The organism is Bradyrhizobium sp. 170 (assembly GCF_023101085.1).
Lineage (GTDB): Bacteria > Pseudomonadota > Alphaproteobacteria > Rhizobiales > Xanthobacteraceae > Bradyrhizobium.
This window is the reverse complement of the sequence record NZ_CP064703.1, coordinates 169,001-225,788: the sequence shown is the minus strand read 5'-3', so window position 1 is coordinate 225,788 and position 56,788 is coordinate 169,001. Positions and strand designations below refer to the sequence as shown.

The window sequence follows — 56,788 nt, the reverse complement described above, 5'->3', positions numbered from 1 at the left end:
CATCACCGAGATCCTGACTGATAACGCCAAACCTTCGATCGGCCCGCGGCCGAAGAGGGAAAAGGTCGTAGCGCCCGCCGCTGAGGGCGACGACGAGGCACCGAAGGCCGCCAAGAAGGCGCCCGCCAAAAAGGCTGCGGCAAAACCCGCCGCAAAGAAGGCCCCGGCCAAGAAGGCCGCCGCGAAGGGCAAGAGCGACAAGTGATGCGCTTCAACGAAAAGTTGAAGCGTGACAAAACGTGAAATGATTCCGTCAAGGAATTGATCTAGATATTAGCGAAGTCGGAGACGGGCCATGGCTCACAAAAAAGCAGGCGGTTCATCGCGAAACGGACGCGATTCAGCGGGCAAGCGCCTGGGCATCAAGGCCTATGGCGGCGAGCACGTGATTCCCGGCAACATTATCGCGCGTCAGCGCGGCACCACCTGGCATCCCGGCCTTAATGTCGGCATGGGCACCGACCATACTCTCTTCGCCAAGGTCGAAGGTCATGTCGAATTCCGTGCAAAAGCCAACGGTCGCACGTTCGTCTCGGTAGTTCCGATGGCTGAAGCGGCCGAATAGACGGTGGACAAAATTGAGTCCGCCGGGTCCTGTTGAACCGGCGGAGTCGAAAAGGGCTCCAAGGGGAGGCGGGAAACCGGCCTCCCCTTTTTATTTTGCGCATTTTCGCAATCAGGAGCCCGACATGTTGCAGGACATCCCGATCCCAACGCCGGTCTTGCGTGAAGCAAGTAGCTGCGTCCTCGAGACCGAACGGCTGACGTTGCGCCGGCCGACGCTCGCGGACGTAAAAGCGATTGCGCATCTCGCCAACGATCGCCGCATTGCGGAAAACACCCGCCGCCTGCCGCACCCCTATCTGCAGGACCACGCGGTCGAATTCGTGCGCGCGACATCCACCGATAACACCGAGACCGTGTTCCTGATCGAACAGAACTATTCGCCCGTCGGCATGGTCGGCATCGACCGCAGCGAACGGGACGCGCCGGAGCTCGGCTACTGGCTCGGCGTCGCGCATTGGGGCCAGGGCTTCGGCACCGAAGCCGCGCGTGCGGTGATCGATTTCTTCTTCGAGGAGTTCGATGCCGAACACCTGATTTCGGGCGCCCGCGTCGCCAATCCGGCCTCGCGCAACATCCTGGAGAAATGCGGCTTCCAGTGGAGCGGCGTCGAGCTGCACCGCTTCGAGGCGCTGGGATCCTCGACCCCCGTCGACCGCTTCCGCCTGACGCGCGGTGTGTGGTCGTCGCTGAAGAACTGGGGGAGTTCGACGCGGAGAGCGCGGTAAGCTCGTCATTGCGAGCGAAGCGAAGCAATCCATGCCTCCGCGGCAAGATGGATTGCTTCGTCGCTACGCTCCTCGCAATGACAGACGCGTCCTACGCCGGCGGATTGACCACCGTTTCCTCGCGCCCGAGCTTCTGTTCGCGCAGGAAGATATAGAAACCGGCGCCGATGATGATGGCCGCACCGATGATGGTCGAGAGCGACGGCACGTCGCCCCACACCACAAAGCCGAAGATCACCGCCCATACGATCATCGAATATTGATACGGCACCACGACGCTGGCCGGCGCCAGTTTCAGCGAGCGGTTGATGCATAGCAGCGCAACGACGGAAATAATGCCCGCCGCGGCGAACAGGCCCAGACTGCCGATTGTGGGCGCCACCCAGCCGATCGGTGACATCAGCGCGCCGAGCAGAAACGTGCCGCCGAATTGCGACGTCGTCAGCACGATATCCGGCGTCGCCCGCAGCGAGCGGGTGATCAGCATCAGAAACGCAAACGACAGGCTGCCGCCGAGTGCGATCATCGCAGGCCAGCTCACGGTTTGCGTGGACGGGCGCAGTGCAATCAGCACGCCGCAGAACCCGATCAGGATCGCGGTCCAGCGCCGCCAGCCGACGCGCTCGCCGAGCACGATGCCGGACAGCGCGGTAACGAAAATCGGCGAGGCCAGATAATAGGTGATGACGTCGGCGAGCGGCAGATAGACGGTGGCGAGGAAGAAGGCGGCGACTTCGAGCGTCGACAGCGTCACGCGCAAGAGCTGCAGCCACGGCCGTTCGATGCGAGAAAATTCGGCGCGCTGCCTCCAGATCACCGGCAACAGCACCAGCAACGCTGCGCAGGCGCGCAACCACAGCAACTGCCCGACCGAATAGGTCGCGACCATGAATTTCCCGAGCGCATCGCCGAACGAGAACATGAAGATCGACAGCAGCATCAGCCCGATGCCGGCCAGCCGCGCGGAACGCTCGTCGTAGGTGGAGATTTTGGCGAAGAGGCTCATTGGGAGATTGGCGACCGCCTATTGTTCTTGCGCGGCTGTTTTAAAGACGTGGCTGTCCGGGACATCTAGCGCGAAGACGCGCTTCGCGCTACCGCCCGGGCACGACGAATTGAACCAATTGTCGCAGCCATATCGGTGAGATACCGGTACGTCGTGAACTAATGGCAAGACATCGCAGGGAAATCAGGCATGACCGACTTCGATCCCTCCGCGCATCGCATGGTGAGCGAACAACGCTGGTTCGAGGATTTCGTGCTCGGCGAACGCTTCGTGATCCCGAGCCGGACGCAGACCTCGGCGGTGTTCGCCGCGTTCCAGACCGCAAGCGGCGACACCCATCCGATCCATTACGACGTCGAATATTGTCGCGCCCGCGGCATGCCGGACCTGCTCGCGCATGGGTTCCAGACCCTGGTCCACACCGCGCCCGGCGCCGGCCTGTTTCCCTATATCGTTGAGGAATCGCTGATTGGATTCCTCGAACAATCGAGCAAGTTCTTGAAGCCCGTCTATGCCGGCGACACCATCTATCCCGCGCTCGAAGTGACCGAACTCGTCCCCGGCCGCAGCACCGGCGTGGTGACGCTGCGCTCGACCGTGTTCAACCAGCGAAAAGAACTGGTGCTGGAGGGGATGCAGAAATTTCTCATCCGCCGGCGGCCGACCTCATAAGAAGCCTTGGCTTCCGGTTCGAGACGGCAAAAAGGCCCGAAAATTAAGGCTTTTCGTCAATGTTGGGCCGCTTGAGGGTTGCCGCACGGGGCCCCCTGCCCTAACTAGTACAAATCATGAAATTCCTTGACGAGGCAAAGGTCTATATCCGCTCCGGCGACGGCGGCAACGGCTGCGTGGCGTTCCGCCGCGAAAAATTCATCGAGTTCGGCGGGCCCTCCGGCGGCAATGGCGGCCGTGGCGGCGACGTCATCGTCGAGGTCGTCGACGGGCTGAACACGCTGATCGACTATCGCTACCAGCAGCACTTCAAGGCGCCGAAGGGCACCAATGGCATGGGCAAGGACCGCCATGGCGCCAACGGCAAATCGATCGTGCTGAAGGTGCCGGTGGGCACCCAGATTTTCGATGAGGATCGCGAAACGCTGATCCACGACTTCACCGAACTCGGCGAAAAATTCGTGCTGGCCGAAGGCGGCAATGGCGGCTTCGGCAACGCGCATTTCAAATCCTCCACCAACCGCACGCCGCGCAACGCCAACCCCGGCCAGCCGGGTGATGAGCGCTGGATCTGGCTGCGGCTGAAACTGATTGCGGACGCCGGCCTCGTCGGCCTGCCCAATGCCGGCAAGTCGACCTTCCTCTCCGTCGTCAGTGCGGCGAAACCGAAGATCGCCGACTATCCGTTCACGACGTTGCATCCGCAGCTCGGCGTCGTGAGCGCGCAGGGCCGCGAATTCGTGCTCGCCGACATTCCCGGACTGATCGAGGGCGCGCATGAAGGCGCGGGGCTGGGCGACAGGTTTCTCGGCCATGTCGAACGCTGCCGCGTGCTGCTGCATCTGATCGACGCCACCTGCGAGCATGCCGGCAACGCCTACAAGACGGTTCGGACCGAACTCGAGGCCTATGAAGGGCATCTCGCCGAGAAGATCGAGATCGTGGCGCTGAACAAGATCGACGCGGTTGAGCCTGACGAATTGAAGAAGCAGCGCGATCGCCTGAAACGCGCCGCGAAGAAGACCCCGCTTTTGCTTTCAGCCGCGACCGGCGAAGGCGTGCCCGAAGCGCTCAAGGCGCTGGTCGAAGTGATCGGCGAGGCCCCGGTTTCGCTCAAGGCCAAGGGCGGCCAGGACCCGTGGACGCCGGCGACGCCGCCGCAGGGCTGATGCAAGCTTGAGCCTCCGTTGGCCGCGCCACTTCCAAATCGGAGAGCTGGCGCGTATTGCTTCCCGACCACCCGCATCATTTCGACCGCATCATGAAACGCCCCGCGCTCAAAAACTTTCGCCGCATCGTCGTCAAGGTCGGCTCCTCGCTCCTGATCGACTCCCATGCGGGCGAGGTCCGCTCGGCGTGGCTGTCGGCGCTGGCAGCCGATATCGCCAAGCTGCACGGCGAAGGCCGTGACGTCCTGGTGGTCTCGTCCGGCTCGATTGCGCTGGGGCGCAGCCGCCTGAAATTGCCGCGCGGTCCCTTGAAGCTCGAGGAGAGCCAGGGTGCCGCCGCGGTGGGGCAGATCGCGCTGGCGCGGATCTGGTCGGAAGTGCTCGGGGCTCACGGCATCGGCGCCGGACAGATTTTGGTGACGCTGCAGGACACCGAGGAGCGTCGGCGCTATCTCAACGCCCGCTCGACCATCGCCAAATTGCTGGAATGGCGCGCGGTGCCCGTGATCAACGAGAACGACACGGTGGCCACCAACGAAATCCGCTATGGCGACAACGATCGCCTCGCCGCGCGCGTCGCCACCATGGCCAGCGCGGATCTCCTGATCCTGTTGTCCGATATCGATGGCCTCTATGACGCGCCGCCCGGCGCCAATCCCAACGCCAAACTGATTCCGATCGTCGAGTCCGTCACCTCGGAGATCGAAGGCATGGCGGGCGCGGCCGAATCCGAACTGTCGCGCGGGGGCATGTTCACCAAGATCGAAGCGGCGAAGATCGCGACGACGTCGGGCACGCATATGCTGATCGCGTCGGGCAAGATCGAGCATCCGCTGCAGGCGATCGCTGACGGCGGGCGCTGCACCTGGTTCCTGACACCCGCCAATCCCGTCACCGCGCGAAAACGCTGGATCGCGGGCTCGCTGGAGCCGAAAGGCACGCTGACCATCGATGCCGGCGCGGTCGCCGCATTGCGCGCAGGCAAAAGCCTGCTGCCGGCCGGCGTGATCCGGATCGAGGGCCAGTTCGCCCGCGGCGATGCGGTCGTGGTGCGCGGCCCCGACACCCATGAGATCGGGCGCGGCTTGGTGGCCTACGACGCCGAGGATGCGGAGAAGATCAAAGGCCGGTCCTCGCCGGACGTGATGGCCATTTTGGGCATTAGCGGCCGGGCGGAGATGATCCACCGGGATGATCTGGTGGTGGGGCCGGCCGGGACCATTCCGGCCAAATAGAGCGTTCTCGAGCGAAGTGGGCACCGGTTCGCGTGAAGGGAACGCGTCAAACCAAGATCTAGACCTTCGGTTCTGACCTGTTCAGAATCGAAGGTCTAGGCCATTGGCCGAGCTGCCTGTTTCGATATCGCCAGCCAGCCATGCCGGTTCCGGACCTCGCAAAAGCAGGATTTCCGTGCTAGGACATGGCCTTAATCAAGACACGAGCTTCCCCATGACCGCGCCTCTCAAGGCAATCGACGGCAACGCCGATCTGCCCGCTTTGATGACCGACCTCGCCACCCAGGCGCGCGCCGCCGCGCGGGTGCTGGCGTTGGCGCCGCCGGAGCAGAAGGATCGCGCGCTGGAGGCGATCGAGCGGGCAATCCGCGCCAACGCGGCAAAGATCCTCGCGGCCAATGCCGAAGACGTCGCGGAAGTACGCGCCGGCGGCGCGACCTCGGCCTTCATCGATCGCCTGACGCTGACGCCAGCCCGGATCGCTTCCATGGCCGACGGCGTAGCCACGGTGCGCGGCATCCCCGATCCGGTCGGCACCGTTACCGAAAGCTGGCAGCGGCCGAACGGCATGACCATCGAGCGCGTGCGCGTGCCGCTCGGCGTGATCGGCGTGATCTTCGAGAGCCGTCCCAATGTCGCGGCTGACGCCGGTGTGCTGTGCCTGAAGGCCGGCAACGCCGTGATCCTGCGCGGCGGCTCCGACAGTTTCCGTTCCTGTCGCGCGATCCATGACTGTCTGGCGCAGGGCCTGCGCGAGGCGGGCCTGCCGGAAGCCGCGATCACGCTGGTGCCGACGCGCGACCGTGCGGCGGTTGGCCTGATGCTCTCCGGCCTGAACGGCGGCATCGACGTCATCGTGCCGCGTGGCGGCAAGAGCCTGGTGGCGCGCGTCGAGGCGGAAGCGCGCGTGCCGGTGTTTGCGCATCTCGAAGGTATCAACCACGTCTATGTCGATCGCACTGCCAATCTCGAGATGGCCAAGTCGATCGTGCTGAACGCCAAGATGCGCCGGACCGGCGTCTGCGGTGCGGCCGAAACCCTGCTGGTCGATCGCGCGGCTGCTTCGACCGCGCTGAAGCCGCTGGTCGAGATGCTGATCGAATCCGGCTGCGAGGTGCGCGGCGACGACGCCGTGCAGAAGATCGATGCGCGGGTGAAGCCGGCAACCGACGATGACTGGGACACCGAGTATCTCGACGCCATCATCGCCGCGCGCGTCGTCGACGGCGTCGACGGGGCGATCGCGCATATCCAGAACCACGGCTCGCGCCACACCGACGCGATCGTGGCCGAGGATACCAAGGCCGCCGCGAAATTCCTCAGCGAGGTCGATTCCGCGATCGTGCTGCACAACGCCTCGACGCAGTTTGCCGACGGCGGCGAGTTCGGCTTTGGCGCGGAGATCGGGATTGCCACCGGCAAATTCCACGCCCGCGGCCCGGTCGGCGCCGAGCAACTGACGAGCTTCAAATATCGCGTTCACGGCACCGGGCAGACGCGGCCGTGAACATCGCCCCATGCACGCGGTGACCCGGCTGATGCAATCGCAATCGGCCGCGCAAGCCATCCCCTTCCATACTAACGGCATGCGCATAGGCCTGCTCGGCGGTTCGTTCAATCCGCCGCACGCGGCGCATCGCGCCATCAGCCTGTTTGCGCTCAAGCGCCTGAAGCTCGATCGCGTCTGGTGGCTGCTGACGCCGGGCAATCCGCTCAAGGACAACGGCCGGCTGCATGGCCTTGCCGAACGCGTCGATGCCGCGCTTGATGTGGCCGACGATCCGCGCATCGACGTCAGTTGTCTCGAAGCTGTCATCGGCACCAGATACACTGTCGACACGATCATCCATTTGCGCCGCCGCATTTCTGGCGTGCACTTCGTCTGGATCATGGGCGCTGACAATCTCGCGCAATTTCATCGTTGGCAAAACTGGCGGCGCATCGCCGCAGAGGTGCCGATTGCGGTGATCGATCGTCCGCCGCAGAGTTTTCGGGCCCTTGCCGCACCGGCCGCGCAGGCCTTGGCACGCTATCGGCTGCCCGAGAATCAGGCGACCCGGCTAGCAGATCAGCACGCTCCCGCCTGGGCTTTCCTGACCGGACTGAAACTGGACATGTCGTCCACCGGCTTGCGGAACCCGGACGGGAGCTGGAAGGCAAAGAAGTGACACTTCGTCTCTGAACCGGTGGGTGGGGATACTGGAATATTGAAACCATTAACCCCACATGCCTAATATGGTCCGCGACGCCAGGATTCGGCGTTCGCGATACAGTGAAAGGAATGGTCCCTGGCCACATCTGTATTGTCCAAGTCTGTTTTACCCAAGGCGACTGGTAGCAAGACGAGCAAGACTCCTGGCAAGTCTGCCAAGACCCCGCGTAAAACATCGACAAAAGCTGCGGCCTTGAAGGCGCAACCCGACGCCGACAAGACGCTGAATATGATCCTCTCCCGCCTCGACGATATGAAGGCGGAAGAAACGGTCACCATCGACCTTCGCGGCAAATCCGCCTTTTCCGATTACATGATCGTCACCACGGGCCGGGCCAACCGGCATGTCGGCGCGATTGCGGAAAACGTCACGAAAACCCTGAAGGAAAGCGGCATCAAGAACATCCATGTCGAGGGCTTGCCCAATTGCGACTGGGTGCTGATCGATTCCGGCGATGTGGTCGTGCACGTGTTCAGACCCGAGGTGCGCGAATTCTACAATCTCGAAAGGTTGTGGGCGCAAAACCCGGCGGCGGCGGCGATCTGAACGCTCGGCCGATGCGAATCGGCTGAAGCGCATGTAGTCTGCCTAACGCGCGCGTAAAGCGCGCGTGCCGGAAAGTGCACGCCGGAAACAGCATCATGCGCCTTGTCGTGGTCTCAATCGGCCGGCTGAAGCAGGGCCCGGAGCAGGAGCTGGCCGAACGCTATCGTGAGCGCTTCGAGGACATCGGCCGCAAGCTCGGCTTTCGCGGCCTCGCGATCCATGAAATTCCGGAAAGCCGCGCGCGCGACACCGCGACCCGGATATCGGAGGAAGCCGCGGCGATTGCGGCGGCGATACCGGAGAAATCCGTGCTGGTGGCGCTGGACGAGCACGGCAAGAGCATCGATAGCGCGACCTTCGCGCGGCAGCTCGGCGATTGGCGGGATCAAGGGATCGCCAACACAATTTTCGCGATCGGAGGCGCGGACGGACTTTCGCCCGATTTGCAGCGCAAGGCTAAATTACGCATTGCGTTCGGCTCGGCGACCTGGCCGCATCAAATGGTCCGCGTCATGCTTCTTGAACAGATTTACCGGGCTGCGACCATCCTGGCCGGCCACCCCTACCATCGCGCCTAGGCACGGTGACGTGAATACAGACAACACTGAATAGACCGGATGCATTCAACGCAGGACATTCACTCATTCGACACCGCCGGCCGCAGAATGCCGCTGACGCCGGCTGTCTTGCTTTCCCTGCACCTGCTTTCCGCGAGCTTCGCCGCGGCAGCGCTTTCGCCGGCGGTAGCGCAGTCCGCAGCCCCCGCACAGCAAGCGACGGCCGTTTCCCCCGATGCCATCAAGCAGCGCGAAGAGGAGCTTGAGGCCACGCGCGAGCAGCAGCGCAAGGCGGCCGAACTGCAACAAAAACTGAAGGCCGATATCGCGGCGATCGGTCAGGATCGCTCCAAGCTCAACCAGCAACTGATCGACATCGCCACCCAGGTGCGCAGCGTCGAGACCAGCATCGGCGCGACGGAGGCCAGTTTGCGCCCGCTCGACAGCCGCGAGCAGCAGGTCAGGGCTTCGCTCGATTCACGCCGCGCCGAAATCGTCGAGGTGCTGGCGGCGCTGCAACGCGCCGGCCGGCGCACGCCGCCGGCGCTTTTGGTCCGGCCCGAAGACGCGCTGCAATCGTTGCGCACCGCCATGCTGCTCGGATCGGTCGTCCCTGAACTGCGCGGCCGCGCGGAGAAACTTGCCGCCGATCTCGGCGAGCTGGTGAATTTGCGGAGGGACATCGCCACCAAACGCGACGTGCTGGCGCGGGACCGCGACAGGCTGAAGGACGATTCTGTCAGGCTGGCTGCGCTGGTGGAAGAGCGGCAGCGCAAGCAGAGCGCGATCGAAAAGGACGTCGAGGCCGAAGGCGCGCGCGCCATCAACCTGTCCAGGCAGGTCGAGGGCCTGCAGGGTCTGATCACGAAAATGGAGCAGGACCTGAAGAGCGCGGCCAAGGCGGCCGCAACCGCCAGCCTCAAGGGCGCTCCGGCTGCCCCCAACGGTAAGCCCAACCTGGGGGCGCTGAAGGACCCTGCCCGATTAAGCCCGGCGATCGCCTTTGCCTCCGCCAGGGGCCTGTTCGCTTTTCCGGTCAATGGCCGCAAGATTCGGGAATTTGGCGGTTCCGACGGTGCGGGTGGCGTAGAAAAAGGCATTTCCTTGGCATCCAAGGCCGGGGCTCAGGTCACAACACCGTGTGACGGCTGGGTTGTTTACGCCGGACCCTTCCGCAGCTACGGACAACTCTTGATCCTTAATGCCGGGGGCGGGTATCATGTCCTGATCGCCGGGATGGAGCGCATTTCGGTAAACATCGGCCAGTTTGTACTTACGGGAGAGCCGGTCGCGACCATGGGATCGACGTCCCAGGTTGCATCCATTCTCGCGACGACCGCGAGCCAGCCGGTGTTGTATGTCGAGTTCCGTAAGGACGGCACTCCAATCGATTCAGGCCCATGGTGGGCCGCTAACGAAGGCGAAAAGGTTCGCGGATGATGCGCAAGACTTCTGTAATTCTTCTCAGCGCCGCCACCGGTGCGGCTTTGACGCTCTTCGTCACGCAGCCTCGCTCTGTGCTGATGATGGGTTCGAGTGCGCGTGCTGCAACCTCGGACACCTACCGCCAGCTCAATCTGTTCGGCGACGTGTTCGAGCGCGTGCGCAGCGACTATGTCGAGAAGCCTGACGACAGCAAGCTGGTCGAATCGGCGATCTCGGGCATGCTGGCCGGCCTCGATCCGCATTCGAGCTACATGGACGCGAAGAGTTTTCGCGACATGCAGGTGCAGACCCGCGGTGAATTCGGCGGGCTCGGCATCGAGGTCACGATGGAAGACGGCCTGATCAAGGTGGTCTCGCCGATCGACGACACGCCGGCGTCGAAGGCCGGCATCATGGCCAACGACATCATCACCAATCTCGACGACGAAGCCGTGCAGGGTCTCACCCTCAATCAGGCGGTCGAGAAGATGCGCGGGCCGGTCAACACCAAGATCCGTCTCAAGATCATCCGCAAGGGCCAGGAAAATCCGATCGAAGTCACGCTGGTGCGCGACAACATCCGCGTCCGCTCGGTCCGCGCCCGCGTCGAACAGGACGACATCGCCTATATCCGCGTCACCACCTTCAACGAGCAGACCACCGAAGGCCTCAAGCGCGAGATCGGCAACCTCTCGAACCAGATCGGCGACAAGCTGAAGGGCTACATTATCGACCTCCGGAACAATCCCGGCGGCTTGCTGGAAGAAGCGGTCACCGTTTCCGACGCCTTCCTGGAGCGCGGCGAGATCGTCTCGACCCGCGGCCGCAATGCCGAGGAAACCCAGCGCCGCGCTGCGCATACGGGCGATCTGACCAAGGGCAAGCCGATCATCGTGCTGGTCAATGGCGGCTCGGCCTCGGCCTCGGAAATCGTCGCCGGCGCGTTGCAGGACCACAAGCGGGCCACGCTGATTGGCACCCGTTCGTTCGGCAAGGGCTCGGTGCAGACCATCATCCCGCTCGGCAGCGGCAACGGCGCGCTGCGCCTCACCACCGCGCGCTACTACACGCCGGCAGGCAAATCGATTCAGGCCAAGGGCATCGTGCCCGACATCGAGGTGCTGCAGGACGTGCCGGATGAGCTGAAGTCGCGCACCGACACCAAGGGCGAGGCATCGCTGCGCGGCCATCTGAAGAACGACGGCGATGAGAAGACCGGCTCGCAATCCTACGTGCCGCCGGACGCCAAGGACGACAAGGCGCTGAAGACGGCGGCCGACCTGCTGCATGGCATCAAGTCGACCGCGACCGCAGCACCGGCAACCGGTGACAAGGCGGCGGTCGAAAAGCCGGCCAAGGCCGCGAACTGATCGGCTCCACCGGCCTGCATTCGAAAAAGGGCGGCCTTCGGGTCGCCCTTTTTGCTGGGCGGCGGAAATGGGCGTCACCTGCGATTCCAGCCAGGACCAGGACTTAGCCGGAACTGCCGTGGCCCTGCCCCGCCGTGGTATCGTCGCCTCCGGTGATTCGGGGAGGTCCATGACGGAAATGACCGACGATCTGAGCACGCCGCTCGGACAGAAGACGGAGCGCCAGAAGCGCCGGTTCCGGCTGCCCTTCACTGCGATGCAGGCGCTGGCTGTGCTGCTTGGCCTGTTCCTGGTCGCGTTCCTCACGGTCGCGCTTTTCACCGACAACCCGTTCGGCGGCGAGCCGGTCGCCCGTATCGCGCTGCGCAAGCCGGCGGCCGACGAAAAGCTGCCCGGAGCCGCCTCCGGCCACCCCGAACAGGCTGCGAAATCACAGCAGGCTCCAGGCGGCGACAGCAAGACCGTCACCATCATCGACGGCTCCAGCGGCAAGCGCCAGGATGTCGTGATCAGCAGCGATGCCGCCGACAAGACCCGCGCCGAGCTTGCGCCGGCGATGGCAATGGCCGGTATCGACCAGCGGCTGCTGGAAAAGTCCCGTTACGGCATGATTCCGGTGGTTGCCGACGGCCTGAAACCCTTCACGGTCTATGCGGCCGACGCCGACCGCACCAAGGCCGCCAAGATGCCTGTCGTCGCCATCGTGGTCGGCGGGCTCGGTGTCGGCGCCGCCAAGACGGCCGATGCCATCATGAAGCTGCCGCCGGCCGTAACGCTGGCATTCACCCCTTACGGGGCAGACCCCGCCAAGCTCGCCGAGCGGGCCCGTGCGCAGCGCCACGAGATCCTGCTTCAGGTTCCGATGGAGCCGTTCGACTATCCCGACAATGACCCCGGCCCGCAGACCCTGCTTACGACGCTGACGCCTGAGCAGAACATCGACCGGCTGTACTGGCACCTCAGCCGGTTCCAGGGCTATGCGGGGATCGCCAATTTCATGGGGGCACGTTTCACCGCTACCGACGCCGTGATGCAGCCGATCATCCGCGAGGCGGCCAAGCGTGGCCTTGGCTATCTCGATGACGGCTCCTCGCCGCGCAGCGCCGCGCTGTCGCTGACGGCGGCCCAATCGATGCCCTTCGCCAAGGCCGATTTCACCATCGATGCCGTTCCGACCTCGGCCGAGATCGACCGGACGCTGGTCAAGCTGGAGACGCTCGCCAAGGAACGGGGGCTCGCCGTGGGCGTCGCCTCGGCGCTGCCGATTTCGATCGAGCGGCTTGCGGCCTGGATCAAGACCCTCGACAGCCGCGGCATCATGCTTGTGCCATTGACAACGGCGATGCTGAAATCAAAATCAGGCTAGAGCTTCGGTTCTGATTCAATCAGAACCGAAGCTCTAGATTCTTGTTTTGACGCGTTTTCTTCACGCGAAGCGACATCCACTTCGCTCGAAAACGCTATAGAGATCAAGCTGATGGCAGCGATCCGGACTTTCCCGGACTGCGCCGGACCGACCGATTGCGGATGGACTTGATGCAGGCAAAGGAATCGTGAGGGACATGGCGCGCTACGAGGACCTGCCTTACCGGACCTGCGTCGGCATGATGCTGATCAATGCGGCCGGGCTGGTCTTCATTGGCCGCCGCGCCGGCGGCATCGAACATGTCGATCAAACCCACGTCTGGCAGATGCCGCAGGGCGGCGTCGATCCCGGCGAGGACACCTGGGAGGCTGCGAAGCGCGAACTTTACGAGGAAACCAGCGTCCGCTCGGTGGAGAAGCTCGGCGAAGTCCCGGATTGGCTGATCTACGACATTCCACGCACGGTCGCTGGCCGCGCCTGGAAGGGCCGCTACCGCGGGCAGCGGCAGAAATGGTACGCGGTGCGCTTTACCGGCAAGGACGCCGAAATCAACGTCTCAAGCCCCGGCGGCGGACACAAGGCCGAATTCGTAAACTGGCGCTGGGAGCCGATGAAGAATCTCCCGAACCTGATCGTTCCATTCAAGCGGCCGGTCTACGAACGCGTGGTCAAGGAATTCTCCAGCCTCGCGGGCGATTAGCATGACGCATCTTCCAGGTAGTGCTCCGTCATTCCGGAGCATGCGAAGCATGAACCACGATGTGCAAGTGCACATCGGAGAATCTCGAGATTGCCCGATGCGCAAATGCGCATCTGAGGTTCGCGCTGATGCGCGCCCCGGAATGACACCGAGATGACCGACAAACCCTATCGCCCCAACGTGGGAATCGCGCTGTTCAACGCCTCCGGCGCAGTGTTGATCGGGCGGCGCTTCCGGGACGACGGCCCGGAAATCATTCTTCCCGGGCTGGAATGGCAGATGCCACAGGGCGGCATCGACGCCGACGAGAACCCGCGCGATGCCGTCATGCGCGAACTCTGGGAGGAGACCGGGGCGGTCAGCGCCGAATATCTCGGCGAGACCGATTGGATAAAATATGAATTTCCGCCCTATGACGGACCGTCCACGCATCGCCTCGCCCAATTCCGCGGCCAGCGGCAGAAATGGTTCGCACTGCGATTCACCGGGCGCGACGACGAGATCGACCCGCTGACGCCGCGCAACGGCCAGCCGGCCGAATTCGATTCCTGGCGCTGGGAGCGGCTCGACCGCGTCGCCGACCTGGTCGTGCCGTTCCGGCGCGACGTCTATCGGATGGTGGCGCGGCATTTTGCACAATTCGCCCGCTAGATTGCATGGTCTCGCCGCGGTCGCCGGACGAGGTACTTGACGGCGTTTTGCCGCTGAATATTTTTCGGCCGGCCGAGTTCCCAGAATGCGCCCGATGCCGTCAGTGGTTTGTCAGCGAACCTTTTTGTATCGACCGCAGACTAACGGGCTCAGCTTGAAATAACCCGCACCGGTGTCCTGCCTCCCATGATGGATGTGACTGTATCCAAGCGCCGCCGGAGTTGGGAATGGCGGGTGCACCAGAATGGCACGCTGATCATGCACGGGCGCGAACGTACCCGTCCGGCTGCCCGCTACCAGGGTTACCGGAGCCTGTTCATGCTGTTGGCCGTCGGCCGAAGGTCCACCGCCTTCAGGACTTCCGAGACCTTCCCAACAACTGATCAGTCGAATTCAGGCGCCAGCAGGTCGTGGTCTAGTTAGCTCCAACCGAAAACGGGCCGAGGGCGATGACGTGACAGCAGATCGGTCGATCGCAGACGGGTCCAGAGCGGCAGGCCAGCCGCAAGTCGAGCCATATGTGGCGCACCTTCAGCCCACCCGTTTACGCCGGATTAAGCCTGCCGCGGCCAAGAACGGCCGGCCCTTGAAAAATTCTGATCTCCGCCTCTTGAAACTTTTCGAGATTTTTCTAATTCGATTTTTGCCGCTGACGGCGGCGCCGGATGCCAGATCGGGTCCGGCAAGTTGAGTGGGCGCCGGACGGTGTCCGACGCGCCTTCGTATCCATCTTGCTCTTAGGAGGACTTGGCTATGAGGACCTTTGACTTCTCGCCCCTGTGGCGCTCCACGATCGGCTTTGACCATCTGGCCGATCTGCTCGACAGCAATCTGCGGCAATCCGCCGACGACAATTATCCGCCCTTTAATGTCGAACGGTGCGGCGAAGACGCCTACCGGATTTCGCTGGCGGTTGCTGGTTTCGGCATGGATGACATTGGCGTCATCGCAGAACGGGACACGCTGATCATCGAGGGAGAGAAGTCCGACCCCGAACAACGCGAATACCTGTACCACGGCATCGCGGCCCGGCCGTTCCGCCGGGTGTTCAACCTTGCCGACTATGTGCAGGTCAAGCAGGCCTCGTTCAAGGACGGACTGCTGATCGTCGATCTGGTTCGGGAAGTACCTGACGCGATGAAGCCACGGCGTATCCCGATCGAGAACGCCGGCACATCCCGCCAGATCGAGCAGAAGGCGGCCTAACGCCACTTCGGCAATTGAGGCTTGGCGCGCGGATCGCCGGCCTCGCGAGCTTGCAAAGCAACACCGGAATTTCCAAAAGGAGGACACTATGGCTTTTCGTAATCTGATCCCATGGTCGAGAAATCAGGAGCTGGCGCCGGCGCGCGACAGCTTCGATTCTTTCTTCACCCTGCACCGCGAGATGAACCGGCTGTTCGACGATGTCTTCCGCGGATTTGGGACGCCTGCCCGCTTCGGCAGCCCGCTGATGGAAGGTCGCTTCGGATGGCCAAGCATCGAGGTCAACGAAACCGAGAAAGAGCTGACCGTTTCGGCCGAGTTGCCCGGGTTGACGGAAAAGGACGTTCAGGTCGAGATCGCCAACGGCGTTCTGACCCTGCGCGGCGAGAAGAAGTCCGAACGAACCGATAATGGCGGCAGATACTTCTCCGAGCGCTATTACGGTTCGTTCGAGCGGCAGATTCCGCTCGACGGAGTTGTGGAAGACAAGGCCGAAGCCAAATTCCATGACGGCGTCTTGACGATCACGCTGCCGAAATCCGAACAGGCCCGTTCGGCCGTCAAGCGCATCCCGATCAGCAGCCAATGACGACAACGGCGGCGGCGCCAAAACGCCGCTGCCGCTCCGATGAACGCCCGAACGTCTCGCCGGAAACGAGAGTACGGAGACCGATCGCTGAGCGAAGCTGATCTGAACGCCGCTGAACTCCCGCTATTTCATCCGGCCTAGTTAGATCCGACCGAAAACGGGCCAATCGCAATAACCTGACAATTGCTGTCGCGCTTGACGCAATCGGTGAGCGCAGCATTGACGGCGGCCTGCTCATTGGCCGCCTTCAGTCCCAGCCCGGGACGGCCGGCTGCACCGACCGCCACGGCGTTCCAGCCGCTCGAGGCATCCGCGAGCCGACGCGCAACATCGTCGCGCGCGTCGGCCGATATCATCGTGTTGCCGGCCGGCTTGAAGAAACCGGCGACCTTCAGTGTGGTCGGAATCGGAACTACGAAATTATCGTTGAGGGCTACGATCATGCAGGGGACGCCGGCGATCCCGCCGCATGACTCCAGGGCACGCCGTGCCGCTTCCTCGACACTGTCCAGGGCAAAGGGAAAGAACAGCGCGCCGCCGGGGCCCAGCGCGACCGCCTTGTGCTTTCGCGCCGGTGTATACACGTTTTCAAGCCGCGCCTTGCCGCCGTCGCGGGTGAGCGGGACGTTTTTGGCGACGAAAGGCTGTTCGGTCGCGGCATCATGCCTGATCCAGGGCAATGGCGGCATCGGCGGCCTGCCATGCGCGTAAACGACGGTATCGCCGACAGCATAGAGCTCGCATTTGCGCGGCGATTGCGCGGCATCGGCACGCTTCTGGCATTGCTCCACCGCGGCCGACTTCGCCGCCTCCTCGCTTGGCTGGGCGGTGACGAAAGCGTTGAACCCGCCGATATTGAGCGCGAACGCCTTGAAATCAGCCGCCGGCGCGTAGTCGGAAGCGAGCGAGGCACGGACCTTGTCGCTAATGAAGGGAATGTTGGCGGCGGTGAATTTTTCTGACGATACGACCATCGGCGGCGATGCAGACGGCACGGGCACCGCGGCCTTTGCAGCAGGCGCCGGTGAAGCGGCGGGAGCGGGCGAAGCTGCCGTTGCCGCTGGAGCAGGCGCTGCCGGAGGCGCCGCCGCGACTGACGGCGCCGGGCTCGCGGTGCTGCTGGAGGCCTCAACCCTGGGCGCCGACGTCTCGAGCTTGGTGAAATAGAGAAAGCCACCGACACCGATTGCGGCCAGACTTACCACCGTGACCGCGACCGGCCACATCCAGTTCGGCTGCCCCGCGCCTTGCGCCTTCGCCGGCTTCTTGACCTGCGGCGTCGCGTAGGTGCCGTCCTCACGGCGCATCGCCACCATGTAGGCGTGCACCGGCGTCGGGATGTTCTTCACCTCCTGCGCGCCGATATCGGCGAACTGCACCGACAGCTTGTTGGCGACCTGCTCATGCACGGCGCGCGAAATGCAGATGCCGCCGACTTCGGCGAGGCCCTCCAGTCTGGCCGCGATGTTGACGCCATCGCCCAGCAGGTCGCCGTCACGCTCGACCACGTCGCCGATCGTGATGCCGATGCGAAACGCCATCTGCCGGCTCGGCGGATAGGCCATGTTGCGGGTACGCAGGCTCTCCTGGATATCGATCGCGCAGCGCACGGCTTCGACCGCGCTCGGAAATTCGGCGAGCACGGCGTCACCTGCGGTATTGAATATGCGACCGCCGCCCTTGGCGATGAAATCGTCGGTCACCTGACGATAGGACGCCAGGCGACGCAGCGTCTCCTCTTCGTCCTCGGCAACCAGCCTGGAGTAGCCGGCGATATCGGCCGCAAAAATCGCCGCGATCTTGCGTTTCATCGAAAGCAGCCCTGAACCACAATCCGCGGCAGAATGCCGCCAGAAGTTCCCGGGCACAACCATAGCGGTTCCGGGCGACGGCGGGGACCACTTTGCGAGAAAAACACCCGCCGCAAAAAATTCAGCGCCCGTCGGGGAATGACGAGCGCTGGCGTATTCGGGCCTTCATGGCGCCCCGGAGCGGTGCCCCGGGGCTAGTGCATAGCCGTCGAACTGAGTTCCTGCTGGATGCCCTTGAAGTGATCGAGCCGCTCGATGGCACGATCGAGCTCGGAGCCTTCCTTCTCGGCGAGCTTCGCTTCCATCTCGGCAATCGTCTCGGCGAACTGCGCCCGATCGACATCCTGTATCGAGGTGGCGACATCGGCGAGCACGGTGAGGCCGTTGTCCGACATCTCGGCGAGGCCGCCGAGCACGATGACCTTCTGATGGGCCCCGCCGCTGGTGATGGTCAGGATGCCCGGGCGAATGGCCGCGACGACCGGCGCATGTCCGGACAGCACGCCGAAATCGCCTTCCACGCCGGGAACGTCAACCTGATCGACTTCGCCGGAGAAGGCGAGCTTTTCGGGCGAAACGAGATCGAAGTGAAAGGTAGCCATGGAGAACCTGCGAATAGCGAGTGGCGAATGGCGAGTAGTGAAGGAAGGGGGTGGCTCTCAACTATTCGCCACTCCCTATTCGCTATTCACCCCTTAGGCTGCTTCAGCCGCGAGCTTCTTGCCCTTCTCGACGGCTTCTTCGATGGTGCCGACCATATAGAAGGCCGCTTCCGGGAGGTGATCGTACTTGCCTTCGCAAATCGCACGGAAGCCCTTGATGGTGTCGGCGAGATCGACGAACTTGCCGGGCGAGCCGGTGAAGACTTCGGCGACGAAGAACGGCTGCGACAGGAAGCGCTCGATCTTGCGGGCGCGGGCGACGGCGACCTTGTCCTCTTCGGACAGTTCGTCCATGCCGAGAATGGCGATGATGTCCTGCAGCGATTTGTACTTCTGCAGCACCTGCTGGACCATACGCGCGGTCTCGTAGTGCAACTCACCGACGACGAGCGGCGAGAGCATGCGCGACGTCGAGTCGAGCGGATCCACCGCCGGATAGATGCCCTTTTCCGAGATCGCGCGGTTCAGCACCGTGGTCGCATCAAGATGGGCGAACGAGGTCGCAGGCGCCGGGTCGGTCAAGTCGTCGGCCGGCACGTAGATCGCCTGCACCGAGGTGATCGAGCCCTTATGCGTCGTGGTGATGCGCTCCTGCAGCGCGCCCATGTCGGTGGCGAGCGTCGGCTGATAACCCACGGCCGAAGGGATACGGCCGAGCAGCGCCGACACTTCGGAGCCTGCCTGGGTGAAGCGGAAGATGTTGTCGACGAAGAACAGCACGTCCTGGCCCTGATCGCGGAAGTGCTCGGCGACGGTCAGACCGGTGAGGCCGACGCGGGCGCGGGCGCCCGGGGGTTCGTTCATCTGGCCGAACACCAGCGCGCATTTCGACTTCACGCCCGCCTCAGGATTTTTCGGATCGGCGTTGACCTTGGAGTCGATGAACTCGTGATAGAGGTCATTGCCTTCGCGGGTCCGCTCGCCGACGCCGGCGAACACCGAGTAGCCGCCATGAGCCTTGGCGACGTTGTTGATCAGTTCCTGAATCAGCACGGTCTTGCCGACGCCGGCGCCGCCGAACAGGCCGATCTTGCCGCCCTTGGCGTAAGGCGCCAAGAGGTCGACGACCTTGATGCCGGTGACGAGAATTTCAGCTTCGGTGGACTGGTCGGTATAGGTCGGCGCTTCCTGGTGGATGGCGCGCATGCCTTCCGAAACCACCGGGCCAGCTTCATCGATCGGCTCGCCGATCACGTTGATGATGCGGCCGAGCGTGCCGGCGCCGACCGGCACCATGATCGGGTTGCCGGTGTCGGTGACTTCCTGGCCGCGGACCAGACCCTCGGTGGTGTCCATCGCGATGGTGCGCACCGTGGATTCGCCGAGATGCTGCGCCACTTCGAGCACCAGACGGTTGCCACCGTTCTTGGTCTCGATCGCGTTCAGAATGGCGGGCAGGTGCCCCTCGAACTGCACGTCGACGACGGCGCCGATGACCTGGGTGATGCGTCCGGTCTGGTTGGCGGGTGTGGCCATAAACTCTCTCCTTCGAATTCGTATCTAGACAACCGTCAGTTTGATCGTGCCTGTCGCCGTTACATCGCCTCGGCGCCGGAGATGATTTCAATCAGCTCCTTGGTGATCATGGCCTGACGGGTTCGGTTGTAAATCAGGGTCTGCTTGCGGATCATGTCGCCGGCATTGCGGGTGGCGTTATCCATCGCGCTCATCTGCGCGCCGTAGAACGAAGCGTTGTTTTCCAGGAGCGCACGGAAGATCTGCACCGCGAGATTGCGCGGCAGCAGGCGCGTCAGGATCTCGTCCTCTTCCGGCTCGTATTCGTAAGACGTGGCCGGGCCGGCATTCGCTGCCGGCGCTTCCACCACCAGCGGAATAATCTGCTGGGCGGTCGGGATCTGCGAGATCACGGATTTGAAGCGTGAATAGAACAGCGTGCAGACGTCGAACTCGCCGGCGTCGAAGCGCGCCAGAACCTTCTTGGCGATGTCTTCGGCATTGACGAAGCCGAGCTGGCGAACCGAGCGCAGGTCGACGTGCTCGACGATGTTCTTCTCGAAGGTGCGGCGGAGCTGCTCGTAGCCCTTGCGGCCGACGCAGAAAATCTTGACCTCTTTGCCCTGGCCGATCAGCGACAGCGCACGCTCGCGCGCCAGACGCACGATCGACGAATTGAAGGCGCCGGACAGTCCGCGCTCGCCGGTGCACACCAGCAGCAGATGCACCTGATCCCTGCCGGTACCGGCCAGCAGCGCCGGGGCGCCGGGCGAACCTGCCGCGGCGGATGCAACATTGGAAATCACCGCGTCCATCTTTTCGGCGTAGGGCCGCGCCGCTTCGGCAGCGGTTTGCGCACGGCGCAGCTTGGAAGCCGCGACCATCTGCATCGCCTTGGTGATCTTCTGCGTCGCCTTGGTCGAGGCGATGCGGACCCGCATGTCTTTAAGGGAAGCCATTCTTAGTTCACCCCGGCGATCCGGTCTTTAGACCCGACCGCAAGCCACTCTTTTGTTAGACCCGGCCAAAAGCGCGAAGCGCGTCTTCAGGCTAAAGCGCCGGGCCTCAACGGCAAATCATCAAGCAAACGTCTTGGCGAAACCTTCGACCGCGCTCTTCAGCTTGCCGGCGAGATCGTCGGAGAGATCGCGGCTGTCACGAATGCCGTTGAGAATGTCGACATTCTTGCCGCGCAGCAGCGACAGCAGGCCGTCCTCGAACGCCCGAATCTTGCCGACCGGAAGCGCGTCGAGATAGCCGTTGGTGCCAGCCCAGATCACGCAAACCTGCTCTTCCATCTTCAGCGGCGAGAACTGCGGCTGCTTCAGGAGTTCGGTCAGGCGCGAGCCGCGGTTCAAGAGGCGCTGCGTCGAGGCGTCGAGGTCGGAGCCGAACTGCGCGAACGCCGCCATTTCGCGGTACTGCGCCAGCTCACCCTTGATCTTGCCGGCGACCTTCTTCATCGCCTTGGTCTGCGCCGACGATCCGACGCGCGACACCGACAGACCGACGTTGACTGCCGGACGGATGCCCTGGAAGAACAGATCGGTTTCCAGGAAGATCTGACCGTCAGTAATCGAAATCACGTTGGTCGGGATGTAGGCCGACACGTCGTTGGCCTGGGTTTCGATGATCGGCAGCGCCGTCAGCGAGCCCGAGCCCTGATCCTTGTTGAGCTTGGCGGCGCGCTCGAGCAGGCGGGAGTGCAGGTAGAACACGTCGCCGGGATAGGCTTCGCGGCCCGGCGGGCGGCGCAGCAGGAGCGACATCTGGCGGTAGGCGACGGCCTGCTTGGACAGATCGTCATAGATGATGACGGCGTGCATGCCGTTGTCGCGGAAGTACTCGCCCATGGTGCAGCCGGTGAACGGCGCGATGTACTGCATCGGCGCCGGATCGGACGCGGTGGCGGCGACGATGATCGAATATTCCAGCGCGCCCTGCTCTTCCAGCACCTTCACGAACTGGGCAACGGTCGAACGCTTCTGGCCGATCGCGACATAGACGCAATACAGCTTGATGTTCTCGTCCGGCTGCGCATTGAGCGGCTTCTGGTTCAGAATGGTGTCGAGCGCGATCGCGGTCTTTCCGGTCTGGCGGTCGCCGATGATCAGCTCGCGCTGGCCGCGGCCGACCGGGATCAGCGCATCGATCGCCTTGAGGCCGGTCGCCATCGGCTCGTTCACCGACTTGCGCGGAATGATGCCGGGTGCCTTGACGTCGACACGCATACGCTTGTCGGCCTGGATCGGACCCTTGCCGTCGATGGGATTGCCGAGCGCATCGACGACGCGGCCGAGCAGGCCCTTGCCGACCGGCGTGTCCACGATGGCGCGGGTACGCTTGACGGTCTGGCCTTCCTTGATCTCGCGGTCGGCGCCGAAGATCACGATACCGACGTTGTCGGTTTCGAGGTTCAGCGCCATGCCGCGCGTGCCGTTCTCGAACTCGACCATTTCGCCGGCCTGGACGTTGTCCAGACCATAGACGCGGGCGATACCGTCACCGACGGACAGCACCTGTCCGACTTCGGTAACCTCAGCCTCCTGGCCGAAATTCTTGATCTGGTCCTTGAGGATCGCGGAAATTTCCGCGGCGCGGATGTCCATCAGCCTGCCTCTTTCATCGCGTGCTTGATCGAATTGAGTTTGGTGCGAAGCGAACTATCCACCATGCGGCTGCCGAGCTTGACCACCAGGCCGCCGATAATGGAGGGATCGACTTTCACGTTGAGCGCGACGTCCTTGCCCGTCACCGATTTCAGTGCGGTCTTCAGCGCGTCGAGATTCTTTTCATTGAGCTGTTCGGCGACGGTGACGTCGGCGGTCGCCTCGCCCTTGTACTTCGCCACCAGCGCACGGAAGGCGCGGATCACGTCAGTGACGGCGAACAGCCGGCGATTGGCCGTCAGGACTTTGAGGAATTTTGCAGAGGTGCCGGTAATTCCGGCCTTGTCCAGCACCGCGGCCAGCGCCTTCGACTGCGCATCGGACGAGAAGACCGGGCTGCGGACGAGGCGCTTCAGATCGGCGCTATCTGCCAGCATGGCCTCGAATCTATCGAGGTCGGCCCTTACCGCGTCGACGGATTTCTCGTCACGCGCCAACTCGAACAAGGCCGTAGCATAACGGCCGGACACTCCCGAAACGGACGGATCTTCAGCAGCCACAGACTCGCTCTTTTTTTGCTGTCAAACTCGCAAGGGAAAAACCGTCGCCACGGGTAGCGGCGCCTAGCGATCCAAGCCCTTGGAATTCAAGCGGGACTTCGATTTTCGACCGGCACGCGAGGTGCCGGGATCGTTAAAATCGCGGCTTTGCTAACATAGCGAGCGCGCAGGTGCAACATGACCGCGCGCTCGGGCGATGCCTTGTCGCACGTCAATTTTCAGGCCCGGGCAGGCGTCGTTTTTGACAGCGATCAACTGTCCCAGATCCGCCTTCGGCGCCACCCCCGCAACATCGCACTTCGGCCGTGGCCAGGTTGGTTCCACCCGAATTTGCATGGCGGGCATGAGCGGAGCGGTCGGAACGAACCTGTCCGATTCTTTTCATTTGAACATTACTTGAACAAATCTTCGCCCTAACGGGGATTACAGTATTTGTAAGTAATAATAAGTAACGAATTGGTTAAAATTTCGTTAAGGTCCAAGATTACGGAATATCGTTTGATTAGTTGATCTCAGTAACAAGATATGTCAGCCGGCCAAAAACCGTCTTTACTGCCCAATTCATGCCTCATTGCGTCACCAAACGGCAACCACTGAAACTGGGACGGGGGTTCCACTTGTCACACATGTGACAATACTGTCTGAGGGACTAGTTTATGTTGAATACCAATAATTTGGTGCCGGGAACTCTAACCCGGTCGCGTACGGCTCTCGCCTTGATCGCCGCAACTCTCTTGGTCGGTGGCAGCATCTCGGAGGCCTCCGCCAAATCCAGGCATCACCGCCACCATTCCCATCACGCCCAAAAGGCCAAGAGCAATTGGATGGACGCCAATGCCGCGATCCGCTCTTCCGGCTCCTTCTCGGGGAAGGCTTCTTTTTACGGCAATGAATCCGGCAGCAAGACGGCTTCCGGTCAGCGCTTCAATCAGAACGCCATGACCGCGGCCCACCGCTCGCTGCCGTTCGGCACCAAGGTCCGGGTGACCTATCGTGGCCAGAGCGTCGTCGTCACGATCAATGACCGTGGTCCCTTCATCAAGGGCCGCGTGATCGACCTGTCCACGGGTGCCGCGCGCGCCGTCGGCCTGACCGGTGCTGGTGTCGGCCACGTCACCGCCGAGGTCATTTAAGCGCGCCTTACGCGCCGTTTTCCGGTCCATCAGGTCAGTAAGCGTTGCGTTGCGTAACCGTCGCGGAGCTTTCCGCGGCAACAAAGGCCTGCCGTCGCAAATGACGGCAGGCCTTTTTTGTTAAAGGCATTCTTGTTGCCGTGCCGCTCTGGCCACCACGGTGTCAGGAGGACCGTGCTAGGTTCCGCGGGAAGACAGGCGCACGGCCTTCCGCAGCCAGTCGGCACAACCCCACTGACGAGATCGCAAGCATGAGCCAGGTTAAAACCGTGGAGCAACTGAGAAACGTTCTCCCCGAACCGCGCGAGACCACCAAGGCCAAGATACTTCCCTTCCTCGACGAACAGGCGATCGACTTCCTCCAGACCTGCCCGTTTGGGCTGATGGCCACGGCCGGTCGCGACGGGCCAATTGAAGTGTCTCCAAAGGGCGACGAACCCGGGTTCGTCCGCGTCGAAGACGAAAGAACGGTCCTGCTTCCCGAAAGGGCGGGCAACAACCTCGCGTTCGGCCTGCAGAACATCCTCGAGACCGGGCGGATCGGCATGATCTTCCTGCGGCCCCGGACCGGCGAGACATTGCGGCTGTCCGGCCGGGCAGAGATCTTTGACGATGCCGAACTGTTGGCCACACTTGGCAAGCCAGGTCGCCCGGCGCTGCTTGCCATCCGGATCCACGTCGAGCGGTGCTATTTCCACTGCGCGCGTTCGGTGATCCGATCGCACCTCTGGGAACCGGACCGCTGGCCGGAAGCCAAGCGCATCTCGTTCGGAAAGATTTTTGCGGCCCGGACCGGCGGCGACGAGGATCAGGCGGCGAAAATCGACGCCTTTGTCGAGACGGGATACACGACCAATCTGTGGTCGAATGGTTGACCAGCGCCTTCCCGATTGAGGGCGATGACGCTCACAAAAAGCTCTGCGGGTCGACGTCGACTTCGAGCTTGAGGTTGCCCTTGGTCTTCGGACCGGCGGCTAGCCATTCGCGCAAATATTCCGACAGATCGACATTGCGCAGCGACTTCACCAAAAGCCGGAACCGGTAGCGGCCCTTGATGACGGCAAGCGGCGCCTCGGCAGGCCCCAGCACCTGAATGCGCTCGTCGATCGGCGCGACCGCCGCGAGCCTGCGCGCAAAGCCTTCCGCGGTCGGGCGGTCGCCGGCGGAGATGATCAGGCTGGCGAGCCGGCCGAACGGTGGATAGCCGGCGCGTTCGCGCGCCTCGATCTCGCTGGCATAGAACGCCTCGCGATCGCTTGCGACCAGCGCCTTCATCACGGGATGTTCGGGCTGATGGGTTTGCAGGTAGCCGACGCCGCGGCCCTGCTCGCGTCCCGCGCGCCCGATCACCTGGTTGAGCAACTGGAACGTCCGCTCGGCGGCGCGCGGATCGCCATTGCCGAGGCCCAAATCCGCATCGACCACGCCGACCAGATTAAGCCGCGGAAAATTATGCCCTTTCGCCACCAGTTGCGTGCCGACGATGATGTCGACGCGGCCTTCCGCGATTTCGTTCAGCTCGCTGCGCATGGTCTCGATCGAGGTGATGAGATCGCTCGACAGCACCATGGTGCGCGCATTCGGAAACAGCGAGGCCGCCTCTTCCTGCAGCCGCTCGACGCCGGGGCCGACCGCGACGAGGGATTCCTCGGCCTGGCAATGCGGGCAGATGTTCGGGCGCGGCATCGAGAAGCCGCAATGGTGACAGACCAGACGCTGGCGAAATCGATGATCCACCAGCCAGGCGTCGCAGATCGTGCAGGCAAAGCGGTGACCGCAGGCCCGACACAAGGTCAGCGGCGCATAGCCGCGGCGGTTGAGGAACAATAGCGCCTGCTCGCGTTTCTCGATCGCGAACTGAATCTGTTCGGCGAGTGGCGGCGAGATGAAGCGGCCGCGCGGCGGCGGCGCGCGGCGCAGGTCGATCGCCTCGATATGCGGCATGTGCTGTCCGCCGAAGCGCGACGGCAGCGCGACGCGCTGATAACGGCCCTTGCGCGCGTTGACTTCGGTTTCGACCGACGGCGTCGCGGACGCCAGCACGATCGGAATTTTGGCGATATGCGCGCGCACCACCGCCATGTCGCGGGCGTGGTAATGCGCGCCATCGTCCTGCTTGTAGGCCTGGTCGTGCTCTTCATCGACGATGATCAGGCCCAGATCCGCATAGGGCAGAAACAGCGCCGAGCGCGCGCCGATCACGACCGGCGCTTCGCCCGCCGATATCGCCGCCCAATTGCGCTGCCGGGTGCGCGGCGTCAGTTCGGAATGCCATTCCAAGGGACGCACGCCGAAGCGCTGGGCAAAACGGTCGAGGAATTGTCCGGTCAGCGCGATCTCGGGCATCAGGATCAGCGTCTGTTTTCCGCGGCGAATGATTTCGGCAATCGCCTCGAAATAGACTTCGGTCTTGCCGGAGCCCGTAACGCCGTCGAGCAGCGCGACGTGAAAGCTGCCATTGGCCGCGAGTGCGCGCATCGCGTCAACGGCCGTGCGTTGCTGGGGAGAAAACTCCGGCTGCGCGTAGGACGGATCGGGCGCGGGCGGCGCTAAGGGCGGCGGCATCGCCTCGACGGCGAGCGTTCCCTCATCGACCAGGCCATCGACCACACCGCCACTGACGCCGGCTTCCCGCGCCGCTTCGGACTTGCCGTGCAGCAGGCCATCCGACAGCACCTCGATCAGCCGACGCCGCGCCGGCGTCAAACGCCGTGGCGGCTCACCCACCAGCCGCACGCCGAGGCGCATCCGCTCAGGCCCGAGATTTTCGCCCATCCGCAAGGCCATGCGCAGCACCATGCCGCGCGCGGAGAGCGTGTAGTTGGCGACCCAATCGACGAGGCTGCGCAGTTCCTCTTTCAGCGGCGGCACATCGAGCTTTTCGCCGACATCCTTCAGCCGGTTGTGCAGGCGCGGATCGGGATTGGCGTTCTCCGCCCACACCACCGCCACCACCTCGCGCGGCCCCAGCGGCACGCAGACGACGTCGCCGGGCTTCAGCGCCATGCCGCGCGGCACGCGGTAGGAATAATTCTGGTTGAGCGCGACCGGCACCAGCACGTCGACGACGCGGGTCGCCGATGCGGAAGAGGAGGTCTCGCGGGTGGCGTGGTCCATCAGGGGAATCGGGCTTGAGGTGTCCAGGGCAAGGCTAGCGCCGCGCCGCCAAGTTAGCGAACGGTAAACGAAGGAGGTGCGATATAATGGCTGGAATCACCGCCTGCCAAGTCAGGCAAAAGGCAGGGCCATGGCCAAGGAAGTTCCGACGCCACAACCGATCGAGCTCGACTGCGCCGATGAAGGCTTCGCGCTGGAGATGGCGCGCTGGCTGACGCATCTGCGCGCCGAGCGGCGGCTGTCGCCAAAGACGCTCGAAGCCTACGCCCGTGACCTCCGCCAATGCCTCGTTTTCCTCAGCCAGCACTGGGGCAGGAAGGTCACGCTGAAAGGGTTTGCGGCGCTGGAGGCCACCGATGTCAGGGCCTTCATGGCGATGCGCCGCGCCGACGACATTGCCGGGCGCTCGCTGATGCGGGCGCTGGCGGGCCTGCGTTCATTCGGGCGCTATCTGGAACGCGAAGGCAAGGGCAAGGTCGGCGCCCTGTCCGCCATCCGCGCGCCCAAGGTGGCAAAGAGCCTGCCGAAGCCGATCCAGATGGCCGCCGCCAAGCGCTTTGCGGATGCCGACGAGCGCGCCGGCGAGGAGCGCGATCCCTGGATCTGGGCGCGCGATGCCGCCGTGATGGCGCTGCTCTACGGTTCGGGCCTGCGCATCTCCGAGGCGCTGGGACTGAAACGGCGCGACGTGCCCAAGCCGGGCGAAGGCGACGTCCTCATCGTCACCGGCAAGGGCAACAAGACCCGGATGGTGCCGGTGCTGCAGAACGTGCTGGCGCTGATCGCCGATTACGTTGCTATGTGCCCGCATTCGCTTCCCCCCGCCGGTCCGATTTTCGTCGGCGCGCGCGGCGGGCCATTATCGCCGCGAATCATCCAGCTCACCATGGAGCGGCTGCGCGGCGCGCTCGGCCTGCCCGACAGCGCCACACCCCATGCGCTGCGGCATTCCTTCGCAACCCATCTGCTCAGCCGCGGCGGCGATTTGCGCGCGATCCAGGAACTGCTCGGCCACGCCTCGCTCTCGACCACGCAGATCTATACCGGGATCGACAGTGAACGGCTGCTGGAAGTGTACAAGAGCGCACATCCGCGGGGGTAACGGGGGCCAGACACAAAATATCGAAAACAACCCCATGCAAAGTAGAACGGACCCCGGCTCGCAGCACTCAGGCCGCTTGCGTCCGGGGCACGAGATGGCCCGTCGTCACAGCCCGGCCTGATCTCATCCCGCTCTAATTGGCTAGATACTCAATCCGGTACACATAGTCCGATCCGCGACCGACCTCCATGCGGACGACCGGCAGGAATTTGAGCCGCTCATAAAGGGGGGGCGTCACCTTTACCGTGCGGCCGGCCATGTCGGCGAGGTGTTCGACATTTCGACATGGCGCGCGCCTTGCCCGCGCACATTCCGAACCCGGCCTTCGAGCACGATCGGTGGCTGGAAGAAATCCTGGATCAGTATCTTGCCCATAAAGAAGACGAGAGCGACACCGCCAAATACGGCGGCGCAAGCCCTCAATGTCGATTTCGGAATCGAGCGGAAGAGATGCCACTCCCGCAATCCCCACCAGACCAGCCCAAATCCGAGGGCGAACAGAAACAGATACCAGTCGACGATGGCAACCATTGAACTACGGCCATATACGACCCACAGCATGCCGTAGCTCAGACCGAAGAGCACTGCGACAAGGCCGATCGACCGCAACAGCACCGGATCGCGCACGGTGTTCAGCAACACGGCCAAGAGAATGACCAGCGGCCAAAAGCATGCCGCGACGAAATCGGCGGTTGTCATATTGAGGGCTTAGAAATACGGATAGAACAATCCATTAATGAACAGGCCCAAAATCCGCTTAACTCTTGCGTTGAACAGGCCGTTCGGCAATCGTGAACCTGGATTTCACTGGAGAGGGACAACATGGGCGCACATGAAAGTATGGAGCATGCGGAGCATGCCGAGCACGCTTCGGGCTCGAACAAGAAGATCGCGTTGCTGATCGCCGTGATCGCCTTGTTTCTGGCGCTGTCGGAAACGCTGGGCAAGGGCGCGCAGACCGAAGCCATCAGCAAGAACGTCGAGGCCTCGAACCTGTGGGCGTTCTTCCAGGCCAAGAGCATCCGCCGCACCACGGTTCAGGCCACCGCGGAGCACGCCAAGCTCAGCCTGGGGACCATCGGCGACGATGCTGCGAAAGCGGCCTTGCAAAAGCAGATCGACGACTGGAACAAGACCGCGGCGCGTTACCGTTCGGAGCCGGAAACCGGGGAGGGTTCGGAACAGCTCGCCGCACGCGCCAAGCATGCCGAGCACCAGCGCGACGACGCAACGGCAAAGTATCACCACTATGAAATCGCCTCGGCCGCCTTCCAGATCGGCATCGTGCTGGCCTCGGCCACCATCATCACCGGCATGATCGCTCTGGCCTGGGTGTCAGGCATATTGGCGATCGCGGGCATCGCGATCACCGCGCTCGGCCTCTACGCGCCGCATCTCTTGCATTTGCATTGAACTTCCGCGGAGCGGTTAGCGCGCGCTGCCCTGTCATGCCCCGCCTTGTGCGCAATTGCGCACAAGGCGGGTGACGACAAGAGCGAAGGCGTCACCGCGCTTCGTGCACGCTCTTGCGGAAACGCGCGATCAATTTCAGCGTCCGCGACGACCAGCCCTCGCCGTCGCCACGCAGCATTTCACGAATGCGCTGCTTGATCGGCTGGACCAGGGCCGCCGCCTTGGCGCGCATCGCCATGATGAATTCATAAATCGTCTTGAACCACGCCATTTGCAGGAGCTTCGAACGCGTCACGTCGAAGATGAAGGCGGTGACGCCGACGCCGACGAGTTTCCCGAACACGATGACGACAACGGCGCTCAGCCAGTATTCATTCGCCAGCAACCAGAGGCCGACCAGCTTGAGCGGAAACAGCGGAATCACCGGCACCGCGAATACGATCAGCGTCATCGCCGGCGAAAGCGTGTCGACGCGATCGGACAGCCATTGCTTGAAGGCGCGCAGCGGGATCCGCGCAACGATGCGCTCGACGATCGGCTCGAGATGATCCCATAGCCAAGCTTCGATCAGAAAGATGACCGCAAGCAGGACCCAGAACGGCTGTAACAGGCGGCGCATCATCTATTGTGTCTCTGGAGCGCAATGACGTTCATTCCAGCGTCATTCCGCCCCATCTCTTTGTTTAAAGCATGATCTCCGCGCAAACGCATTCAGCGTTTGTCGCGAGAGAAGGCGGATACCCGCTTCTTCAATCATGCTCTACCCGGTATGTACCGGGTTCCGATCACATATGGATGGCGCGTTTGCCGACCGCAAGCGCGGCTTCCTTGATAGCTTCCGAGCGGGTCGGATGGGCATGGCACGTGCGCGCCAGATCTTCGGCGGAGCCGCCAAACTCCATCAGAACGCAGGCTTCGTGGATCATTTCGCCGGCTTCGCGGCCGACGATGTGCACGCCGAGCACGCGGTCAGTCTTCGCATCTGCGAGAATCTTCACGAAACCGTCAGTGGTCTGGTTGACCTTGGAGCGACCATTGGCGGTGAACGGAAACTTGCCGGAGGTGTAGGCGACGCCGGCCTGCTTCAGTTCTTCCTCGGTCTTGCCGACCGACGACACTTCCGGCGTGGTATACACCACGCCTGGAATAACGTCGTAGTTCACGTGGCCGGCCTGGCCGGCGATGATCTCGGCGCAGGCGACACCTTCGTCCTCGGCCTTGTGCGCGAGCATTGGGCCGGCGACGACGTCGCCGATCGCATAGACGCCCTTCACGGTGGTTGCGAAATGCGCGTCGATCTGCACGCGGCCGCGATTGTCGAGCGCGATGCCGGCTTCCTTCAGGCCGAGCCCTTCGGTGTAGGGCACGCGGCCGATGCAGACCAGCACCACGTCGGTTTCGAGCGTCTCTGCCGGTCCGCCGGCTGCCGGTTCGACACTGGCCTTCAACATCTTGCCCGATGTATCGACGCCGGTAACCTTGGCGCCGAGCTTGAACGCAAAGCCCTGCTTTTCGAGCATGCGCTGGAATTGCTTGGCGACCTCACCATCCATGCCGGGCAGGATGCGATCCAAGAATTCGACCACCATGACCTCAGCGCCGAGCCGTTTCCAGACCGAGCCAAGCTCGAGTCCGATTACACCGGCGCCGATGATCAGAAGCTTCTCCGGCACTTTCTCCAGCGACAGCGCGCCGGTCGACGACACCACGCGCTTCTCGTCGATCTCGATGCCCTTCAGCCGCGCGATATCGGAGCCGGTGGCAATGACTATGTTCTTGGTCTCGACCGTCTGCGCCTTGCCGTCACTGCCAGTGACCTCGACCTTGCCCGCGCCGAGGATCTTGCCCTTGCCGCTGATGACATCGATCTTGTTCTTCTTCATCAGGAACTCGACGCCCTTGACGTTGCCGTCAATGCCCTGCTGCTTGAAGTTCATCATCGACGGCAAATCGAGTTTTGGCGTGGAAACGCTGACGCCCATCTTGGCAAAGGAGTGCCCGGCCTCCTCGAACATTTCGGAAGCATGCAGCAGCGCCTTCGACGGCATGCAGCCGACATTGAGGCAGGTGCCGCCGAGTGCCGCGTTCTTCTCGACCACGGCGACCTTCATGCCGAGTTGCGCCGCGCGCACCGCGCAGACATATCCGCCCGGGCCGGTGCCGATGACGACGAGATCGTAGGAAGCCATGATGAAGTCCTGTAGCTGAGAAACGTGTCAGGTATTACCGCCCACCCGAGACATCAAGGATGGCGCTGGTGACGTAGGACGCCTCGTCCGAGATCAGCCAGACGATGGCGTTGGCGATTTCATCCGCGGTGCCGACGCGCTGCATCGGCACCATGTGCGCCAGCCGGTGCGCGCGATCGGGTTCGCCGCCGGAAGCATGAATCTCGGTATCGATCAGCCCGGGGCGAATCGCGGCCACGCGAATGCCCTCGCCGGCGACTTCATGACCGAGGCCGACAGTGAAGGAATCCACCGCGCCCTTGGAAGCCGCATAATCGACATACGTATTAGGGGAGCCGAGTTTCGCCGCGACCGAGGAAAGATTGACGATGACGCCGCCCTCGCCGCCCTTGCGCGTCGACATCCGCTTCACGGCTTCACGCGCACACAGGATGCTGCCGGTGACGTTGACCGCCATCATGCGCTGAATGCGTTCGGCCGACATATCCTCGACCCGCGCCGACGGGCCGACGATGCCGGCATTGTTGACGAGCGCACCGAGCGTTCCGAATTCGTCAGCGGCGGCAAACAGCGCGAGAATGTCCGCCTCGCTGCCAACATCGCATTTCACCGCGATCGCCTTGCCGTTCTTGCGCTCGATCGAGGCAACGACTTCCTTCGCCGCCGCCTCGTTGCTGGCGTAACCGACAACCACGCGAAAGCCGCGCGCGGCGGCAGCGAGCGCGGTGGCGCGGCCGATGCCGCGGCTGCCGCCGGTGATCACAACAACCTTGTCCGTCATATCAGCCCCCACAAGTCGGCGCGCATCGATCCATGGCTCGCAGCGCCGGCCTTTCGCACCGGCGCGGGCAAAGCCGGTAGCGTTAGAGATCCAGCACCAGACGTGCGGGGTCTTCCAGGCTTTCCTTGACGCGGACCAGGAACGTCACCGCTTCCTTGCCGTCGATCACGCGGTGATCGTAGGACAGTGCCAGATACATCATCGGGCGCACCTCGATCTTGCCGGCGACCACCATCGGCCGCTCCTGGATCTTGTGCATGCCGAGGATGCCGGACTGCGGCGCGTTCAGGATCGGCGTCGACATCAGCGAGCCGTAGATGCCGCCATTGGTGATGGTGAAGGTGCCGCCCTGCATCTCGTCGATCTTGAGCTGGCCATCGCGGGCACGGCGGCCGAAATCGGCGATTCCCTTTTCGATGTCGGAGATCGACTTGTGGTCGCAGTCGCGCACCACGGGCACAACGAGACCCTTGTCGGTGCCGACGGCGACGCCGATGTGGTAGTAGTTCTTGTAGATCAAATCAGTGCCGTCGATCTCGGCGTTGACGGCCGGGATATCCTTCAGCGCCTGCACCACGGCCTTGGTGAAGAAGCCCATGAAGCCGAGCTTGTTGCCATGCTTCTTCTCGAACACGTCCTTGTATTGTGTGCGCATCGCCATGATGTGCGTCATGTCGACCTCGTTGAAGGTCGTCAGCATCGCAGCCGTGTTCTGCACGTCCTTCAGCCGCCGCGCGATGGTCTGGCGCAGCCGCGTCATCTTCACGCGCTCCTCGCGCGCGGCATCGTCAGCCGGCGACGGCGCGCGCACCTGTACGGATGCGGCCGGCTGATTGACCGGCGTCGGCGCGGACGCCGCCTTCTCGATCGCGGCCAGCATGTCGCCCTTGGTGACGCGGCCGTCCTTGCCGGAGCCCGGCACGGTCGCGGCATCGATGCCGCTTTCGGCGGAGAGCTTTCGAACCGACGGCGCCAGCGGCGCATCCGCTGCCACAGCCTTCGGAGCCGCAGCAGGCGCGGCGGCGGGCGCTGCAGCCGGGGCGGCGGCCTTGGCGGGCGCGGCTGACTTGGCGCCGCCGCCCGCACCTTCATTGATCTGCCCGAGCAGCGCGCCGACGGCGACGGTCTCGCCGTCCTTGGCCGCGATCTCGCCGAGCACACCGGCTGACGGCGCCGGCACTTCGATGGTGACCTTGTCGGTCTCGAGCTCGACCAGCGGCTCGTCTACAGCCACGGCGTCACCGGCCTTCTTGAACCAGCGGCCGATGGTGGCTTCCGTCACGGACTCGCCGAGCGTCGGAACACGAATTTCAGTCATGGTATTTTTTCCTCAGTAGTTTGGGCCGCCATCGTCCGCCTTGTGCGCCATTGCGCAGCGGGGTGGACGATCCAGTACTCCGGGACGGTCATATGAATCGACGGTGTACTGGATGCCCCGCCCCAGTGCGCAATTGCGCATAAGGCGGGGGCATGACGAGTGACAATTAATTCAGCGCCTCATCCAGCATCGCCTTGAGCTGCGCCTGGTGCTTCGACATCAAACCGGTGGCGGTTGCGGCCGAGGCGGCGCGACCGGCGTAACGCGGACGCCGGTTCGGCGCATGGATCTGGTTCAACACCCATTCGAGATAGGGCTCGATGAAGTGCCACGCCCCCATGTTGCGCGGCTCTTCCTGGCACCAGACCACTTCGGCGTTCTTGAAGCGTGCAAGCTCCTGCACCAGCGCCTTGAGCGGCACCGGATAGAGCTGCTCGACGCGCATGATGTAGATGTCGTCGATGCCGCGCTTCTCGCGCTCCTCGTAGAGATCGTAATAGACCTTGCCCGAGCACAGCACGACACGGCGGATCTTGTCGTCCGGCGTGAGCCTGGTCTTCTCGTCGGGCCGCATCTGGGCGTCATCATACAGGATGCGGTGGAAGGTGGTGTCCGCCCCCAATTCGTCGAGCTGCGAGACCGCGCGCTTGTGCCGCAACAGCGACTTCGGCGTCATCATGATCAGGGGCTTGCGGATTTCGCGATGCAACTGGCGCCGCAGCACGTGGAAGTAATTCGCAGGCGTAGTGGGATACACCACCTGCATATTGTCTTCGGCGCACATCTGCAGGAAACGCTCGAGCCGCGCCGAGGAATGCTCCGGCCCCTGCCCTTCATAGCCATGCGGCAGCAGGCAGACGAGGCCGGACATGCGCAGCCATTTGCGTTCGCCCGACGAGATGAACTGGTCGAACAGCACCTGGGCGCCGTTGGCGAAGTCGCCGAACTGCGCTTCCCACATCGCCAGCGCCTTCGGCTCGGCCAGCGAATAACCGTACTCGAAGCCGAGCACCGCCTCTTCGGACAACAGCGAGTTGATGACCTCGTAATGGCCCTGGTCGTGGCCGAGGTGGTTGAACGGCGTGTAGCGGCTCTCGTCTTCCTGGTCGATCAGCACCGAGTGGCGCTGCGAAAACGTGCCGCGCTCTGAGTCCTGGCCCGACAGCCGGACATGGCGGCCTTCCTGCAGCAGCGTGCAGAACGCCAGCGCCTCGCCGGTCGCCCAGTCGATGCCGACGCCGTTGTCGATGGCCTTGGCGCGGTTTTCCAGGAAACGCTGGATGGTGCGGTGAACCCGGAAGCCGTCCGGCACCTTGGTGATCTTGCGCCCGATATCCTTGAGGATGTTGACGTCGACGCCGGTGACGCCGCGGCGGGCCTCCTCTTCCTGGTCGGCGGACTTGAAGCCGGCCCACTTGCCGTCGAGCCAGTCGGCCTTGTTGGGCTTGTAGCCGGAGCCGGCCTCGAGCTCGGCATCGAGCCGCGCGCGCCAGTCGGCCTTGGCCTTTTCGACCTCGCCCTCGGTCATCACGCCGTCGGCGATCAGCCGCCTGGCGTAGATCTCCAGCGTCGAGGGATGCGAGGCGATGCGCTTGTACATCACCGGCTGGGTGAACGCCGGCTCGTCGCCCTCGTTGTGGCCATGGCGGCGATAGCAGAACATGTCGATGACGACCGGCTTGTGGAATTTCTGCCGGAATTCGATCGCGACCTTGGCCGCGAACACCACCGCCTCCGGATCGTCGCCGTTCACATGGAAGATCGGTGCGTCGATCATCTTCGCCACATCGGACGGATAGGGCGAGGAACGCGAATAGCGCGGATAGGTGGTGAAGCCGATCTGGTTGTTGACGATGAAATGCAGCGAGCCGCCGGTGCGGTAGCCCTTCAGGTCGGACAGGCTGAAGCATTCCGCCACCACGCCCTGGCCGGCGAACGCCGCGTCGCCATGCATCAGCATCGGCAGCACGGAGATGCGCATGTCCGGCGGATCGCCGTGCTGGTCCTGCTTGGCGCGAACCTTGCCGAGCACGACGGGATCGACGATTTCCAGATGCGACGGGTTCGCGGTCAGCGACAGATGGATCTTGTTGTTGTCGAACTCGCGGTCGGACGACGCGCCGAGATGGTATTTGACGTCGCCGGAGCCTTCGACCGCGTCCGGGTTGGCGGAGCCACCCTTGAATTCATGAAACAGCGCGCGGTGCGGCTTGCCCATGACCTGGGTCAGCACGTTGAGGCGGCCGCGATGCGGCATGCCGAGCACGATCTCCTTCACGCCGAGATTGCCGCCGCGCTTGATGATCTGTTCGAGCGCCGGAATCAGCGATTCAGCGCCGTCGAGGCCGAAACGCTTGGTGCCCGTGAACTTGAGATCGCAGAACTTTTCAAAGCCTTCGGCTTCGACCAGCTTGTTGAGGATCGCGCGGCGTCCCTCACGCGTAAAACTGATTTCCTTGTCCGGCCCCTCGATGCGCTCCTGGATCCAGGCCTTCTGCGCAGCGTTGGAGATGTGCATGAACTCGACGCCGAGCGTCTGGCAGTAGGTGCGCTCGCAGATCGCGACGATTTCGCGCAAGCTGCCGTATTCGAGACCGAGCACGTGGTCGAGGAAGATCTTGCGGTCGAAGTCGGCTTCGGTGAAGCCATAGGTGCGCGGATCGAGCTCTTCGCGATCGCGCTGCGCCTCGATGCCGAGCGGATCGAGCTTGGCGTGGAAATGACCGCGCATGCGGTAGGCGCGGATCAGCATCAAGGCGCGGACCGAATCGCGCGTCGCCTGGTTGACGTCGGCGGCCGACAGCTCGGCACCCTTGACCTGCGCCTTGGCGGCAAGCTTGGTGCCGACGGCCTTCTCGACGGTGACCCAGTTCCCGTCCAGCGCCGAGGTCAGTTCGTCGCGCGGGGTGAGCGGCCAGTTGTCGCGGCCCCAGGACGGGCCCTCGGCGTTCTTCTGGACGTCGGCCGAGGTGTCTTTCAGGCTCTTGAAGAATTCCTGCCACTCGGCGTCGACCGACGCGGGGTTCTGCTCGTAGCGGGCATAGAGGTCGTCGATGTAGGTGGCGTTGGTGCCCTGCAAAAACGAAGAGAGGGCAAATGCTGCATTCGCGTCCTGGCGAGACATGATGGCGTCCTGGTGATTTTCGGTTTGCGCGTAGAAGACGGCGCATCGCCGATCCGGAAACCGGATCAGCGGGATAAAGTACCCCTTACCCTATTTAATGCGAAACTTCGCCCCGAAAAGAACCAAGAATTGAATTAAGATTTCAATTTTTCGGCAAGAGTATGTCCGAGCCGCGCCGGCGACGGAGAGACCGTAATTCCGGCCGCTTCCATGGCCGTCGTCTTGGATCCGGCGTCGCCCTTGCCGCCGGAGATGATCGCGCCGGCATGGCCCATGCGGCGGCCGGGAGGGGCCGTGACGCCGGCGATGAAGCCAACCATCGGCTTCTTCCGGCCCCGCTTGGCCTCGTCCTTGATGAACTGGGCGGCATCTTCCTCGGCGGAACCGCCGATTTCACCGATCATGATGATCGAGGTGGTTTTTGGGTCGGCCAGGAACATCTCCAGCACGTCGATGAATTCGGTGCCCTTGACCGGGTCGCCGCCGATGCCGACCGCGGTGGTCTGGCCGAGGCCTTCCTGGGTGGTCTGGAACACGGCTTCGTAGGTCAACGTGCCCGACCGCGAAACGATCCCGACGCTGCCCGGCTTGAAGATGTTGGCCGGCATGATGCCGATCTTGCACTCGCCCGCGGTCATCACGCCCGGGCAGTTCGGCCCGATCAGGCGCGATTTCGATCCCGACAACGAGCGCTTCACGCGGACCATGTCGAGCACCGGAATGCCCTCGGTGATGCAAACGATCAGCGGAATTTCCGCATCGATCGCTTCGCAGATCGCGTCCGCCGCACCCGGCGGCGGCACGTAGATGACGCTTGCGTCCGCCCCTGTCTTCTCGCGGGCTTCCGCAACGGTGTCGAACACCGGCAGACCGAGATGCGTCGATCCGCCCTTACCCGGCGAGGTGCCGCCGACCATCTTGGTGCCGTACGCGACCGCGGCTTCCGAATGGAACGTGCCGTTCTTGCCCGTAAAACCCTGGCAGATGACTTTGGTATTCTTGTCGATCAGAACGGACATGATTGAGAACGCTTTCGTAGGTGATCGGGAACGATGGGTTTAGTGAATCCGCCGGTAAACGCCGGTGAGCACGTCGGCCCATCCTTCGGCATCGGGCGAGAACTGGATCTTCATGGTGTAGTTGTCGTTGTCGACGACTTCATAGACATGGCGCGCATTGCCACGCAGCGAGCCGCGCACGAGGATCAACGTCTTGCCGGTCCAGCCGCCGGAGGCCGGCGCCGGCGAGTAGTAGCCGAGCGAATCGTGCCAGAATAATTTGTAGTGCCGGTCGTCGCGGTCGTAGGTGAACACGCCGTGGGTGGCGAAGGTCTCCTTGCCGTCGCGCATCTGGCGGGCGTCCTGGATCAGGTAGAAGCCGTTGAGATCCATCCGCGCGACCACATGCGAGGTCGCCGGACCGCCGGCGGTCCAGCGCGACGGATAGACCACTTCCTCGCCGGCCCACTCGCCCGCAAACACCTCGAGCTTGCGGTGTTCCTCCAGCGGTGTCGGTGCAGCGAGATGGTCAGCCATTGCTAGCCTCCCTTGACGGCTTTCACGATTTTCTGTGCGGCGTCGTCGAGATTGTCGGCGGGCACCACGTTGAGGCCGGAGTCGCGAATGATCTTCTTGCCGGCGTCGACATTGGTGCCTTCGAGCCGCACGACCAGCGGCACTTTCAGGCCGACTTCCTTCACGGCAGCAACCACGCCTTCGGCGATGATATCGCACTTCATGATGCCGCCGAAGATGTTGACCAGGATGCCCTTCACATTGGGATCGGCGGTGATGATCTTGAAGGCCGCCGCCACCTTCTCCTTGCTGGCGCCGCCGCCGACGTCGAGGAAGTTGGCCGGCTCCATGCCGTAGAGCTTGATGATGTCCATGGTCGCCATCGCAAGGCCGGCGCCGTTGACCATGCAGCCGATGGTGCCATCGAGCGTGACGTAATTGAGATCGTATTTCGACGCCTCGATTTCCTTGGCGTCCTCTTCGGTCTCGTCACGCAATGCTGCGACTTCGGGATGGCGATACATGGCGTTGTCGTCGAACGACACTTTCGCATCGAGCACGCGGAGCTGGCCCTGCTTGGTGACAACCAGCGGATTGATTTCCAGCATCGCCATGTCCTTGGCGGTGAAGGCGTTATAGAGCTGCGCGACCAGCTTCTCGGCCTGCTTGGCGAGATCGCCGGAGAGATTGAGCGCCTTCGCGACAGTCCGGCCGTGGTGGCCCATGATGCCGGTCGCCGGATCGACCGAGAAGGTCACGATCTTTTCCGGGTTGTTGTGCGCGACTTCCTCGATGTTGACGCCGCCTTCGGTCGAAACCACGAACGACACTTCGGAAGTTTCGCGGTCGACCAGGATCGAGAGGTAGAACTCCTTGTCGATGTCGGAGCCGTCCTCGATGTAGAGGCGGTTGACCTGCTTGCCGTGCGCGCCGGTCTGGATCGTGACCAGGGTCGCGCCCAGCATCTGCTTGGCGAATTCGTTGACCTCGGCGACCGACTTGGCGATGCGGACGCCGCCCTTGTCGCCGGCGCTAGCCTCCTTGAACTTGCCCTTGCCGCGGCCGCCGGCATGGATCTGGCTCTTTACCACCCAGACCGGGCCGGGGAGCTGCTTGGCGGCGGCTTCAGAATCCGAGGCCTTCAACACCGGCACGCCGCGCGAAATCGGCACGCCGAATTCATGCAGCAGAGCCTTGGCCTGGTATTCATGGATATTCATCTGGACGCTCCCCAAAACCCTTAGCGGCGAGTTCTACAGTTCACCGGCATTGGTAGTTGGCATACCATATACCAATAGAACTGCAACCCTGAAAACGCTTTCGCCCCCGCGAAGGAGCGAAAGCCGAGCAAAATCAACGGCCGAGCAGATCGGGCGCGATCTTCTTGCAGGCGTCGACCAGGCCCTGAACGGCGCCAACCGACTTGTCGAAAGCTTCGCGGTCCTTGCCGGCCAGTTCGATCTCGACAATACGCTCGACGCCCTTCGAGCCGATGACGACGGGAACGCCGACATACATGTCCTTCACGCCGTATTCGCCGTTGAGATAGGCGGCGCAGGGCAGCACGCGCTTCTTGTCCTTCAGGTAGCTCTCGGCCATCGCGATCGCGGCCGCCGCGGGCGCGTAGAAGGCGGAACCGGTCTTGAGGAGGTTGACGATCTCGGCGCCGCCGTTGCGGGTGCGGTCGACGATCTCGTCGATGCGGGCCTGCGAGGTCCAGCCCATCTTGACGAGGTCGGGCAGCGGAATGCCGGCGACAGTGGAGTAGCGGGTCAGCGGTACCATGGTGTCGCCGTGGCCGCCGAGCACGAAGGCGGTGACGTCTTCGACCGAGACGTTGAATTCGTCGGCGAGGAAGTAACGGAACCGCGCGGAGTCGAGCACGCCGGCCATGCCGACCACCTTCTTGTGCGGCATGCCGGAAGCCTTCTGCAGCGCCCACACCATCGCATCCAGCGGGTTGGTGATGCAGATGACGAAGGCGTCGGGGGCATATTTCTTGATGCCGGCGCCGACCTGCTCCATGACCTTGAGATTGATGCTCAGCAGATCGTCGCGGCTCATGCCGGGCTTGCGCGGCACGCCGGCGGTCACGATGCAGACCTTGGCGCCATCGAGCGCGTCGTAGGAGTTTGCGCCGGTGAGGTGGGCGTCGAAACCGTCGACCGGGGACGACTGCGCGATGTCGAGCGCTTTACCCTGGGGAACGCCCTCAGCGATGTCGAACATCACGACGTCGCCGAGCTCCTTCAGGCCGACGAGGTGAGCCAGCGTTCCGCCGATCTGACCGGAGCCAATCAAAGCAATCTTGTCGCGCGCCATGGGAAATTTGTCCTTCTGAGACGAAGATGAGGGGTGTGGATAAGGAAGTTGGATGGCTGGTTATCCCTTTCGAATGACCGGTTCAAGCCGGGGCGTGCCCAATTCTAAGGCCCCGCCTCGATTTCGGTCAGGCATGCCAGCGAAAGACTACGTTTCCACCAGCCCCGTGCTCGACCCGCTCGCCGCGGAATCCTTCCGGCCGTGCGGGAGCGCCAGGTAGGATTCGGAGCTCATTTCGATCAGCCGTGACGAGGTCCGCTTGAACTCGTTGGCCTCATTGCCATCGGTCGCCAGGTATAGCGACACCGGGTCAGCCTCGGCCGAAGCCATCAGCTTCACGGCATTGTCATAGAGCGTGTCGATCAGCGAGATGAAACGCTTGGCGGCATTCTTCTCGGGGTAATCCATCACCGGAATGCGGTCTATCAGGATGGTGTGATAATCATGCGCCAGCCGCAGATAGTCCGACGCGGCCAGCGGTTTTTCGCAGATATCGGAGAAACTAAAGCGCGCGACGCCATGGGCCGAACAGGGCACGCGCAGAACGCGGCCCTTGATCGTGATGTCGCGCGGCTTGCACGGCGCGTTGCCCGTCATCTTGCGCCAGGCGCGATCGAGCGCGGCGCCGGCTTCATCGTCCGGCGGCACCAGCCACATCTTCACGCCGGCGAGTTTTTCCAGCCGGAAATCCGTGCGCGCGTCGAGCCGCAGCACGTCCATGCGATCTTCGATCTGCGTGATGAAGGGCAGGAACAGCGCGCGGTTGAGGCCGCCCTTGTAGAGGTCTTCGGGCGCGACGTTCGAGGTCGCCACCACGACGGTGCCGAGTTCGAACAGTTTTGAGAACAGCCGCCCCAGGATCATGGCGTCGGCGATGTCGGTAACGTGAAACTCGTCGAAGCACAGCAGCCAGGCCTCGTCGAAGATGGCGTTCGCCGTCAGCTCGATCACGTCGCCGTCCGCGATTTCGCCGCGCGCGATGTTCTGGCGATAGGCGTAGATCTTCTCATGCGCCTCGGCCATGAATTCGTGGAAATGGGCGCGGCGTTTGTGCTGGACCGGAGAGTGCTGAAAGAACAGGTCCATCAGCATGGTCTTGCCGCGGCCGACCTCGCCATGAACGTAAAGCCCCCGCGGCGGCGGCTCGCTCTTGTCGCCGAACAACCGGCCAAGCAGGCTTAGCTTGCGCGCCGGCTTGTAGCTCGAAAGCCGCTCCTCGAGCGCTGAGAACGATTCGGCGGCGGCGGCCTGCGCGGGATCGGCCTCGATCGCGCCGGAGGAAACCTGCGCCTGGTACTGTGCGCGGAACGAGGTGGGGTCGGTCGACAGCATGGCCCCTTTCGGCCTCAAGCGTAGAGAAATTGCAAGCCGTGAATTGGTGTTGGGGGTATGCAAACACAGCCCGTCATACCCGCGAAGGCGGGTATCCAGTACGCCGCGGCCCCTCGGTTCTATCTCAGGCGTCTCTGGTATACTGGATCATCCGCTTTCGCGGATGATGACGGCGGTGGACGTGACGCGCACCAAGCCTCACGCACTCAACGCGTAGGAATCCTCGACCACATAGGGCCCGCCGCCGGTGGAGGCGCGGGATGAGAACAGCACGAAGCGCGACGCCATGAATGTTCGGCTCGGAAAATAGCCGCGCACCGAGAGATAATCGGCAACGTCCTGGCTGGAGGCATCATGCAGCCGCGCCAGCGTCACGTGTGGCGTGAATTTGCGGCCCTCGGGATCGAGCCCGATCCGCTGCATCAGCCGTTCGAGCTCGGCCTGCAGCTCGATCAGCGGCCGGCTCGGCTCGACGGAAGCGACCACCGCGCGCGGTTTCTTGCCGCCAAAACTCTGCAGGCCCTGCACCTTGACCTCGAACGGCTTGCGGTTGATCCGAAACAGCATCGAGGCGATTTCATTCGCCGACATGCCGTCGATATCGCCGATGAAGCGCAAGGTGACGTGGTAATTTTCGGGATCGATCCAGCGGGCGCCGGGAAGGCCGCCACGCAAATTGGAAAGGCTCTGGCCGATCTCGGCCGGAATTTCCAGTCCAGCAAACAAACGCGGCATCGCAAAATCCTCGATGCGAAGGCGTCAGCTTTGGAGGCTCACGCCTGACAGCAAACCCGGTGACGAATCACCGATCACTAATTCCTACCCGACTTATATGACCCTGCGAAGCACGCCGCGCCGGCAGACCGGAATGCTACGGGGAAAACCAGCGGTAACGTTATTCGTTTGCATCTTTTTCAACTCCGCTGCCCGGAGATCGTGCCGAGAAATGCCTCCACCATAGGCAGAATATTTTTCACGATGGCATCGATGCCCTCTGCGGTCGGATGCAACCCGTCCGCCTGGTTGAGCTTGGCGTCGGCGGCGACCCCCTCCAGGAAGAACGGGTAGAGCGGCACGCCGAAGGATTTTGAAAGCTCCGGATAGATTGCGTTGAAGCGGGCGGCATATTCACTTCCGTAATTGGGCGGGGCGAGCATTCCGCACATCAGCACGGCGATCTTGCGCGCCTTCAGCCGCGTCAGGATATCGCTGAGGGCGGCGCGGGTGACGGCCGGGTCGATCCCACGCAAGGCATCGTTGGCGCCAAGTTCGAGGATGACCGCCTCGGTTCCCTCTGGGATCGACCAGTCCAGCCGGTCGCGACCGCCGGAAGAGGTGTCGCCGGACACCCCGGCATTGATCATGTCGACCTTTATCCCCTTGTCGCCCAAGGCTTTTTGCAAACGCGCCGGAAACGCCGCCGAGGCCGAAAGGCCAAGGCCGGCGCTCAAGGAATCGCCGAGGACGACCATTTTGACCGGCTTGGCGGGTGCGGTGGCGGGGGCTTGAGCTTGGACTTGAGCTTGGGCTTGCGCCAAAACCGGCCCGGCCGTCATCAAAGCCACAATCAACACGCGTATGTGCGCAAACATCCGTTTCAAGCCCTCGACCCGAGCGGTGGAAGTGCCATATGACCGAGCCATGGACAGTCTCATCGAACCCTCTTCACTGACCGGCGTCGGGCCGGACACCATTTCCATCTCCAACGTCAACCTCTCGCTCGGCTCGGGCGCTGCACGCGTTCATATCCTGAAAGATATCAGCCTTCGTGTGGCGTCGGGCGAGGCGATCGGCCTGATCGGACCTTCAGGCTCCGGCAAATCGACCTTGCTGATGGTGATGGCGGGGCTGGAGCGTCCCGACAGCGGAGAGGTGGTGGTCAACGGCACGCCGTTCAATGCCCTCGACGAGGATGCGCTGGCGCGCTTCCGCGGCCGCCAGGTCGGCATCGTGTTCCAGTCGTTTCATCTGATCCCGACCATGACGGCGCTGGAAAACGTCGCGGTGCCGCTGGAGCTCGCCGGCAATCCCGATGCGGCAGAGCGGGCGGCGCAAGAGTTGACATCCGTCGGGCTCGGCGATCGCCTGCACCATTATCCGACCCAATTATCGGGTGGCGAGCAGCAGCGCGTTGCGCTGGCCCGCGCGCTGGCGCCCGATCCCGCGATCCTGGTCGCGGACGAGCCGACCGGCAATCTCGACGAAGCCACCGGCAAGCAGATCGTCGATCTCCTGTTCACCAAGCACAGCGAGCGCGGCATGACACTGGTGCTGGTAACGCACGATACCTCACTCGCGCAGCGCTGCGACCGCGTGGTGCGGCTGCGCTCCGGCCGGATCGACGGACATTCATGACCGCCGTTTCCGAACCCATTTACCGCAGCCGCGCGTCATCCCTTGCCCTGCGCTACGCGCTTCGCGAACTGCGCAGCGGCTTGCGCGGCTTTTACGTCTTCATCGCCTGCATCGCGCTCGGCGTGATGGCGATTGCCGGGGTCGGCTCGGTCGCGGCCAGCCTCAGCGAAGGCTTGACGCGCGAGGGCCGCACGTTGCTGGGCGGCGACGTTGCTTTCTCGCTGATCCAGCGCGAAGCCAAGCCGGAGGAAATCGCCTTCCTGCGTGCGCGCGGCCAGGTTTCGGTCGCGGCTGCGCTGCGGGTCATGGCCCGCAGCAGCGACGGCAAGCTGGCACTGGTCGAACTCAAGGCCGTGGACGGCAACTACCCGATGCTCGGGGCGGTAACGCTGGATCCCAAAATGCCGATGGCGGATCTGCTGGCCGAGCGCCAAGATACGTCTGGCACCGCGTTCGGCGCGGCGGTCGATTCCACCCTGCTGGCGCGGCTCGATCTCAAGCTCGGCGACCGCATCACAATCGGCAACGCCACGTTCCAGATCCGAAGCACGGTCACGGCCGAGCCGGACAAGCTCGCCGGCAATGTCGGTTTGGGCCCGCGCGTTCTGGTCAGCGAGCAGAGTCTGCGAGCCACCGGATTGCTGCAGCCCGGCAGCTTGGTGCGCTGGATCTACCGCGTGAAGCTGCCGGCCAATAACATCGACGATCGCGCCGCGACTCAGTTGATCGACAGCGCACGGAGCGCCCTGCCCGAGGCCGGCTGGTGGATCCGCAGCAGCAGCAACGCCTCGCCGCAACTCGAGCGCACCATCAACCGCTTCACCCAGTTCCTGACGCTGGTCGGCCTCGCCGCGCTTCTGGTTGGTGGCGTCGGCGTCGCCAATGCGGTCAAGAGCCATGTCGATCGCCGGCGCGACGTCATCGCCTCGTTCAAGGCGCTGGGCGCTACCGGGCGCGACGTCTTCACGATCTACCTGACGCAAGTAATCCTGCTCGCCGCGGTAGGCTCGGTGATCGGGCTGGCCGCCGGTGCGGCTTTGCCGTTTGTCATCGTCGGCGTGTTCGGCAAGCTGCTGCCGCTGCCGGTGATCCCTGCCCTGTACCTTGACGAACTGGCGCTGTCGTTCATCTATGGCCTGCTCACCGCGCTCGCCTTCGGATTATGGCCGCTCGGCCGGGTGCATGACGTGCCGGTCGCGGCGCTGTTTCGCGAGGAAGTCGCCCGTGAGTGGCATCGCCCGCGCTGGAGCTATCTCGCGCTGATGGCCGTGGTGATCGCGCTCCTGGTCGCTGTGGCGATCGGGCTTGCCTATGACAAGCGGATCGCGATGGTATTCGTGATCTCCTCGGTTGCAGTGTTCGCGCTGCTGCGCGGCGTCGCGGCCGGCCTGATGGCGCTGGCACGCCGCATGCCACGATCCCGAATCACCATGCTGCGGCTGGCGATCGCCAACATCTACCGGCCCGGCGCGCTGACGCCCTCGGTCGTGATGTCGCTCGGCCTCGGGCTCGCGGTGCTGGTCACCATCACCCAGATCGACGGCAATCTCCGCCGGCAATTCCTGGCGGCATTGCCGGAGAAAGCGCCCTCGTTCTACTTCATCGACATTCCGACCGCCGATGCCGACCGCTTCGGCGCCTTCCTCAAACAGGTCGCGCCGCAATCGACGGTGGACGACGTGCCGATGCTGCGCGGGCGCATCGTCGGCGCCCGCGGCGTCAAGGCCGACGAACTCAAGCCGTCGCAGGAGTCCGAGTGGGTGCTGCAGAGCGACCGCGGCCTGACCTACACCAACGAAGTCCCAAAGGGCTCGAAGGTGGTCGAGGGCGAATGGTGGAGCGCGGACTATAGCGGCCCGCCGCTGGTCTCGCTGGAGAAGAAGATCGCCGACGGGTTGAAGCTCAGAATAGGCGACGAGATCGTGGTCAACGTGCTCGGCCGCGACATTCCGGCCAAGATCAGCAATTTGCGCAACGTCGACTGGCAGGGGCTCGGCATCAATTTCGTGCTGGTGTTCTCGCCCAACGCGTTCAGGGGTGCGCCGCACAGCCATGTCGCGACCTTGTCCGAGGTCCATCCGGACCCGGCCGGCGACGCCCGGATCATCAAGCAGGTGGCGGACGCCTTCCCGATGGTGACCAGCGTCCGGGTCCGCGAGGCGCTGGAAACCGTCGGCACCGTCATCACCAACCTCGTGCTCGCCATCCGCGGCGCCAGCGCCGTGACGCTGATCTCGGCGATCCTGGTGCTGGGCGGCGCGCTGGCCGCCGGCCACCGCCACCGGGTCTATGACGCGGTGATCCTGAAGACGCTGGGTGCAACCCGGGCGCGACTGCTTGGCGCCTACGCGCTGGAGTACCTGATGATCGGCCTTGCCACCGCGGTGTTCGGCGTGATCGCGGGCTCGATCGCGGCCTGGCTGATCGTGACCCGGCTGATGACGCTCAGTTTCATCTGGCAGGCCGGCAGCGCCGCAGGCGTGGTCGCCGCCGCCCTGATCGTCACGGTGGGGCTGGGACTCGCCGGAACGTTGCTCGCCCTGAATCAGAAGCCGGCCAGCGTGTTGCGGAATTTGTGACAATTTGTAGCGGGCGGAAAGCCGGGGTTAACGCTGCTTTTGCTCAGAAATGACCGGCAGAAGCGACATTCAGCCGCGCGTGGAAGCTTGCGTCGAATGTGTTAGTTTCCCACATACCAGCCAAGATCAGAGGCCGGCTTGATGACGTGAGATTAATGCGTGAAATTAATGTCAGCAAATCAGGGCATCTGAGATAGAAATCTAACCGGCGCCGCAAACCCTTGCGCACCGCCGGGCAACCAACGGGAATTCGACCATGTCGGACCTAGACCGTAACTACGTTTCTCCTTTCGGCCGGGCCGCCGGGCGCGTTGATGCCGCGACCGTCGATGCCGGTCTGCGCTCCTACATGCTGCGCATCTATAACTACATGAGCATCGGCCTGGCCATCACCGGCCTTGCGGCGCTCGGCGTCTATATGGGTGCCGTAACCACGGATCAGGCCGGCGCCGCCGCCAAGTTCGGCAACAACACCTTCCTGACGCCGTTCGGCTACGCGATGTATGTCAGCCCGCTGAAGTGGCTGTTCATCCTCGCGCCGCTGGCCATGGTGTTCGCGATCTCGTTCGGCATCAACCGGCTGCGGCCCGCGACGGCACAATTGCTGTTCTGGGCGTTCGCGGCGCTGATGGGCATTTCGCTGTCGTCGATCTTCCTGGTGTACACGCACACCTCGATCGTGCGGGTGTTCTTCATCACCGCGGCGACCTTCGGCGCACTGAGCCTCTACGGCTACACCACCAAGCGTGACATGAGCGGCATGGGGTCGTTCCTGTTCATGGGCCTGATCGGCATCATCATCGCGAGCCTGGTCAACCTGTTCCTCGCGAGTTCGATGCTGCAGTTCATCGTCTCGGTGGTCGGCGTGCTGGTGTTCGCGGGCCTCACCGCCTATGACACCCAGCGGCTGAAGAACGACTACATCTACGGCTACGCCTCGGAAGGCGGCGAGATTGCCGAGAAAGCGGCGATTACCGGTGCGTTGTCGCTCTACCTGAACTTCATCAACCTGTTCACGCTGCTGCTGCAGTTGCTCGGCCAGCGCGACTAGTCGCTACCGACCAGGTTACGAGTTGAAGCCCCGGCCTCGCGGCCGGGGCTTTTCTTTTGGTCGCCATCGTCATGGCGGGGCTCATCCCGGACATGGCAGAAAGCGTTGATCCTTGTCGGTCTGCTGATATCTTTCTCCCCATGTCCGTTCCCGAAATTCGTTCCGCCACCGAGGCCGACCTCCCCACCATCACCGAAATCTACGAGCACGCGGTGCGCCACGGCACCGCGACGTTCGAGCTGATTCCGCCCGATCTCGCCGAGATGACCCGGCGATTCCGGGCGCTGATCGATGGCGGCTTCCCCTATTTCGTTGCCGAGGTTGAAGGTCGCGTGATCGGCTACGCCTACGCGGGGCCCTATCGGCCGCGGCCGGCCTATCGTTTCACGGTGGAGAATTCCATCTACCTGCAACCCTCGACCCACCGCCGCGGTATCGGCCTGCAATTGTTGCAGCGGCTGATCCCCGAATGCGAGGCGCGCGGCTTCCGGCAGATGATCGCCGTGATCGGCGATTCCGCCAATGCCGGCTCGATCGGCCTTCACACCAAATGCGGGTTCCAGATGATCGGGACGCACGCCAATGTCGGCCTCAAATTCGGCCGGTGGCTCGACACGGTGATGATGCAGATCGCGCTCGGTGAAGGCGGGTCGACGGTGCCGAAGGATTGAGGCGGCTTCGTAGCTTCGTAGATTCCATGGGGCGGTGAGCGTGGCCTTTCCGGTAGGTTTGGGTTTCCACACTCGAACCATCGGAGAGTCAGATGCAAGCATCGACCGTAGCCACGCCCACCACCGGCCATTGTGGCACAATTTTCGTTGCGATCGAACTGAGCCAGAAGAGCTGGCTGGTGACGCTGCACAGCCCTGACAAAGGCAAGATGTCCCGCCATAGGCTGGAGGGGGGCGATCATGCCGAGCTGTTGGCGTTGGTCGGTCGGGAGCGCGACCGGGCGGCTCGGGCGCTGGGAGCCATTCCGGCGGTGGTGAGCTGCTACGAAGCGGGCTACGATGGGTTCTGGCTGCACCGGCTTCTGATGGCGGCCGGGATCACGAACTACGTGTTTGACCCTGCGAGCATTGCGGTGGATCAACGGGCGCGACGGGTGAAGACCGACCGGATCGATGGCGAGAAGATGCTGCGGACGCTGATGGCGTATCTGCGCGGTGAGCCGCGGGTGGTACGGATCGTGCGGGTACCAGCGCCGGAGCAAGAGGACGCCCGCCGCGCCAGCCGCGAACGCGGCCGGCTGATCAAGGAACAGACCGCTCACACCAGCCGGATCAAGGCGCTGCTGCGGCTGTTGGGCATGGCGGTCGGGAACCCGCGCCGGCGCGACTGGCTGAGCTGGCTGGCGGCGCAGCGGGATTGGCAGGGCCAGGCGGTGCCACGGCAGATGCTGGCGGAGATCAAGTACGAGCACGCGCGGCTGATGCTGGTACGCGAACAGCTCGAGGCGCTCGCACAGGCGTCGGCTCAAGCGGATCCGGCACCTGCGGCGGCGCAGATGGCGGAGCGCAGCGAACTGTTGCTCCGGCTCAAATGCCTCGGCCCGGCGTTCGCGACGACGCTGGCCAGCGAGGTGTTCTACAAGGATTTCCGCAACCGGCGTGAGGTCGCGAGCTATTTCGGGCTGGCGCCCAGTCCATGGCAGAGCGGCGGGACCGACCGCGACCAGGGCATCAGCAAGGCGGGCAATCCGCGCGCCCGCTGCGCCGCGATCGAACTTTCCTGGCTGTGGCTGCGGCATCAGCCGGAGAGTGCGCTCACCCGATGGTTCCGCAGCCGCACCCACAATGCCAGCAAGCGCAACAAGCGCATCGCCATCGTGGCGCTGGCGCGCAAGCTGATGGTGGCGCTCTGGCGCTACCTCACAACCGGCCTGGTCCCCGAAGGAGCCCTGCTCAAGGCCGCGAAGCCGTAAACGTTTCAAGCAACGCGTCAGCGTCGCGGCATCGGCCGCGGTCAGCGCGGAATGGATGATGACCGTGCCACCCTTGGGCCAAGTCAACAGGCCGCTTCGTAGATGGGTCTCATCCCCGTGGCTTCCTCGCCGCAAGCATGCGGAATGTGGGTACCGGGCTGTAACCGCCCGACCGGATATGAGGTGATGCAGTGAGCTGCTGCATAAATCGCCGGAAGCCAGTTCCTGAGCGCACCGACCGCGGCGGCACGCTGCGCTACGCATGGCTCCGCGCGCCGCCGCTCCACCGAATGCAAAAAATAACATCCAAGCCCCGGTTGGGATGCTTGACTCAAAAGGCCTCATATGAGGGTGGGCAAAGCGAAGCGTGCCCACCATCAGAGCGGCGTTCCGGGGAGAGATGGTGGGCACGGCGCAAGTGCGCCTTTGCCCACCCTACGGCGGCTTCGCTACACCAGCGCCAGCTTGCGGTCGATCACCAGCAGCACGCGCTCAAGCTCGTGGCCGCGGCGCAGGATCAGACCGGTCGCCGAGATCACGCTGTACATGCCCTGCTTGCGCGCGAGCCGCGGATCTTTCTCGATGCGGTAAATCGGAACCTCGGAGGCGCGGCGGAAGACCGAAAACACCGCGCGGTCCTTCAGAAAGTCGATGGCGTAGTCGCGCCATTCGCCGTCGGCGACCATGCGCCCATACAGATTGAGGATACGGTTGAGTTCGAGACGATTAAACGTGACACGATTCGGCGGGGGGATTGCGGTGGCGGTGCGCGCCGCTGCGCGGCTCTCGCTTGGATCGGTGTCCTCCGATATCGAGCTCATGGAGCGCCTCCTGTCATCTCAGGCATGCTCTCGTTCCGAAAACCGGTCCCCACTTTTCGGGAGCATGCCGAGGTTTACATGATTGCGCTAACCGCAGGACGCTGCAAGAGGGTTGCAAATACGAAGGAAACCGCGCGGAACCACCCGACATCGCGGGAAACACCGATTCACGGGATCGTTAGCGGAATCTTATTGCTGCCCTACTTCCGCCAACCGCCCGCCCCGCTAGGTTGCGACAAGATAATCCTGCGTTGGCCCGGTCCTTTCGGTTCCGGATTCCTCAGCCCCCAGCCCCCCGGGGCCGTCGGGATCGGGCCTGTTCGCAGAGGGAGTTAATCCCGATACTGGGCCAACGAAAGTTGGTCCTTTTTCGTTTGGGGGACGGTTCCAACCTCAGCCGCCGTTCCAGGCCGCGTGAAACGCGAGCACTGACGGTGACCATCAGGGAACCGGCCGATCAGCGCAATCCCGTGAAGGCAGCATCGTAGCCCTGATGGAGCGCCAACTACCTCAGCGCAGTGTAGGCGGCGCCGAGCATCGCGCCCGGCTTGTCGCGACTGCCGTCCTGGACGTAGACGACCGCGGCGTCGACGCCGTCGCGGGAAATATTTTCAAGCGGCACGGTCCAGCTTTCCGGACTGCCGTTCCAGTCACCGACCTTCACGAGGTTGCGCACGACGTTGTAGTAGGTGACTTCCTGGCCGCGATTCTCGCCGCGCCCGATCATGATCGGTATGGCCTTCGAGACCGAACAGATCCAGACTTCGCCACGCGCCACGGTCGGCACCTTGCTGGCGGCCACCGAGACATTGAGCAATTTGCCGGACAAGCTCATCGTCACCGGCACCGACATCACGCCATCGGCCTTGCCGGTATTTTTGATCGCGCCATCGATGCTGGCGCGATCGCTGCCGATCACTTGCGTCGAACCATTGACGATCATCTGCGGCGTATAGAGATTGCGATCGCCGCGTGCCTGCGAATAGGCTTTCTGACGCGCGCTGAACCGCTTGTCCGCCAGCGTGTCCTTCCAGCCGAGATAATCCCAATAGTCGATCGGCAGGCTCAGCGCGATCACGGACGGATCCTTGGCGAGTTCGCCGATGATCTGGTCGGCTGGCGGGCATGACGAGCAGCCTTGCGAGGTGAACAATTCAACCACCGCGCGAGGTTCAGCGTGGGCCGGGCGGATGACGGCGATGATTGCGCAAACGCCGAGCGCACCGGACCATCGCGAGATACAACTATAGGCCATCATAGCTGTCATTGTGCGGACCGGTGGTAGCGTCTTCCATCCGTATTTGTACGGGGCATGATCTGATCCCAAAAAAGCGCACCCCAGACGCGCGAAAGCGGCCTTTTCATTAGGCCGCCTTCTTCTTGCTCGCCACTCACTTCGCAGTGAGGCACTGATCACAAATCCGCGTCATAGCGTTTTCAAGCGAAGTGGATCCCGGTTCGCGCAAAGAAAACGCGTCAAAACAAAAACCTGGAGCCCGGTTCTGATTCAATCAGAACCGGAAAAGCTCTAGGCCGCGAGTTTGCGCAGCACATAATGCAGAATGCCGCCGTTTCGGTAGTACTCGAGTTCGTCGAGGGTATCGATCCGGCAAAGCAGCGGCACGCGCTGCAGCGCGCCATCGCCGGAGACGATCTCGGCCGTCAGCGTTTGACGCGGCTTCAGGTCGCCCTGCAAGCCCCGGATCGTCACCTTCTCGTCACCCTTCAGGCCAAGCGACGTCCATGACGTGCCGTCTTCGAAGGTGAGCGGCAACACGCCCATGCCGACCAGGTTGGAGCGATGGATGCGCTCAAAGCTCTGGCAGATCACGGCGCGGACGCCGAGCAGGCGGGTCCCCTTCGCGGCCCAGTCGCGCGAGGAGCCGTTGCCGTATTCGGCGCCGGCGAACACCACCAGCGGCACGCTCTCGGCCTGGTACTGCATCGCCGCGTCGTAGATCGACATCTGCTCGCCGTCGGGCCAGTGCTTGGTAAGTCCGCCTTCCGGAATATTGCCGTCGGCGCCCTTCAGCATGAAGTTCTTGATGCGGATGTTGGCAAAGGTGCCGCGCATCATGATCTCGTGATTGCCGCGCCGCGTGCCGTACTGATTGAAGTCGGCCGGGCGCACCTGATGCTCCGAGAGGAATTTTCCTGCCGGAGAGGTCAGCTTGATCGCGCCGGCCGGCGAGATGTGGTCGGTGGTGATCTTGTCGCCGAACATCGCCAGAATCCGCGCATCGACGACGTCGACGATCGCTTCCGGCTCTTTCTTCATGCCCTCGAAGTAGGGCGGGTTCTGCACATAGGTCGAGCTCATGTTCCAGCGGTAGGTCTCGCTCTCGACGGTCTTGATCTTTCGCCAGTTGGTGTCGCCCTTGAACACGTCGGCGTAACGCTTCTTGAAGATCGTGGCGGTCACGAACTTCTTCATGTAGGCGTTGATTTCCTTGGTCGTCGGCCAGATGTCCTTCAGGTACACCGGCTTGCCGTCCTTGCCCTCGCCGATCGGCTCGACCGCGAGGTCCTTTGTCACCGTTCCCGCCAGCGCATAAGCCACGACCAGCGGCGGCGATGCCAGATAATTGGCCTGCACGTCGGGGCTGACGCGGCCCTCAAAATTGCGGTTACCCGACAGCACCGCGGCAGCGACGATGCCGTTGTCATTGATCGATTTCGAAATCTCCTCCGGCAGCGGACCCGAATTGCCGATGCAGGTGGTGCAGCCGAAGCCGATCAGATTGAAGCCGACCTTGTCGAGATCCTTCTGGAGGCCGGAATTGGCGAGATATTCCGCGACCACCTGGCTTCCGGGCGCAAGCGAGGTCTTGACCCACGGCTTTGCCTTCAAGCCCTTGGCGGCAGCGTTGCGCGCCAGCAGGCCGGCGCCGATCAACACGCTGGGGTTGGAAGTGTTGGTGCAGGAGGTGATCGCCGCGATCACGACGTCACCATGGCCGAGATCGAAATCGCGGTTCTCGACCGAATAGCGGTTCTCGGCGTCTTCCGGCTTCTTGTACTCGCCGGCGAGCGCGGTGGCGAAGCCGGCGGCAACGGCCGGCAGTGCGACGCGCCCTTCAGGGCGCTTCGGGCCGGCCATCGACGGCACGACATCCTTGAGATCGAGCGTCAGCGTTTCCGTGAACACGGGGTCGGCCGATTTCGCGGTGCGGAACAAACCTTGCGCCTTGGCGTAAGCCGAAACGAGCGCGACGCGATCCGCCTTGCGGCCGGAGGTCTTGAGATAATCGATGGTTGCGGCGTCGACCGGGAAGAAGCCGCAGGTCGCGCCGTATTCCGGCGCCATGTTGCCGATGGTCGCCTTGTCAGCGACCGAGAGGAAGTCGAGGCCGGGACCGAAGAACTCGACGAACTTGCCGACCACGCCCTGCTTGCGCAGCATCTGCGTCACGGTCAGCACCAGGTCGGTCGCAGTAACGCCTTCCTTGAGCTGGCCCTTGAGCTTGAAGCCGACGACTTCCGGCAGCAGCATCGACAGCGGCTGGCCGAGCATGCAGGCTTCCGCCTCGATGCCGCCGACGCCCCAGCCGAGCACGGCGAGGCCGTTGACCATGGTGGTGTGCGAGTCGGTGCCAACAAGCGAATCCGGATAGGCGACTTCGAAGGTGCCGGTCTTCTTGCCGACCGTCATCTTCTGCTTCTTGGTCCACACCGTCTGCGCCAGATATTCGAGATTGACCTGATGGCAGATGCCGGTGCCGGGCGGCACCACGGAGAAGTTCGAGAACGCCTTCTGGCCCCATTTCAAGAACTCGTAGCGTTCCTGGTTCTGCTTGTATTCCTCGACGACGTTCTTGCCGAACGCCTTGTTGTCGCCGAAGAAGTTGACGATGACCGAGTGGTCGATGACGAGATCGACCGGCACCAGCGGGTTGATCTTCTCGGCATCGCCGCCGAGCGCCTGCATCGCGTTACGCATCGCGGCGAGATCGACCACCGCCGGCACGCCGGTGAAATCCTGCATCAACACGCGCGCCGGGCGGAACGCCACTTCATGCTCGAGCTTGCGCTTCCGCAGCCACTTCGACACCGCAACGATGTCGGCCTTCTTGACCGTGCGGTCGTCCTCGTTACGCAGCAGGTTTTCCAGCAGCACCTTCATCGAATAGGGCAGCTTGGAAATTCCCTTCAGACCGTTCTTCTCGGCGGCGGGCAGGCTGTAATACACGTAGGTCTTGCTGCCGACCTTGAGGGTCTTGCGGCATTTAAAGCTGTCGAGCGAGGTCATGTCAGGAAATCCCAAATTCTAGTTATACCCGGCAAGGGTATTTAAACACCGTCGGCGTAAGGCTGGCTCTTGGCTTGCAGCCGCCGATTGTGTGCTGCATCAAGTTCCGGGCTTATAGAATCTTTCTAGAAGCGCCGCCACATCGACAAACGTGCTGCAGCGATGCGGTACCCACAAATTCTGACGCGGTACCCATCAATTTCAGAGGGCTGTGACGAAGCAAAATGCGGCTCTCCGGGCGCAAAATCGACTGTATCAGGGGCGGCCGCGGCGTGTTCTCGGGCCTCGATTTCGAAGCCTCCTCCGGCGAGGCGCTGGCCGTGGTCGGCCCGAACGGCTCCGGCAAGACCTCGCTGTTGCGCCTGATAGCGGGCCTGCTGGTGCCGGCGGGCGGATCGGTCGGCCTGCAAGGGGGCGAGGCCGAGCTGACCCTGCCGGAGCAAACCCACTATCTCGGCCATCGCGATGCGTTGAAACCGGCGCTGAGCGTTCTGGAAAACCTGTCGTTCTGGCAGGATTTTCTGGGCGGTGAGGCCGGCGATAGCAGCCAATGCCTCAAGGCCGTTGGGCTCGGCCATGCCACGCATCTGCCGGCGGCATTTCTCTCGGCCGGCCAGCGGCGGCGGCTTTCGATCGCGCGCCTGCTGGTGGTGCGGCGGCCGGTCTGGCTCCTGGACGAGCCGACCTCGGCGCTCGATACCGCCGGACTGGACCTTTTCGTCGGCGTCATGCGCGAGCATCTGGCAGGCGGCGGCATCATCATCGCCGCCACGCATACCCCACTCGGGATCGACGCGAGGGAACTGCGGATGGGGGCAGCGACATGACCGCCCTCGCCGCACTGATTCGCCGGGACATCAGAATCGCCCTTCGCGTCGGCGGCGGGGCGCTGATCGGCGTGCTGTTTTTCCTCACCGTTACGGTGCTGATGCCGTTCGCGATCGGGCCCGATCTGGCGCTGCTGATGCGGCTCGGACCGGCGATCCTCTGGCTCGGCGCGCTGCTGGCGAGCCTGCTCACGCTCGACCGCCTGTTCACGGCCGACCACGACGACGGTTCGCTCGACCTGATCGTGATGGGCCGGACGCCGCTGGAACTGGCATGTGCCGCAAAAGCGCTGGCGCATTGGCTTGCGGCCGGACTGCCGCTGATCGTGGCGACGCCCGTGCTCGGGCTGATGCTCAATCTCGACGCCACGGCGACCTCGGCGGTGGCGCTGACGCTGCTGGTGGGAACGCCGGCGCTGACGTTCACCGGGATGATCGGCGCGGCGCTTGCCGTGACGCTGCACCGCGGCGGGTTGTTGCTGGCGGTGCTGGTGTTGCCGCTGTCGATCCCGGTATTGATTTTCGGCGTCGCGGCGTCGCAGG

The 56,788-nt window shown here is 63.3% G+C and carries 52 protein-coding genes (2 of these 52 cut by a window edge); 28 read left to right on the top strand and 24 right to left on the bottom strand.

The features are described 5' to 3' along the window. From rplU to IVB05_RS01090, 3 genes are all read left to right on the top strand, one after another. Positions 1-205 carry the end of a 50S ribosomal protein L21 gene (gene rplU, locus IVB05_RS01100; protein WP_247782626.1) on the top strand. 287 nt of this gene lie to the left of the window's left edge, so the window shows 205 of its 492 coding nt (coding positions 288-492); the start codon falls outside the window, past its left edge; its stop codon occupies positions 203-205. A 90-nt stretch (positions 206-295) separates the two neighbouring features. After that, complete coding sequence (gene rpmA / locus IVB05_RS01095) at positions 296-565, top strand: 50S ribosomal protein L27 (protein ID WP_065744718.1); 270 nt, start codon at positions 296-298, stop codon at positions 563-565. A 124-nt stretch (positions 566-689) separates the two neighbouring features. After that, positions 690-1,292, top strand: coding sequence for a GNAT family N-acetyltransferase (locus IVB05_RS01090; RefSeq protein ID WP_247782625.1), 603 nt, complete (start codon positions 690-692; stop codon positions 1,290-1,292). Between the two features lie 91 nt (positions 1,293-1,383). Here the strand turns inward: IVB05_RS01090 and IVB05_RS01085 are convergent, their stop codons facing one another. Next, complete coding sequence (locus IVB05_RS01085) at positions 1,384-2,298, bottom strand: DMT family transporter (protein WP_247782624.1); 915 nt, start codon at positions 2,296-2,298, stop codon at positions 1,384-1,386. Between the two features lie 189 nt (positions 2,299-2,487). Between IVB05_RS01085 and IVB05_RS01080 the strand changes: the two genes are divergently transcribed. From IVB05_RS01080 to IVB05_RS01015, 14 genes are all read left to right on the top strand, one after another. Then, positions 2,488-2,970 (top strand): MaoC family dehydratase, encoded by a 483-nt coding sequence (locus IVB05_RS01080; RefSeq protein WP_247782623.1) that lies wholly within the window; start codon positions 2,488-2,490, stop codon positions 2,968-2,970. 116 nt (positions 2,971-3,086) lie between these two features. After that, positions 3,087-4,139, top strand: coding sequence for a GTPase ObgE (gene obgE / locus IVB05_RS01075; RefSeq protein WP_247782622.1), 1,053 nt, complete (start codon positions 3,087-3,089; stop codon positions 4,137-4,139). Positions 4,140-4,231: 92 nt separating this feature from the next. Beyond that, positions 4,232-5,374: a glutamate 5-kinase gene (gene proB, locus IVB05_RS01070; RefSeq protein ID WP_247782621.1), complete on the top strand. Its 1,143-nt coding sequence runs from the start codon at positions 4,232-4,234 to the stop codon at positions 5,372-5,374. A gap of 214 nt (positions 5,375-5,588) precedes the next feature. Continuing rightward, a complete protein-coding gene (locus tag IVB05_RS01065; protein WP_247782620.1) occupies positions 5,589-6,881 on the top strand; it encodes a glutamate-5-semialdehyde dehydrogenase in 1,293 nt (430 codons plus the stop codon). A gap of 31 nt (positions 6,882-6,912) precedes the next feature. Continuing rightward, the gene (locus IVB05_RS01060) at positions 6,913-7,542 is read left to right on the top strand and encodes a nicotinate-nucleotide adenylyltransferase (protein ID WP_256473461.1); all 630 of its coding nucleotides are present in this window, start codon (positions 6,913-6,915) and stop codon (positions 7,540-7,542) included. Between the two features lie 237 nt (positions 7,543-7,779). Next, the gene (gene rsfS, locus IVB05_RS01055; protein ID WP_247518786.1) at positions 7,780-8,133 is read left to right on the top strand and encodes a ribosome silencing factor; all 354 of its coding nucleotides are present in this window, start codon (positions 7,780-7,782) and stop codon (positions 8,131-8,133) included. Between the two features lie 95 nt (positions 8,134-8,228). Then, positions 8,229-8,711 carry a 23S rRNA (pseudouridine(1915)-N(3))-methyltransferase RlmH gene (gene rlmH / locus IVB05_RS01050; RefSeq protein WP_247782619.1) on the top strand — a complete coding sequence of 161 codons (483 nt, stop codon included), beginning with the start codon at positions 8,229-8,231 and terminating at the stop codon, positions 8,709-8,711. Between the two features lie 87 nt (positions 8,712-8,798). Beyond that, positions 8,799-10,130 carry a peptidoglycan DD-metalloendopeptidase family protein gene (locus IVB05_RS01045; protein ID WP_247782618.1) on the top strand — a complete coding sequence of 444 codons (1,332 nt, stop codon included), beginning with the start codon at positions 8,799-8,801 and terminating at the stop codon, positions 10,128-10,130. After that, the gene (locus IVB05_RS01040) at positions 10,127-11,485 is read left to right on the top strand and encodes a S41 family peptidase (RefSeq protein ID WP_247782617.1); all 1,359 of its coding nucleotides are present in this window, start codon (positions 10,127-10,129) and stop codon (positions 11,483-11,485) included. Before IVB05_RS01045 ends, IVB05_RS01040 begins: the two co-directional genes overlap by 4 nt. Positions 11,486-11,654: 169 nt before the next feature. Next, on the top strand, positions 11,655-12,851 hold the full coding sequence (locus IVB05_RS01035; protein WP_247782616.1) for a divergent polysaccharide deacetylase family protein: 1,197 nt from the start codon (positions 11,655-11,657) through the stop codon (positions 12,849-12,851). A gap of 196 nt (positions 12,852-13,047) precedes the next feature. Then, positions 13,048-13,551 carry an RNA pyrophosphohydrolase gene (locus IVB05_RS01030; RefSeq protein ID WP_247782615.1) on the top strand — a complete coding sequence of 168 codons (504 nt, stop codon included), beginning with the start codon at positions 13,048-13,050 and terminating at the stop codon, positions 13,549-13,551. 153 nt (positions 13,552-13,704) lie between these two features. Next, positions 13,705-14,202 carry an RNA pyrophosphohydrolase gene (locus tag IVB05_RS01025; protein ID WP_247782614.1) on the top strand — a complete coding sequence of 166 codons (498 nt, stop codon included), beginning with the start codon at positions 13,705-13,707 and terminating at the stop codon, positions 14,200-14,202. 753 nt (positions 14,203-14,955) lie between these two features. Next, entirely contained in the window at positions 14,956-15,408 is a 453-nt protein-coding gene (locus IVB05_RS01020; RefSeq protein WP_247782613.1) for an Hsp20 family protein, read from the top strand. A gap of 88 nt (positions 15,409-15,496) precedes the next feature. Further along, the gene (locus tag IVB05_RS01015) at positions 15,497-15,997 is read left to right on the top strand and encodes an Hsp20/alpha crystallin family protein (RefSeq protein ID WP_247782612.1); all 501 of its coding nucleotides are present in this window, start codon (positions 15,497-15,499) and stop codon (positions 15,995-15,997) included. A gap of 137 nt (positions 15,998-16,134) precedes the next feature. Here IVB05_RS01015 and IVB05_RS01010 read toward each other — a convergent pair whose 3' ends face one another. The 6 genes from IVB05_RS01010 to IVB05_RS00985 all read right to left on the bottom strand — a co-directional run bounded on the left by IVB05_RS01010 (position 16,135) and on the right by IVB05_RS00985 (position 23,094). After that, a complete protein-coding gene (locus IVB05_RS01010) occupies positions 16,135-17,808 on the bottom strand; it encodes an adenylate/guanylate cyclase domain-containing protein (RefSeq protein ID WP_247782611.1) in 1,674 nt (557 codons plus the stop codon). A gap of 194 nt (positions 17,809-18,002) precedes the next feature. Next, a complete protein-coding gene (locus tag IVB05_RS01005) occupies positions 18,003-18,410 on the bottom strand; it encodes a F0F1 ATP synthase subunit epsilon (RefSeq protein WP_247782610.1) in 408 nt (135 codons plus the stop codon). Between the two features lie 93 nt (positions 18,411-18,503). Next, positions 18,504-19,946, bottom strand: coding sequence for a F0F1 ATP synthase subunit beta (atpD, locus tag IVB05_RS01000; protein WP_247782609.1), 1,443 nt, complete (start codon positions 19,944-19,946; stop codon positions 18,504-18,506). Between the two features lie 59 nt (positions 19,947-20,005). Continuing rightward, positions 20,006-20,884, bottom strand: a complete 879-nt coding sequence (locus IVB05_RS00995; RefSeq protein WP_247782608.1) for a F0F1 ATP synthase subunit gamma — start codon at positions 20,882-20,884, stop codon at positions 20,006-20,008. Positions 20,885-21,004: 120 nt separating this feature from the next. Beyond that, positions 21,005-22,534, bottom strand: a complete 1,530-nt coding sequence (atpA, locus tag IVB05_RS00990) for a F0F1 ATP synthase subunit alpha (protein ID WP_247782607.1) — start codon at positions 22,532-22,534, stop codon at positions 21,005-21,007. Then, positions 22,534-23,094, bottom strand: a complete 561-nt coding sequence (locus IVB05_RS00985; protein ID WP_247782606.1) for a F0F1 ATP synthase subunit delta — start codon at positions 23,092-23,094, stop codon at positions 22,534-22,536. Before IVB05_RS00985 ends, atpA begins: the two co-directional genes overlap by 1 nt. A 656-nt stretch (positions 23,095-23,750) precedes the next feature. On the opposite strand from IVB05_RS00985, the gene IVB05_RS00980 reads away from it, so the two are divergent. Continuing rightward, on the top strand, positions 23,751-24,227 hold the full coding sequence (locus IVB05_RS00980; protein WP_247782605.1) for a septal ring lytic transglycosylase RlpA family protein: 477 nt from the start codon (positions 23,751-23,753) through the stop codon (positions 24,225-24,227). A gap of 140 nt (positions 24,228-24,367) precedes the next feature. Next, on the top strand, positions 24,368-25,102 hold the full coding sequence (locus IVB05_RS00975) for an MSMEG_1061 family FMN-dependent PPOX-type flavoprotein (protein ID WP_247782604.1): 735 nt from the start codon (positions 24,368-24,370) through the stop codon (positions 25,100-25,102). 31 nt (positions 25,103-25,133) lie between these two features. On the opposite strand, the gene IVB05_RS00970 is transcribed toward IVB05_RS00975, so the two are convergent. After that, positions 25,134-27,344, bottom strand: coding sequence for a primosomal protein N' (locus IVB05_RS00970; protein ID WP_247782603.1), 2,211 nt, complete (start codon positions 27,342-27,344; stop codon positions 25,134-25,136). 130 nt (positions 27,345-27,474) lie between these two features. Between IVB05_RS00970 and IVB05_RS00965 the strand changes: the two genes are divergently transcribed. Next, positions 27,475-28,446: a tyrosine recombinase XerC gene (locus IVB05_RS00965; RefSeq protein ID WP_247782602.1), complete on the top strand. Its 972-nt coding sequence runs from the start codon at positions 27,475-27,477 to the stop codon at positions 28,444-28,446. 240 nt (positions 28,447-28,686) lie between these two features. On the opposite strand, the gene IVB05_RS00960 is transcribed toward IVB05_RS00965, so the two are convergent. Beyond that, positions 28,687-29,145 carry a hypothetical protein gene (locus IVB05_RS00960; RefSeq protein WP_247782601.1) on the bottom strand — a complete coding sequence of 153 codons (459 nt, stop codon included), beginning with the start codon at positions 29,143-29,145 and terminating at the stop codon, positions 28,687-28,689. Positions 29,146-29,268: 123 nt separating this feature from the next. Between IVB05_RS00960 and IVB05_RS00955 the strand changes: the two genes are divergently transcribed. Further along, positions 29,269-29,859, top strand: a complete 591-nt coding sequence (locus IVB05_RS00955) for a DUF4337 domain-containing protein (RefSeq protein ID WP_247782600.1) — start codon at positions 29,269-29,271, stop codon at positions 29,857-29,859. Between the two features lie 91 nt (positions 29,860-29,950). On the opposite strand, the gene IVB05_RS00950 is transcribed toward IVB05_RS00955, so the two are convergent. From IVB05_RS00950 to IVB05_RS00895, 12 genes are all read right to left on the bottom strand, one after another. Next, positions 29,951-30,481: a hypothetical protein gene (locus IVB05_RS00950; RefSeq protein WP_247782599.1), complete on the bottom strand. Its 531-nt coding sequence runs from the start codon at positions 30,479-30,481 to the stop codon at positions 29,951-29,953. A 163-nt stretch (positions 30,482-30,644) separates the two neighbouring features. Beyond that, on the bottom strand, positions 30,645-32,048 hold the full coding sequence (gene lpdA / locus IVB05_RS00945) for a dihydrolipoyl dehydrogenase (RefSeq protein ID WP_247782598.1): 1,404 nt from the start codon (positions 32,046-32,048) through the stop codon (positions 30,645-30,647). Positions 32,049-32,082: 34 nt separating this feature from the next. Further along, positions 32,083-32,829, bottom strand: coding sequence for an SDR family oxidoreductase (locus IVB05_RS00940; protein ID WP_247782597.1), 747 nt, complete (start codon positions 32,827-32,829; stop codon positions 32,083-32,085). 82 nt (positions 32,830-32,911) lie between these two features. Continuing rightward, a complete protein-coding gene (gene odhB, locus IVB05_RS00935; RefSeq protein ID WP_247782596.1) occupies positions 32,912-34,147 on the bottom strand; it encodes a 2-oxoglutarate dehydrogenase complex dihydrolipoyllysine-residue succinyltransferase in 1,236 nt (411 codons plus the stop codon). A 166-nt stretch (positions 34,148-34,313) separates the two neighbouring features. Continuing rightward, the gene (locus IVB05_RS00930; protein WP_247782595.1) at positions 34,314-37,271 is read right to left on the bottom strand and encodes a 2-oxoglutarate dehydrogenase E1 component; all 2,958 of its coding nucleotides are present in this window, start codon (positions 37,269-37,271) and stop codon (positions 34,314-34,316) included. Between the two features lie 134 nt (positions 37,272-37,405). Next, positions 37,406-38,290: a succinate--CoA ligase subunit alpha gene (gene sucD, locus IVB05_RS00925; RefSeq protein WP_247782594.1), complete on the bottom strand. Its 885-nt coding sequence runs from the start codon at positions 38,288-38,290 to the stop codon at positions 37,406-37,408. 39 nt (positions 38,291-38,329) lie between these two features. Then, positions 38,330-38,806 carry a DUF1579 family protein gene (locus tag IVB05_RS00920; protein ID WP_247782593.1) on the bottom strand — a complete coding sequence of 159 codons (477 nt, stop codon included), beginning with the start codon at positions 38,804-38,806 and terminating at the stop codon, positions 38,330-38,332. A gap of 2 nt (positions 38,807-38,808) precedes the next feature. After that, entirely contained in the window at positions 38,809-40,005 is a 1,197-nt protein-coding gene (gene sucC, locus IVB05_RS00915; RefSeq protein WP_247782592.1) for an ADP-forming succinate--CoA ligase subunit beta, read from the bottom strand. A 133-nt stretch (positions 40,006-40,138) separates the two neighbouring features. After that, a complete protein-coding gene (mdh, locus tag IVB05_RS00910) occupies positions 40,139-41,107 on the bottom strand; it encodes a malate dehydrogenase (RefSeq protein WP_247782591.1) in 969 nt (322 codons plus the stop codon). 147 nt (positions 41,108-41,254) lie between these two features. Next, complete coding sequence (gene zapE / locus IVB05_RS00905) at positions 41,255-42,439, bottom strand: cell division protein ZapE (RefSeq protein ID WP_247782590.1); 1,185 nt, start codon at positions 42,437-42,439, stop codon at positions 41,255-41,257. Positions 42,440-42,637: 198 nt separating this feature from the next. Next, positions 42,638-43,174 carry an RNA 2',3'-cyclic phosphodiesterase gene (gene thpR / locus IVB05_RS00900; protein ID WP_108520635.1) on the bottom strand — a complete coding sequence of 179 codons (537 nt, stop codon included), beginning with the start codon at positions 43,172-43,174 and terminating at the stop codon, positions 42,638-42,640. Positions 43,175-43,353: 179 nt separating this feature from the next. Further along, the gene (locus tag IVB05_RS00895; protein ID WP_247787420.1) at positions 43,354-44,082 is read right to left on the bottom strand and encodes an arylesterase; all 729 of its coding nucleotides are present in this window, start codon (positions 44,080-44,082) and stop codon (positions 43,354-43,356) included. Here IVB05_RS00895 and IVB05_RS00890 point away from each other — a divergent pair. From IVB05_RS00890 to IVB05_RS00870, 5 genes are all read left to right on the top strand, one after another. Continuing rightward, the gene (locus IVB05_RS00890; RefSeq protein ID WP_247518812.1) at positions 44,081-44,794 is read left to right on the top strand and encodes an ABC transporter ATP-binding protein; all 714 of its coding nucleotides are present in this window, start codon (positions 44,081-44,083) and stop codon (positions 44,792-44,794) included. The two genes, IVB05_RS00895 and IVB05_RS00890, sit on opposite strands and share 2 nt — an antisense overlap. After that, positions 44,791-47,373: an FtsX-like permease family protein gene (locus IVB05_RS00885; RefSeq protein WP_247782589.1), complete on the top strand. Its 2,583-nt coding sequence runs from the start codon at positions 44,791-44,793 to the stop codon at positions 47,371-47,373. Before IVB05_RS00890 ends, IVB05_RS00885 begins: the two co-directional genes overlap by 4 nt. 256 nt (positions 47,374-47,629) lie before the next feature. After that, positions 47,630-48,424 carry a Bax inhibitor-1/YccA family protein gene (locus tag IVB05_RS00880; protein WP_247782588.1) on the top strand — a complete coding sequence of 265 codons (795 nt, stop codon included), beginning with the start codon at positions 47,630-47,632 and terminating at the stop codon, positions 48,422-48,424. Between the two features lie 140 nt (positions 48,425-48,564). Then, positions 48,565-49,095, top strand: coding sequence for a GNAT family N-acetyltransferase (locus IVB05_RS00875; protein WP_247782587.1), 531 nt, complete (start codon positions 48,565-48,567; stop codon positions 49,093-49,095). Positions 49,096-49,187: 92 nt separating this feature from the next. After that, complete coding sequence (locus IVB05_RS00870; RefSeq protein WP_247782586.1) at positions 49,188-50,348, top strand: IS110 family transposase; 1,161 nt, start codon at positions 49,188-49,190, stop codon at positions 50,346-50,348. 449 nt (positions 50,349-50,797) lie between these two features. On the opposite strand, the gene IVB05_RS00865 is transcribed toward IVB05_RS00870, so the two are convergent. From IVB05_RS00865 to acnA, 3 genes are all read right to left on the bottom strand, one after another. Then, positions 50,798-51,169 carry a DUF2794 domain-containing protein gene (locus IVB05_RS00865; RefSeq protein ID WP_247782585.1) on the bottom strand — a complete coding sequence of 124 codons (372 nt, stop codon included), beginning with the start codon at positions 51,167-51,169 and terminating at the stop codon, positions 50,798-50,800. Between the two features lie 505 nt (positions 51,170-51,674). Continuing rightward, entirely contained in the window at positions 51,675-52,436 is a 762-nt protein-coding gene (locus IVB05_RS00860) for a DUF1223 domain-containing protein (protein WP_247782584.1), read from the bottom strand. A 261-nt stretch (positions 52,437-52,697) separates the two neighbouring features. Beyond that, a complete protein-coding gene (acnA, locus tag IVB05_RS00855) occupies positions 52,698-55,418 on the bottom strand; it encodes an aconitate hydratase AcnA (RefSeq protein ID WP_247782583.1) in 2,721 nt (906 codons plus the stop codon). A 224-nt stretch (positions 55,419-55,642) separates the two neighbouring features. Here acnA and ccmA point away from each other — a divergent pair, with 224 nt between their 5' ends. Both ccmA and ccmB read left to right on the top strand, forming a co-directional pair. Further along, positions 55,643-56,245, top strand: a complete 603-nt coding sequence (gene ccmA / locus IVB05_RS00850) for a heme ABC exporter ATP-binding protein CcmA (RefSeq protein WP_247782582.1) — start codon at positions 55,643-55,645, stop codon at positions 56,243-56,245. Further along, positions 56,242-56,788: the 5' portion of a heme exporter protein CcmB gene (gene ccmB / locus IVB05_RS00845; RefSeq protein WP_247782581.1), read on the top strand. It continues 122 nt past the right edge of the window; only the first 547 of its 669 coding nucleotides appear in the window; it begins with the start codon at positions 56,242-56,244; the stop codon falls past the right edge of the window. Before ccmA ends, ccmB begins: the two co-directional genes overlap by 4 nt.

Excerpts from the sequence above, each read along its gene's own strand:
- rpmA (WP_065744718.1), top strand. The coding sequence starts at position 296 with ATGGCTCACAAAAAAGCAGGCGGTTCATCGCGAAACGGACGCGATTCA.
- IVB05_RS01090 (WP_247782625.1), top strand. The coding sequence starts at position 690 with ATGTTGCAGGACATCCCGATCCCAACGCCGGTCTTGCGTGAAGCAAGT.
- IVB05_RS01085 (WP_247782624.1), bottom strand. The coding sequence starts at position 2,298 with ATGAGCCTCTTCGCCAAAATCTCCACCTACGACGAGCGTTCCGCGCGG.
- IVB05_RS01080 (WP_247782623.1), top strand. The coding sequence starts at position 2,488 with ATGACCGACTTCGATCCCTCCGCGCATCGCATGGTGAGCGAACAACGC.
- obgE (WP_247782622.1), top strand. The coding sequence starts at position 3,087 with ATGAAATTCCTTGACGAGGCAAAGGTCTATATCCGCTCCGGCGACGGC.
- proB (WP_247782621.1), top strand. The coding sequence starts at position 4,232 with ATGAAACGCCCCGCGCTCAAAAACTTTCGCCGCATCGTCGTCAAGGTC.
- IVB05_RS01065 (WP_247782620.1), top strand. The coding sequence starts at position 5,589 with ATGACCGCGCCTCTCAAGGCAATCGACGGCAACGCCGATCTGCCCGCT.
- IVB05_RS01060 (WP_256473461.1), top strand. The coding sequence starts at position 6,913 with ATGCAATCGCAATCGGCCGCGCAAGCCATCCCCTTCCATACTAACGGC.
- rlmH (WP_247782619.1), top strand. The coding sequence starts at position 8,229 with ATGCGCCTTGTCGTGGTCTCAATCGGCCGGCTGAAGCAGGGCCCGGAG.
- IVB05_RS01045 (WP_247782618.1), top strand. The coding sequence starts at position 8,799 with ATGCCGCTGACGCCGGCTGTCTTGCTTTCCCTGCACCTGCTTTCCGCG.
- IVB05_RS01040 (WP_247782617.1), top strand. The coding sequence starts at position 10,127 with ATGATGCGCAAGACTTCTGTAATTCTTCTCAGCGCCGCCACCGGTGCG.
- IVB05_RS01035 (WP_247782616.1), top strand. The coding sequence starts at position 11,655 with ATGACGGAAATGACCGACGATCTGAGCACGCCGCTCGGACAGAAGACG.
- IVB05_RS01030 (WP_247782615.1), top strand. The coding sequence starts at position 13,048 with ATGGCGCGCTACGAGGACCTGCCTTACCGGACCTGCGTCGGCATGATG.
- IVB05_RS01025 (WP_247782614.1), top strand. The coding sequence starts at position 13,705 with ATGACCGACAAACCCTATCGCCCCAACGTGGGAATCGCGCTGTTCAAC.
- IVB05_RS01020 (WP_247782613.1), top strand. The coding sequence starts at position 14,956 with ATGAGGACCTTTGACTTCTCGCCCCTGTGGCGCTCCACGATCGGCTTT.
- IVB05_RS01015 (WP_247782612.1), top strand. The coding sequence starts at position 15,497 with ATGGCTTTTCGTAATCTGATCCCATGGTCGAGAAATCAGGAGCTGGCG.
- IVB05_RS01010 (WP_247782611.1), bottom strand. The coding sequence starts at position 17,808 with ATGAAACGCAAGATCGCGGCGATTTTTGCGGCCGATATCGCCGGCTAC.
- IVB05_RS01005 (WP_247782610.1), bottom strand. The coding sequence starts at position 18,410 with ATGGCTACCTTTCACTTCGATCTCGTTTCGCCCGAAAAGCTCGCCTTC.
- atpD (WP_247782609.1), bottom strand. The coding sequence starts at position 19,946 with ATGGCCACACCCGCCAACCAGACCGGACGCATCACCCAGGTCATCGGC.
- IVB05_RS00995 (WP_247782608.1), bottom strand. The coding sequence starts at position 20,884 with ATGGCTTCCCTTAAAGACATGCGGGTCCGCATCGCCTCGACCAAGGCG.
- atpA (WP_247782607.1), bottom strand. The coding sequence starts at position 22,534 with ATGGACATCCGCGCCGCGGAAATTTCCGCGATCCTCAAGGACCAGATC.
- IVB05_RS00980 (WP_247782605.1), top strand. The coding sequence starts at position 23,751 with ATGTTGAATACCAATAATTTGGTGCCGGGAACTCTAACCCGGTCGCGT.
- IVB05_RS00970 (WP_247782603.1), bottom strand. The coding sequence starts at position 27,344 with ATGGACCACGCCACCCGCGAGACCTCCTCTTCCGCATCGGCGACCCGC.
- IVB05_RS00965 (WP_247782602.1), top strand. The coding sequence starts at position 27,475 with ATGGCCAAGGAAGTTCCGACGCCACAACCGATCGAGCTCGACTGCGCC.
- IVB05_RS00960 (WP_247782601.1), bottom strand. The coding sequence starts at position 29,145 with ATGACAACCGCCGATTTCGTCGCGGCATGCTTTTGGCCGCTGGTCATT.
- IVB05_RS00955 (WP_247782600.1), top strand. The coding sequence starts at position 29,269 with ATGGGCGCACATGAAAGTATGGAGCATGCGGAGCATGCCGAGCACGCT.
- IVB05_RS00950 (WP_247782599.1), bottom strand. The coding sequence starts at position 30,481 with ATGATGCGCCGCCTGTTACAGCCGTTCTGGGTCCTGCTTGCGGTCATC.
- lpdA (WP_247782598.1), bottom strand. The coding sequence starts at position 32,048 with ATGGCTTCCTACGATCTCGTCGTCATCGGCACCGGCCCGGGCGGATAT.
- IVB05_RS00940 (WP_247782597.1), bottom strand. The coding sequence starts at position 32,829 with ATGACGGACAAGGTTGTTGTGATCACCGGCGGCAGCCGCGGCATCGGC.
- odhB (WP_247782596.1), bottom strand. The coding sequence starts at position 34,147 with ATGACTGAAATTCGTGTTCCGACGCTCGGCGAGTCCGTGACGGAAGCC.
- IVB05_RS00930 (WP_247782595.1), bottom strand. The coding sequence starts at position 37,271 with ATGTCTCGCCAGGACGCGAATGCAGCATTTGCCCTCTCTTCGTTTTTG.
- sucD (WP_247782594.1), bottom strand. The coding sequence starts at position 38,290 with ATGTCCGTTCTGATCGACAAGAATACCAAAGTCATCTGCCAGGGTTTT.
- IVB05_RS00920 (WP_247782593.1), bottom strand. The coding sequence starts at position 38,806 with ATGGCTGACCATCTCGCTGCACCGACACCGCTGGAGGAACACCGCAAG.
- sucC (WP_247782592.1), bottom strand. The coding sequence starts at position 40,005 with ATGAATATCCATGAATACCAGGCCAAGGCTCTGCTGCATGAATTCGGC.
- mdh (WP_247782591.1), bottom strand. The coding sequence starts at position 41,107 with ATGGCGCGCGACAAGATTGCTTTGATTGGCTCCGGTCAGATCGGCGGA.
- zapE (WP_247782590.1), bottom strand. The coding sequence starts at position 42,439 with ATGCTGTCGACCGACCCCACCTCGTTCCGCGCACAGTACCAGGCGCAG.
- thpR (WP_108520635.1), bottom strand. The coding sequence starts at position 43,174 with ATGCCGCGTTTGTTTGCTGGACTGGAAATTCCGGCCGAGATCGGCCAG.
- IVB05_RS00890 (WP_247518812.1), top strand. The coding sequence starts at position 44,081 with ATGGACAGTCTCATCGAACCCTCTTCACTGACCGGCGTCGGGCCGGAC.
- IVB05_RS00895 (WP_247787420.1), bottom strand. The coding sequence starts at position 44,082 with ATGGCTCGGTCATATGGCACTTCCACCGCTCGGGTCGAGGGCTTGAAA.
- IVB05_RS00885 (WP_247782589.1), top strand. The coding sequence starts at position 44,791 with ATGACCGCCGTTTCCGAACCCATTTACCGCAGCCGCGCGTCATCCCTT.
- IVB05_RS00880 (WP_247782588.1), top strand. The coding sequence starts at position 47,630 with ATGTCGGACCTAGACCGTAACTACGTTTCTCCTTTCGGCCGGGCCGCC.
- IVB05_RS00875 (WP_247782587.1), top strand. The coding sequence starts at position 48,565 with ATGTCCGTTCCCGAAATTCGTTCCGCCACCGAGGCCGACCTCCCCACC.
- IVB05_RS00870 (WP_247782586.1), top strand. The coding sequence starts at position 49,188 with ATGCAAGCATCGACCGTAGCCACGCCCACCACCGGCCATTGTGGCACA.
- IVB05_RS00865 (WP_247782585.1), bottom strand. The coding sequence starts at position 51,169 with ATGAGCTCGATATCGGAGGACACCGATCCAAGCGAGAGCCGCGCAGCG.
- IVB05_RS00860 (WP_247782584.1), bottom strand. The coding sequence starts at position 52,436 with ATGACAGCTATGATGGCCTATAGTTGTATCTCGCGATGGTCCGGTGCG.
- acnA (WP_247782583.1), bottom strand. The coding sequence starts at position 55,418 with ATGACCTCGCTCGACAGCTTTAAATGCCGCAAGACCCTCAAGGTCGGC.
- ccmA (WP_247782582.1), top strand. The coding sequence starts at position 55,643 with ATGCGGCTCTCCGGGCGCAAAATCGACTGTATCAGGGGCGGCCGCGGC.